Here is a 57,671-nt window from a genome sequence, read left to right on the forward strand (position 1 = left end):
AGGTGCCGTCTATCCGACAAATCCCATTTAGACGCCCAATAATTAAAAAAGGGATTGGTATTTCTACCAATCCCCTCCAAACTCTCTTTCTACTTACAAGCTCTCAATTGCCTTTTGAACCGCAGGGCCAATCTGGCGCTTACGTGAAGTGACACCTTCCAAAGTCAGCATGTCACTTGTTGGTTCAGCGTTGAAAGCCGATTTGATGACTTGATAGTCGCTTTCATCCACCCACAATAAGTTCGCTTCTTTGTTCTTGGTATCTGTGATTGAAAAGAACAGATGGTCTAGCCCGTTCTCTTTTTTGTAAGTCTTCATTGCTGCTAGAAGATCGTCTTTACGGTCAATCAGTTGTTGAGCCATTAGTGTTTCAGCAACACCGATACCCACCTGTTTGCCACCGTACTTAAAGTTTTTGTAATCCAGCGTCAGAATGGTTTCAGAAGAAAGATGACTGAGATCAGACTTAGCAATCAGCATCTGTTGGCCGAAATCTTCGATATCTGAAATACCTGCAACTTTTGCAAGTTTCTCTGCGTACTCACGATCATGCTCAGTTGTGGTTGATGATTGGAATACCACAGTATCAGAAAGGATTGCGCCTAAACCGACACAAGCAAGGTGCTTAGGTAGGGTCACATCCAACTTTTCAGCGTTGTCAGCAAGAATAGTGGCAGCCGATCCCCAGCCTCGAATATCCATCTCGACAATTTGTGGTGTATTAATCGGTGAGCCACCAATTGCATGATGATCAACCACAGCAACAATAGATGCTTGGTCGATAGTTGGCGCTAGCTGAGTGACTTGGTTGAAATCCACCAGCCCTACTCGGTATGAAGAGTAATCTGTCTCTACGCGTGGTGATTCAGCATTGCAGTAATTCAAGATGAAGGTGGATTCTGGATTAATCGGCTCTGGTACTGTCGCTGTACCGCCATAGATATGAGCCGCGAGCATAGCAGACATTACCGTGTCGCTGTCTGGGCTTAGGTGCCCTGTCCATACGAGATCTTCACTGTTTTCATTGGCAGATTGTTGCAAGCTAAAAGCAAAACTTGCTGAACTGAAAGACATAATTACGGCTGCAACGACAGGGGTTAGCTTCACGGGTATTTCCTTATTTAAATGCGATATAGAAGCCCATAAGCTAAACACCAAAAATTTCAGAACCGTGTAACTAATATTTCAGTTTTACTTCAGTAAGTAACTAAATGTAATTGCCCTTAGGCTTTCACTGTTAATCACACCAAAGCTCAACTTGGATTAGGTTAGCTTTTCATTATTTCACAATGAATTTCAATGAACCCTAATGATAAGAAAGCTAAGACACTGATTTATTGACCACATAACATCATCAACCCACATACTAGAAATGAGATAATCTTATTAAAATGAATTATCGAAAGGCACAAAAAGGCTACTAAGTAGCCTTATTGAGTAAGCGTAAATGAGCTATTGATTCACCGATATCGAGATTCTGTTTCTCCCCTTCCCCACTACAGTAAGGGATCGGAGATGTAAACCAAGGGGAGGTTATGAGGGGATTCTAGTGTTTGTATCGAAAAGTGTTGCTGTCATCAATAATCTCAATTTTGACTTTTACTACGCCTTTCTTAACGTCACCAATTTGAGAAAATGCTTTGTGGGAAAGGTCAATCACTCGGCCTTTTACGTAAGGGCCCCGGTCGTTAATTTTGACATCGACTGACTTGTTATTGGCTGTATTGGTCACTCTCACGATAGTCCCAAATGGCAAGGTTTTGTGAGCGGCTGTATAGGCGTTTTTATTATACGTTTCACCACTTGCCGTCAGTTTTCCATGGAATTTATCGCCATACCAAGAAGCCACTCCCACAAGCGCATGTGAATTGGCATAGCCCTTTGTTTTTGAAGTATCGACGGCCGCATGTGACGAGCATCCGGCAAGCAAAGTAATAAGAAAAGCGGCAAAGATAAGGTTTAGTTTTTTCATGCTATTTCAGTAGATCTTCTTCATGTAATGTTTATCTATTTTCATTGTAGTGCGGTTCAGCAGTATTGAACTGAGTATTATGAGTTCTCAGCGAAGGCTATCACTAGTGTGATTCCGCAATGTTTTCATGAAGCACGCTCGCTTCAGTCATATTCATGAAAGGTTTTATCTTCAAAACGTCAACTTTAACAATGCCTTAAAGTTGTTGATTTATTAACCACCACCACATGATGGAGCACTTAAAAAGCACACAAACAAAAAAAGGATTGGTATCTCTACCAATCCTCTTTAGGGGGTGTTTCGGTTTATCTACCTTATGGAAGGTAGTAACGCGATTACTCGTAATCAGTCGCGTACGTGTCTTCGTATGTGTGCGAGTAGAACTCGAACAGGTTGCCAAACGGGTCTTCTAGGTAAACCATTTGTGCTTGTTTTAGTTCGTCTTCTGGGTGGTAAGGCATGATGTCCATACGAACCTTACCGCCAAACTCTTCAACACGCTTAATCGCTGAATGAAACTGCTCTTTTGGAAGTTGCAGACAGAAGTGGAAGATACCTAAGCGAGAGAAATCAACTTCGTGACGCTCTTGACGCTCTTTCATTTCGAACAGCTCAACACCGATGCCATCAGATGTTACTAGGTGAGCAATGTTGAAACCTTTAAAGCCTTCACCAAATACTGCAATACACATGCGGCCGATTGCTGATTCGCGCTCTTCCATCACTTTAGTGTTGTTCATTACGATTCTTAGACCTAGCGCTTTTGTGTAAAACTCGACTGCTTTGTCCATGTCGCCAACCATGATGCCTACGTGATTCATTTTCATAACTTTCTCCAAATTCTCTTTAATTCTGTATTTTTCGAAGACTCGCTTCGGTGTTTCGTTTCGATGGAGAGAGTATATGGAGATACGACGATTAACTGAAATTATCATAATTTATATTAATGATAATTTTATGTTATTTACCAAGTTAAGTGAGATGCCAACACGTCACACAATAAGTTAAAGTTGAGAGCCACATATGTCATGTGGCTCTAGTTAAACATACTTAGTTCAGCACGAAGAAGCCCGTTACGCTTTACTGGTCTGTACGACGTTCGAAATCTGCTTGGCTTTTGTTTCAGGCACCAAAGACATCAACCCGGTAGTCACAAGCGCGGCAATACCAGACATGGTTACAGGTGAGCCAAATATGCTTTGCACTAGCTTGGGCGCTTCTTTCAATAAATCCGGCACTAGCATCACCCCAAGCCCTAAGCCTAGTGAGATGGCAATCGTCATAATTCTGCGGCGATCCAGTTTTTCATTGGCGATGATTTTGATGCCCGCCGCAGCAACCGTACCGAACATCACTAATGTCCCCCCGCCCAATACTGGCTTTGGAATCGTCATTAAAACCGCACCTAAGATGGGAAATAACCCTAACAGAAAAAGAATCGCGGCAATGAAGTAGCCGATGTAGCGACTCGCGATCCCCGTAAAATGGATCACACCGTTGTTCTGGCTGAAAGTCGTGTTCGGAAAAGTATTGAATACCGCTGCGATGAGCGAGTTCACACCGTCACCTAGCACGCCAGCCTTGAGTCGATTGATGTATTTTGGCCCCTTAACTGGCTGCCCTGAGAACATACTGTTGGCGGTAAGGTCACCCGTGGTTTCAATAACGGTAATCAAGTAAATAAAAGCGATAGGCAGGAAGGCTTGCCAATCAAAAGCGAAGCCATATTTAAATGGGATAGGAATACTCAATAGCGGTTGAGAAGCAAAAGAAACCATAGACGCTTTACCCATCAAAATGGCAACGCCCCAGCCAACTACCAACCCAACTAAAATCGACGACAGCCTAACCATATTATTGTTACTCAGGTTAAGCACGACTATGGTTCCGAGGACGATGGCACCCAACATCAGATTGCTTCCAGAGCCAAAATCTTCGGCGCCAACGCCACCCGCAATATCAGTAACACCGACTTTAATCAAAGAGATACCTATCGTCGTGATAACGATTCCAGTCACAACGGGCGTGATAACGACTTTGAGCTTTTCGATAAAGCGCGATAGTACGATTTCAACAAATGCACCAAAGAAGCAGACACCGAAAATGGTAGCGAGCATTTCATCTGGCCCACCTCCATTCGCTTTAACCAGAAAACCTGCACCTAATACAGATCCCAAGAACGCAAAGCTGGTTCCTTGGACACAGATCATCCCTGCGCCAACTGGCCCTATTTTTCTCGCTTGAATGAAGGTACCGACCCCAGACACCATGAGTGCCATGCTGATCAGATAAGGAATGTGCTCACCCAACCCAAGCACACCGCCAATAATGAGTGTGGGCGTGATAATACCAACGAAACTGGCTAATACATGCTGCAACGCTGCGTAACTGGCAGCTCTGACTGATGGTCGATCGTCTAATCCGTAGATCAATTCACTGTTCTGTTCCATGTGACTTCCTTTATGTATTTTTTATTGTATACAATTTACATAAAGACAATAGAGCAACATATATGCCAATGGTTTAACATCATACTTATCAATCAGTTAAGTTTCATCTCTAGCCAATGCTGCACTATAGAGCAACACAGTCGGCTTGTTTTAGTGCAACGAAGAACACACAAAGCACTCGTTTGCTCTAGTTTACTCGTTACCTCTAACCAAATACCGCAGACACAAAAAAAGGATTGGTATCTCTACCAATCCTCTTTAGGGGGTGTTTCGGTTTTTCTACCTTACGACAGGTAGATGGCGTCTATTACTCGTAATCAGTCGCGTACGTATCTTCGTATGAGTGAGAGTAGAACTCGAATAGGTTGCCAAACGGGTCTTCTAGATAAACCATTTGTGCTTGTTTTAGTTCGTCTTCTGGGTGGTAACGGTGAATGTCCATACGTACCTTACCGCCAAACTCTTCAACGCGCTTAATAGCTGAATGAAACTGCTCTTTTGGAAGCTGTAGACAGAAGTGGAAAATGCCTAAGCGAGAGAAATCAACATTATGACGCTCTTCACGGTCAACCATTTCGAACAGTTCAACACCGATACCATCAGATGTTACTAGGTGTGCGATGTTGAAGCCTTTGAAGCCTTCACCAAATACAGCAATACACATACGGCCGATTGCTGATTCACGCTCTTCCATCACTTTAGTGTTGTTCATTACGATTCTTAGACCTAGCGCTTTCGTGTAAAACTCTACTGCTTGGTCCATGTCGCCTACCATGATGCCTACGTGATTCATTTTCATAACTTTCTCCAATTCGTTTTTTATTCTGTGCTTTTCGAAGTCTAACTTCGGTATTTCGTTTCGATGAAGAGAGTATAGGGAGAAACTATGATTAACTGAAATTATCATAAATTATATTAATGATAATTTTTCGTTATCTGCAAATTAGTAGGAGATCTCAGCTCACTTAAAGAAACACTGTCTACATCAATGTTCACGCTATACATAAATGTTCTCGCTATACATAGATGCTCAAACTGTAAATAGGCGCTCTACGGTAATAGAGACAAACCTAATATAGAGAACAACCTAAAGAGCATAGCTACTGAAATTAGGTATTGCCGACCTTTGATAGCTTTTGTCGATAGCTTTCTCCTTTCAAAGATAGAAATCACCTATTGAATCTATAGAAATGTCCGATTTCACTAATTTTCGGTGGCAATGCAATATATCTACATCGACGCGGGATAGCGTTAAACACTATAAATTAGAAAGAGAGTCAAATCATGATCAACACAGAAATCAAACCATTCAACGCAACAGCATTCAAAAACGGCGAATTCGTAGAAATCACTGAGCAAGACGTTAAAGGCAAGTGGGCTGTATTCTTCTTCTACCCAGCAGACTTCACGTTTGTATGTCCAACTGAGCTAGTTGACCTACAAGACAAATACGCAGAGCTTCAATCTCGCGGCGTAGAAGTTTACTCAGTATCAACTGACACTCACTTCTCTCACAAAGCATGGCACGATACTTCTGACAAAATCGGCACTATCGAATACTTCATGGTAGGCGACCAAACTGGCAACATCACAAATAACTTCAACGTTATGCGTGAAGGTCAAGGCCTTGCAGACCGTGCAACGTTCCTAATCGACCCTGAAGGCGTTATCCAAGCAATGGAAATCACAGCTGAAGGCATCGGCCGTGACGCAGAAGACCTACTACGCAAGGTTAAAGCAGCACAATACGTAGCCGCTAACCCAGGTGAAGTTTGCCCAGCTAAATGGAAAGAAGGCGAAGAGACTCTAGCTCCATCTCTAGACCTAGTAGGCAAGATTTAATCTAAGCCTAGCTAACAAGAATAGCTAAACGGTTCTACAGGCGCGCTTCGGCCCCCCTCCTAAAGGGCAGTCGCGCGCCACCCTTTCAAAACATCAACACCACAATATTTGCCGACTTGCGCCCCCTTTTTATTTTCCTTTTTCAGCAAGAAGGTATTGGTCAATACCAAGACACAGAATTTAAGAGCAGGCACGATTATGTTAGATCAAGCAATGAAGCAGCAGCTAAAAGCATACCTAGAAAACCTAAAAACCAATGTTCAGTTAGTGCTTAGCCTGGATGGCAGCGACACCGCGAACAAACTTCAAGATCTGGCGAATGACATCTCGTCTTTAACCGATAAAATTGAAGTGACTCGCGATGACAGCGCAAGCACTCGCAGCCCTATCATGCAGGTAGTGAACCAAGAGAAAGGCACCGCGATCGGTTTTGCCGGTTTGCCAATGGGTCACGAATTTACGTCACTGGTTCTAGCACTGCTTCATAGTGGTGGTCACCCTATCAAGCTTGAAGCGGACGTAATCGAGCAAATTAAAGAACTCGATCAAGAGCTTAATGTAGAGATTTTTATCTCGCTCTCATGCCAAAACTGTCCAGAAGTGGTTCAAGCCTTCAATATGATGTCGGCGATTAATCCTCTGGTTAAGACAACGATGATCGACGGCGCAGCATTCCAAGATGAAGTGAAGTCTCGCGACATCATGGCAGTACCAAGTGTATTCGTTAATGGTGAGCTATTTGGTCAAGGCCGTATGTCACTGGCTGAAATCCTTAACAAGGTTGATTCAGGCGCAGCGGAAAAGAAAGCAGCAAACCTAAACCAACAAGCACCGTTTGATGTATTGGTTGTCGGCGGCGGCCCTGCAGGTTCTTCAGCGGCAATTTATGCTGCACGTAAAGGCATTCGTACTGGTGTGGTTGCTGACCGATTCGGCGGCCAAGTGATGGACACCATGGCGATTGAGAACTTTATCTCAGTGAAAGCAACCACCGGCCCTAAATTAGTGGCAAGCCTTGAAGAGCACGTAAAAGAGTACGGTGTTGAAGTAATGACTGAGCAGCGCGCTGCAAACATCATTGCGGCAGAAGACACTGAAGACGGTTACATCCACGTTGAGCTAGAGAGCGGCGCAACACTACGAGCTCGCACGGTTATCACAAGTACAGGTGCTCGCTGGCGTGAAATGAACGTTCCGGGCGAGCAAGAGTACCGCAACAAAGGTGTTGCTTACTGCCCACACTGTGACGGTCCATTGTTCAAAGGCAAAAAAACAGCGGTTATCGGTGGCGGTAACTCAGGTATTGAAGCGGCTATCGACCTAGCAGGTATCGTGGAACACGTAACTGTGCTTGAGTTTGCGAACACACTGCGCGCTGACCAAGTACTTATCGACAAAGCGAACGCAACGCCAAACATCGAAATCATCAAGATGGCACAAACAACGCAAGTGATTGGTGATGGCAACCGTGTAACCGGTCTGGAATACAAAGACCGCAACACCGATGAACTTAAACAGATTGAACTCGCAGGTATCTTTGTTCAAATCGGCCTGATGCCAAACAGCGAATGGTTGAAGGGTTCGAAAGTTGAGCTCTCACCACGCGGTGAAATTGAAATTAACGCTCATGGCGCAACATCAATGAAAGGTGTGTTCGCAGCGGGTGACGTGACAACCGTACCTTACAAACAGATCATCATTGCGATGGGTGAAGGTGCGAAAGCAAGCTTAGGTGCATTTGACCACCTAATCCGTAACTCAGCTCCAGTTAAAGAGGCTGAAACCGCTTAACCTTTACACTGAAAAGCTTAAAGCTTTTAACTCAAGTTCCTTAAATATTTGTTAACTTAATTCTTTACTGTTAACGACTTAGTCGACATTTAGACGCCACTCCTATGGATTTAGGAGTGGTTTTTTTCTTTGTGATTTACGCCGGTTGATAAAGCATAAAGGCAACCACCATCGCTAAGCTTCCGCCCAAGCAACGGTTCACAAACATCATCTGTTTTGGTGATTGCAGTAGCTTTTTAAGCATGGTGCCGCAATACGCCCACACCAACATGCACGGTACACCGGTAATCACCATACCCGCGATAATGGTCACGACTTGAATCAAGTAATCTGCATTCGGAGTGATGAACTGCGAAAACACGGTTAATGACGCTATCCAACCTTTAGGATTTAACACCTGCACCAACACACCCGACACAAAGCCTGAACGATTGTCGGTGGTGCTTTCTTCGATTTGCATATTCGCAATCGACCACGCCATGAACAGCAAATAAGCCGCACCCGCGTATTTCAAAATGCTGTATAGCTCTGGGTAAAGGGTAAATAGGCTCACCAAACCGACACTAGAACCCGCCAGTACGATGATGATGCCAACAGCGTTCCCAGAGATAAAAGGTAAAGTCGCAGCAAATCCATAACGACTTGAAATACCAAGTAATGCGATATTGCCTGCCCCAGGGGTAATTGCAATTGATGTTGAAAATAGCAAGAACGCCAGCATTAATTGAGAGCTCATTTCCTCTCACTCCTAATAAGTAAAGTATTTATAGGGAGAGAGTTTACAGATTCGACTAGGAATTAAATTGCTATATAGGCTAATATTAATCCAAATCTGAGCAAGACTTTTCTAAAATATCCATGAAACAGAAAGAATCCACCAAAGAAGTGTTAGATGACACAGATATCGCCATCTTAGAACATATCCAACAAGACGGACGCATGAGCAACAGCAAGCTCGCAGAGAAGGTCAACCTCAGCGAAACCCCATGCTGGCGTCGTTGGAAACGCATGGAAGAAACTGGCTATATCGATGGTTACGCCGCTAAGCTGAATCGTAAGAAATTAGGCTTTCATGTGGCTGGTTTTACCCTTGTAACACTAGGCAATCATGAAGTTGAAAACACAGAACCGTTCGAAGAGTTTGTCGCGGTAACCGATTGGATTCCAATGTGTCACTGCATTGCAGGCGGCGCCGATTACATGGTGCAAGTGTTGGCGAAAGATTTAGAAGAGTACTTTGAGCGTATTAGCTCGATCAGAAGAGTCAAAGGCGTGAGCGCGATTCAGTCGAACATCTCAGTAAAAGAGTTGAAAAACAGCTATCGATTACCGCTTTCAGATTAGCTCCCTAAAACACATAAAACAAAAAGCCCAGCCGCGATAGATTTCCAAAGTCTAAGGCTCTGGGCTTAACGTTATTATTTACTGGGTTAACTGGCTTAGCTATTCACAAGGATGAGCTAGATGGATCAAGGCTAAACCACCGAGTGATGTTTCACGATATTTCTTGTTCATGTCTTTACCGGTTTGGTACATGGTTGCGATGACCTTATCGAGTGAGATCAAAGACTTGCTGTTTCGCTTCAATGCCATGCGAGATGCATTAATTGCCTTCATCGCACCCATCGCATTTCGCTCGATACACGGCACTTGAACCAAGCCGCCAATTGGGTCACAAGTCATACCCAATGAGTGTTCCATCGCGATTTCCGCCGCAATACAGATCTGCTCATTGCTGCCACCGCGTAGTGCCGTTAATCCCGCAGCCGCCATAGAGGATGATACGCCTACCTCACCTTGGCATCCTACTTCCGCACCAGAGATCGAAGCGTTAGTTTTGTACAGAATACCAATCGCGCCCGATACCGCTAAGAAATCTTTTAACTGCTTAGTATCCAACTCTTTAATGAAGCGATGGTAGTACATCAACACAGCAGGAATAACGCCCGCCGCACCATTGGTTGGTGATGTTACCACTTGGCCACCAGCCGCATTTTCTTCGCTAACCGCAAACGCAAACAAGTTAATCCAATCCATGATTTCCATTGGGTCGTTTTCAACCGCCGCATTCGCTTCTAACTTTTTCAGTAGGTTAGGCGCACGACGAGTTACGTTCAAACCACCATCAAGAATGCCTTCGGTTTCAAAGCCACGCTCCATACAACGACTCATCACTCGCCAGATTTGATCCGCTTTCTCTGAAATAATGTCAGCGCCTTCGAACTCCGCTTCATTTTTTAGAATCATACCACCGAGGCTCATCCCACTATTGTCAGCTTGTTGAAGCATTTCATCGGCGTTTTTGAACGGGAAAGGAACTTCTACCGCTTGGGTTTGAGTACCATTTTGCAGTTCATCAGCAGTTGCGATAAAACCGCCGCCAATCGAATAATAAGTTTCATCGACAATCACGTTGCCACTCTGGTCAAACGCAGTAATCATCATGCCATTTTCATGCAGAGGCAGATTGTCTTTGTGGAACAACATGTCGGTTTCGTAGTTGAAGGCAATGTGCTTGGTGCCCGCTAAATCCATCTCACCACTGTCTACGGCATGACGCATTGCTTGGTTTGCGCTGGTGATTTTGATGGTGTCTGGTTTATTGCCGAGTAGCCCCAATATTGTAGCTCTGTCGGTGTGGTGACCTATGCCAGTCAATGACAAAGAACCGTATAAATCCACCTGAATACGCGTCACTTCTGCGATTTTATCAGCGATTAATTGTGTGAAATGGAAACCCGCAATCATTGGGCCGTTGGTGTGAGAGCTCGATGGCCCAACACCAATTTTGTAGATATCAAAGATCGATAACATAGATATACCAGTAAAAAATCGGTCAATTAAGAAAGAGCGGCATAAAGCCAATCAGGGATAACAGTACAAGCAGCAATCGTCACAACAGCGAACACCAACAAGCCATAATGACTCGCGGTAGGCTTTGCAAACAAATGCTTTTGCTTTTCTATAAATTCATTTTGTTGCTCGGTTACCTCTCCCCAGAAGCGGCTCACAACAACACCTAACACTAAGAAAACCACAGTGCCAATCAAGGCAAACCAAGGCCAAGCTATTCCGCTGTATTTGGCGATGAATACGACGGCCACACTGCCAATACTGCCCGCAATTACGCCTTTCTCGTTTGCTTGTTTGAAGAACAAACCCAAGATGAAAGAGCCAAGGCGAATACCAACAAAAATAGAGGTTAAGCTCGCAATCGTTTTAAGCACTGATTCATTAGAAACAGCCAGTAACGCAGGCACAACAACCGACGCTGCAGCAACCAGGCTCATTTTTCTAGCCACTGATTCATAGTGCGCGTCAGAGGCTTGCTTACGGAAGAAGCGCTTATAAAAATCGAACGTTGCGACCGTCGCCATAGAGTTATAAGTGGAATCCAATGTCGACATTGCCGCTGCCGAAAGTGCTGAGATCACCAAACCAACAATGATTGGGTTGGTATGGTTAAACACAAAATCGAGAATCACTTCGTTGCTGTTTTCAAAACTGCTGTCTTGATAAAAGACACTTAACAGCACCCCCATCACAGCAAAGAACAGATAAACAAAAAATGCGCCGTAGCCACAAAGCAACATCGATTTTTGCGCTGTTTTAACACACTTAGTCGCCAATGTTCTTTGAATAATCAGTTGGTTAGTACCATACACACTCAGGTGCAAGAAGCTCACAGCCACTACGCCGGCCCACAATGTGGTATCGACGCCTAAGTCAAAATCGAGATTGATGATATTCAAATGTTCAGGAGACAACATCTCGCCCGCATCGATTTTCATCAGCAATAAAACAAATATCGCAATGCTGCCGATAATCAACACTGCTGACTGAAGCATGTCAGTCCAGATTACAGTCGAGATACCACCCGCATAGGTATACAACGCAGTAAATACGCTGATGTAGATGATCGCCTCAGAGATACTCACTGGCAGCACTTGCACTAAGATCAGGGCTACCGCATACAGAATAACCCCTGCCGAAATACACTGAACCACAATGAACACGATGGAATTGATCGTGCGAGCAACAACGCCAAAGCGGTGCTCTAGGTATTCGTAAATCGAGGTTAGGCCGAGCTTGTAAAACACCGGAACAAAGAAAAGCACAGTGAAAAAGATCACTATTGGATAGTTCAAATGTACGCTCATCGCTTCCATGCCTGAGCTATAAACCCAGCCCGGCATGCCAACGAACGTCATTGCGCTGATGTAGGTTGCAAGAATCGACACACCTGCCGTAAACCAACCAAACTGTTTTCCACCAGTCGAAAAGTCGCCACCGACGCTATAGCGCCTATTAACTAAGTAGCTGATAAACAAAGTAGTTAGCACATAAAGAGCAATAACCACAAAACTTGAGTACGTAACCATTTTTAGATTCCGTTTATTGTATGTCGCAATTAATTCGCTGCCAATAGTACTCAAAAATGGATGTTTTCCCTCAAAAACCCACAATAAGTGTGACTATTATCACTAAGATAGACGATTAAACACTCAAACCACCCCACAAAGCACAAAAACCCAGTTAAAAGAGATCAAGATCACTAAAATGCACAAAATGGGTGCGCACTCATTTTAAAATTGACTTTGATCACGGATCTAATAACCACAAAAATTCTATTATCTCTCCCGAAATGAAGACGGTGTGATGAAGCTAAATAATCAACACACAATAATTAAAACCAAAACCACCCTATATAAAATAAAGGTTTATCGGTCATGACCATTAAAAAACACATGAGCGAAGTTCCTATGATTCAAAGGGTAGCCGCATATCTAGCCATTCTAGTAGGTTACTTTTTCTATTGTTACAACTTTGTTATTATTGACTACGTACGCCCATACATCGTGGAAGAGTATGCTGGTATCAGCCTCTCTGATACCGCTCAGTTTTACACTTGGCAATCAATTGGTGCTCTGATTGGTGCACTGAGCTGTGCATGGTTCGCAACTAAGTTCGGCAAGAAATCCACGCTAATAGCAATTACGGCTTTAAACGGTGGTGCAACCATCATCAACATGATGTTTACCGACTACGCGACATGGGCTGCAATGCGTTTCATCATTGGACTATCTTTAGGTGGTTACTTCACTGTAGCTGTATCTTTGATGATTGGCCTATTTACACCAACGGTTCGCGGTAAGTTGACTGCTTTTGCTTCTTCAATGTTCTCTGTTGCTTTAGTGGCAATGGGCGCTTACGCAGCCTTCATTACAAGTGTTGATGCACCTTGGCAGAGCCTAATGTGGGTAGGTGGTATTCCACCGCTTGTAGCAGCAGCGTTAATGATCTTTGTATTACCAAGCGACAAAACTGTGATCGCCTACGGTGAAGAAGATCAACAAGCAACAACCAATACAGCTGGGGAAGTAACCGAAGCTAAAAAAGGTTCTTGGGGTGAGATGTTAAGCAAGCCTTACCGCAAAATTACGATTACTTGTTTACTTCTTTCTGGTCTTAACTTCTACGGATTCCAATTCTTCGGTGGCTTTGTAACTACCTACCTGAAAGATGTTCGTATGTTTGATGGTGCAACCATCGGTTTGATCTTCTCTATCTCAGCATTTGGTTCACTCTTCGGTGCTTGGTTCTGGGGATGGGCAGCAGATAAGTACGGTCGTAAGATCAACGCGTTCGGCTTTATCCTCGCAGGTATCATGGTTTCTATCTTCTTTGTCGCACCTGGCGACATGATGATTGGCGGCCTAAACATGCTGGCTCTTCTAGGTCTTATCTACAACTTCGGCCTGTCTGCTTCTGCAGTATGGGGCGGTTACTTCTCTGAATTGTTCCCTGCACGCTTGCGTAGCTATGGTGCAGCTTTATTCCATGGCGGTCGTATTATCGGCATGTGGGCACCAATGGTTCTTATCTTCATCCAAGAGCGTACCGACCTACAAACAGCAATGTGGGGCTCACCAATCGTATGGATTATCGCCGGCCTACTATGGCTAACACTGCCTGAAACTCTAAAAGGTGGCGTCTTCGATAAGAGCAAAAAAGCTGAAGCAGCAAAAGCTTAATTCGACACTCATACGCTGAAGTTCAAATACGAAAAGTTTAAAGCCGGCTGATAAATCAGCCGGTAACAAAACCCAAATCGAGTCCTGTTCCGAATGTTGACTCGACAACACAAAGAGAAATTATTATGTCTAAATATCAAGAAGCGAAACGCATTGTTCGTGAATACTTCGATGCAATGGAAAACGCAACTCACGAGAACGTTGCTGAAGTTTTAAAAGCACACACTTCTGAAGATTACTTGTGGCGCGGTGTTTACCCATTCCGTGAGCAAGAAGGCGCACAAGCAGCAGCTGACGTATTCTGGGCACCAATGATGAAGTCAATGACTCGCATGCAGCGTCGTCAAGACATCTTCATCGGTGGTAACAACGAAGTTAACCCAGATGAGATTTGGGTAATGAGCATGGGTCACTTCATGGGTCTATTCGACGCTGAATACCTAGGTATGCGCCCAACTGGCAAGATCATGAACGTTCGCTACGCAGAATTTAACTGTGTTGTTGATGGCAAAATCACTAAGACAGGCCTGTTTCTAGACCTACTAGGCATGATGGATCAAGCGGGTTGCTACCCACTTCCACCATCAACTGGTAAGCACTTCGTATACCCTGGCCCACGTAACCACGACGGTCTGCTATTCGAAGACGCGGCTCCAGAAGAAGGTGTTGCGACACTTGCTCTAGTAAACAAAATGGTTGATGACCTGTCTGCTCTTAACGACAGCGGCGCGATGGGTTGCCCACCAGAAGTACTAGCGAAGAGCTGGTCAAAAGACATGATTTGGTACGGCCCATGTGGTATCGGCGCGTCTTACACAATTCCTCGCTACCAACAACAGCACCAACTTCCTTTCCGTAACAACCTGAAAGACAAGAAGTTCAACGGCCACGTTTGTCGTTTCGCTGAAGGTAACTTCTCTTGTTTCTTCGGTTGGCCAAACCTATCAAACACACCAACAGGTGGCTTCCTAGGTATGACTGGCGGTGAAGTACGTGCAAACATGCAAGTAGTTGACGTTTACTACCGTGACGGTGACAAACTGTCTGAGAACTGGGTTCTTATCGACCTTCCTTACTGGCTACAACAGCAAGGTCTAGATGTGTTCGAACGCACTTCAAGCATCATGAACCCAACGCTGTAATCGATACGCTTTAATCCAAAAGATTGAAACGAAATAGTGGCAACCTAAATAGACATCTGATTTAGGTTGCCACGCTTACTGGGGGACCCTTCTTGCTCCTAGTAAGTGCTCCAACCAATTCATTATTGCTCCACTAATAACTGAATCTACTAGTGCCTCATGGATGGGGTACACCCTGCCAAACCATTACCAATATAACGGGCTTGAAAGCACGGTGGCTTTCTACAGCCTGAATAAAGAGAATTACAATGAAAAAGTCGATTCTTTCAGCAGTGATCCTGACAGCACTTACCTCGGGTTCTGCTTTTGCTGCACACACTTTTACCAATGACGCGGGCGATAGCCTTACTTTAGACGGTCGTTTCGACGTTCGTTACCAAGATAAGGGCGGCGACCACAACGGTGAGTGGAACAGCGGTAGCTCTCGTTTCGGCCTTAAAGGTCAAATGGGACTCGATAACGGCTGGACTGGCTTTGGCCATGCTGAATGGGGTTACAACTCAGGTGCTAACGGCGACAATATTTACGACCGACTTCTATACGCAGGCGTAGAGCACGACAAATACGGCAAGATCGCAGCAGGTACTAAGCAGTGGTCTACTTTTTATGACGTCGCATGGTACACCGACTTAGGTCGTGTCTTCGGTACTCGCGGCTCAGGTGTTTACAACCTTTCTGACTGGGGTATTGCATCTGGTACAGGTCGAGCAGAAAACTCCATTACTTACCGTAACTCAATCAACGACCAAGTAAGCTACGGCTTCACTTACCAAACGACACGTGAAGAAGTGGCACTAGCGAGTAATGCGACGGCTTCATTGAAAAACGGAATGGGTGCGTCAATCACTTACAAACCGGTTGATGGCGTAACACTAGGTGCAGCTTACCACCAAAATGAAATTGCAGACCTAGACTCAGGTGTGGTTGGCGTAGAAAATGGCGACAACATGCGCATCATGCTATTGGGTGCGAACTACAGCAACGGCGGCTTCTACGCAGGTGCCACTTTCCATGTTGGCGAAAACTGGGAAGCTGTAAGCCAAGGCGGTACGGATGTAATGTTCGATACCCTAGGTGGTGAAATCTACACTTACTACCACTTCGACAATGGCCTACGCCCTACGTTGAACTACAACTACATGGAAGATCGTGATGACCAAACAGATGGCTATGAGCGTAACCTGCTTATTCCTGGTGTTGAATACCACTTCCAGAAGAACAAATTCCTAGTTTGGACTGAGTACCAATTCGACCTAGGTAAAGATCAGCTCGTTGGCAATAAATTCGAAAACAGAGATGACCAATTCGCTGCAGGTATTCGTTACTACTTCTAACGCCCAGTTAGTCGATTCATAAATTCTTTAAACAAAGCTCTGCTCTTACGCAGAGCTTTTTTGGGTCATACCCAGAATAATATTCAACACTCTCTATTAACCCTTATTTTTCATCCAATCATGGCATATTGTATTTTTGAGTACGTACCTAATTATGTTACTCTATGCACAATCAATTTGGTTCAAAAGTATGGTCTATGAGCTCTCCAAAACACTCCACGGCGTCAAAGCCAACCGTCACCTCTAAAGATGTCGCTAAACTTGCTGGCGTTTCTCAATCAACTGTATCTCGTGTATTTGTCCCGGGCAGTTCAGTGTCTGAAAAGACCAAGCAAAAAGTGTTCGATGCAGCAAAATCGTTGAACTATCGTCCCAATGCCTTTGCCCGCAGTCTGACGACAAATGAGTCCAAATTGATTGGCTTAGTTTTCCCAGATGCCGACTACCCTATCCACATGAAAACTCTGCAGCTTATCTCTACTGAGCTACAAAAACAGGGTTACTCTGCGGTATTGATTCCTTGGCAAGTGGATGGAAACGACAACCACTCGATTCCTAATATCTTCCAATACCGAGTTGATGGCGTAATTGCTGCTTCGGCGACCTTTAATAAGTCGCTTTATGAAGAGTGTGAAGAGTTCAACATCCCCATTGTTCAGTATGCTCGTGTAGTTGAGGGGACTAAGAGTAGCCATGTAATAAGTGACAACTACGCCGCTGGCCAAGTCGCCGCTCAGCATTTACATAGCGTAGGAACAAAGTCAGCGGTTTACCTGACAGGTAACGTGCCAACCTACACCAACGGCGAGCGTGAATCGGGCTTTTGCTCAGAATTCGAAGATCTAACAGGCAAGCAAGCTCGTGTTATTGAAGCTGACTATGACTACCTTGATGCTCTAGATACCATTCGGACTCTGTTTTCAGAACCCACACATCCTCAAGCGATTTTCTGTGCGACAGATAACCTCGCGATGGCAGTAATGGATGTGGCGCGCTTAGAATTTAACCTGCGTATTCCAGAAGATCTTCAAGTGATTGGTTTTGACGATATCCCACAGACTCAATGGTTGAACTACCAACTCACTACCTTCAAGCAAGATTTCAGACGCCTTGCACGTGAATCAGTGAAAATTGTCGTTAGCCAGATTCAAGAGCAAGACACAAGCTTGGTTAAGCTGATGGTGCCAGTGAAGTTCATTGAACGAAACACGACGCTAAAACAGAACCAACGTTAAGACGCTTTCAAACAAAAATCCCGCTCAGTGTGAGCGGGATTTTTTATGATATTTAACTAGTTACCTACACCACCGGTCTTCTCTGCCGGAGAGTCAGGCGTCACTGGAGGCCACTCTTGGAAGGTTGCTAGATGTTGTTGGACAGCCGCTTGTGCCGGGCCAAATGCCCACATTTTTTGTCCCATCCATTTTAGGTACATGCCCGACTCTTCCGCCGCTCGCTCGTAAGGATCACGACGCAGGTTGAACAGCAATGGCGCGTTAAGTTCTTCTTTCGGGCCACTCCAACCGTGATTCTGAACCACGAAATGCGCCTTCCAATCACCAACACGAACCGCTTGCAGCTTGTCTCGTTCGTAGTAGTAGATCTCTTTACGGTTTGACTCGCCTTTCTCAGTCAGCATATCCACTTGGTTGTAACCATCAAGGTGCGCTTTAAAGCCATCGTGACCTTTCAGCAGTTTTTCTTTTAGATCCGTTGGACCACCAGCCGCAGCGACCAGAGTGGGTAACCAGTCCATACCATCAAAGATGCCATTGCCTACAGTACCCGCAGGGATTTTACCCGGCCAGCTAACCAATGCAGGGGCTCTTACGCCACCTTCCCAAGTTGTGCCTTTCTCACCGTGGTATGGTGTCATACCGCCATCTGGCCAAGTCATGATCTCTGGGCCGTTATCGGCAGTGAAAATGATGATGGTGTTGTCAGCAATACCGAGTTCTTCCATCTTCGCCATCATCTCACCGACGTGATCATCAAGATCTTTCATGACCACTTCTTGGAGTCCCCAACCGTTTTGACCGAGCATCGCTTCGTATTCAGGTGACAGGTGCGTCCAAACGTGACCGCGTGATGGACAGTACCAAGTAGGTGTGAGATGGATTACGCAGATCAATAAGGATTGGAAGTTTCACGCAACCATTGATGCAGGGCTTGGTAGTGACACCAACTTTACCTCATCTCTCTTAACTGGCGTGCGATACCAGATAAACAGTTGGTCTGACTTAAATGTTGCCTACAAATCAACTTGGGTTGATTACGAGAACAAGGGCACCTTTGAATACGATACCGCATCGCAAGGGTTCCTGATTGGTTGGGCTGCTCTTTTCTAGTCAAACAATAAGAGGTAAGCCTGATATCGTTAGGCTTACCTGACAATGTCAATCTTTCAAGAGTTAATGCCGGTTTTAACTAACGAACAAGCAAAACTACCCATCAACGACCTAGTTATTCACAGTGTTTGGAACTACGCACTCTTTCTTCATGATAGTTAAGCCGGCCTCGAGAGTTTCTGTCCAAGCTTGTTCGACGCTTTCATCGTAGTGAGGGTCATATTTTTTAACTGTATTGAGTAACGAATTGAACCACTCGTTGAGTTCTTGCTCAGAGATATCCATTCCTAAATCTTTATGTCGCTTCCCAAGCTTTTTTACCGAGTTTCGTACGCTCGGCAGACCCGCAGAGTTATAGATAAGAATGATCGAGGCTTTAAGCATCTTGGTTTGTTGCTCTAACCCTATATTTTCAAAACGTTCTGAAAATCTTGGATTATGCTCGCAAAAATCCGCCAAAAACGTTTCGAGAAATTCTTGGTCAATCCGGCAGCGCTCAAAACTTTCATAAAACAGTTCGTTCGGTTTCATCTAGCCAGTCCTTTGCAAAATTTTGAGTTATCGGGAAGCTAACAAGTCCAGAGCCGCAACTTAGCCAACTCCGAACCATCAATATGATCTAAGTATACGCCACTGTGGCATAAAATGAACGATGGCATAACGTAAACTACGGCATAAAGTGCGTTGCACAAATCTTGTTTCCATCAGGATCTCGCAAATAAGCCATGTACAAGCGACGCTCGTCAGAACCTCTCGCTCCGGGGCCATTTTCAATGCTGGTACCGCCATTTTCGACGCCAACTCGATGCCACTCATCTACAACTTCAGGAGAAGACGCAAGAAAACCCACCGTCATACCGTTGCCGTGAGTCGCAGGCTGACCATCAATCGGCTTCGTTAAGCCCAACACACCCGTTTGGCTAACGTAAACACAGCGCCCTTTGGGATCAACAGAGCCTTCGCTATAACCAAGCACTTTCATGATTGGGTCATAAAAAGCCTTCGCGCGTTCAATATCATCGGTACCGAGAAAAACATGGCTGAACATAACTAACCTCTTCTTTTATTGAAAGAACCATCTAAACTAGACCTATAATTCGTGTTTGTCTAGGCACGCTATTCGGTCACAACTGTTGCTTAACCCATTGAGCAAACACCTGAAACTTAGTTCGCTGTTCCATGCCTTTCGGGAACTCAGTTAGTCTGTTCAACAATTCGTTGTGCGCCCTGCCCTTGGTCATGCAAGATATCATCAGGATTTAGCAAGTTGCACTTTTGCATACTCAAGCATCCGCAACCGATACAGCCGGTTAAGTTCTCTTGTAGCGATTTAATCTGCGCCATTTTACTGTCGAGTTGCCCCTGCCACTTCTTAGCAACGCGCTCCCAATCTCGCTTAGTCGCGGTATGGTTCATCGGCAGTGTCGATAACTCTTCGGTGATCTCTTCCAGCGTGAAGCCAATCGACTGTGCGACTTGTATCAAAGCAATTCTTCTCAACATCGCCGACTGATAACGGCGCTGATTTCCGTTAGTACGAATTGAAGCAATCAACCCCTTGGTTTCGTAAAAGCGTAAGGCCGAAGGAGCCACGCCACTGCGCTCAGCCAACTGGCCTATGGTGAGGTATACGATGTTTCTCATTACGACACTATCCTTGAGATCATAAATATTTAAAGCTTACTTTAACTTTAGAGTAGCGACCTATTGTTACCTTAACCAATTAATGTCCTTAAACTTTGACAACGGGCGCAATGAAAAGCAATCGTGAACATGGCTGCTTTGTTTTATTGTGGTGTTCTCGCTCTCTAAATCTGACTCATGATCGATTTCAGGCTCTCGGCCATTTCGGCATTGATGATCTCACCCGTTTCTACATTAAAGTTGTCGTAGAAACTTGGCACCGACATCGACCCCTTCACATCTGCATCAAAGTAAGGTGCCGAATTTACCGCAGACGACAACACAGAGTTTGCGCCGCCTGGGCCTGGTGATGTGGAGAGCATCACAACAGGTTTGCCTTGGTACACTTTCATGTCGATTCGTGATGTCCAATCAAACAAATTCTTAAAGGCTGCGGTGTATGAGCCGTTATACTCTGCAAAAGAGATGACCACAGCATCTGCTTCGCCAATCTTGCTAAAAAAGCGTTGAGCGTGTTGATGAACACCTGAATCTTGCTCTCTTTTCTCGCTGTAAATTGGCATCTCGAAATCATTAAGGTCGAGCACCTCGACTTGCGCGCCTTCGACTAAACCTGCGGTGTACGCTGCAAGTTGTTGATTAATTGATGTTGTACTGTTGGTCGCGCCAATCGCTAATACTTTCATTGTTGATCCTTGTTCATTTTTCTCACCTTTTTGCACTCATGACTTCAATTACGGAGCTCAAAATTCATAACTGAAGATTCGTAACGTCTGTTTGATAACATCAAAACCTGCACTAGGCGACAAGGTGATAGATTGTGTTTTTAGATTGGGGATGATGATAAAACCTCAAGTTAACTTGAGGTAAAGCGATATTTTCAAAATATAGGAAATAGTTTAAAAACACTTATAAAGCAGTTGATTATGAAAGGTTTAACATAGGTTGGCATTACACAGGAAAAAGTCAGCACACCCAAAATACATTGAGTGTGCTTTATCGAAGTATTATTTACTTAAAGTGATTTAATGGACAGACACCAGAGTAAGCGACACCGGATAGCTCGGCCATTTCGCGATTCCATGTTGCCAAATCATGAGGGTTAAATTGATTCAAATGATCATGCCCACATGCCCTCGCCATCACTTGCATTAATTCTGTCGAGGCTTCAAAGAAGTTCTTAAGCTGGTTCGATGCTTTCTCGACATTCAAACGCTGACGTAAATCGGCTTTTTGAGTTGCAATACCAGCAGGGCAATTATTGGTGTTACACATTCTCGCCGCCACACAACCTATCGACTGCATGGCACTGTTTGAGATAGCGACACCATCAGCACCAAGCGCCATCGCTTTTACGAAATCCATCGGCACGCGCAAGCCGCCCGTGATGATCAATGTGACTCTGTCACTGACCCCTTGTTTATCGAGATACGCTCTAGCGCGAGCGAGTGCTGGAATAGTGGGAACACTGATATGGTCACGGAACATTTCTGGCGCCGCCCCTGTACCGCCACCACGCCCATCTAAGATGATGTAATCGGCACTGGCATCAAGCGCGAACTGAATGTCTTCTTCGATGTGATTGGCACTTAACTTAAAGCCAATCGGGATACCGCCTGTCACCTCTCGAACACGGTCGGCGAACTTTTTAAAATCCTCGACCGTGTTAAGGTCGACAAAGGTGGGTGGAGAAATCGCTGCCGTGCCCGCTTCAATGCCACGCACCTCCGCGATCTTGCCTATGTTCTTCGCGCCCGGTAAGTGCCCGCCCGTTCCGGTTTTGGCACCCTGCCCGCCTTTAAAGTGGAAGGCTTGAACGTTTTTGAGCTTAGCTTCATCGTAACCAAACTGAGCACTGGCTAATTCATAAAAGTAGCGAGAGTTCGCCGCTTGCTCTTCGGGTAACATACCGCCCTCACCGGAGCAGATACCCGTCCCTGCGAGTTCGGCACCTTTCGCCAATGAGACTTTTGCTTCTTCAGATAGCGAGCCAAAACTCATATCAGACACAAACAAAGAGATGTCCAATTTGAGTGGCTTCTTCGCTTTGGGGCCAATAATCAGTTCAGTTCCAACGGGCATATTCTCCAGCAAAGGCTTGGTGGCCATTTGCGCGACCATCACTTGAATATCGTCCCAGTGAGGCAATAGATGTCTTGGAACGCCCATGGAGGTCATTGGCCCATGATGTCCAACCTTGGATAAACCATCACGCGCCAGTTGATGAATAAACTCGACGGTAGGTTCTTCTTTGGTTGCGCTCGCAGCTGGCGACAAATCTGGCGCAGCCGCTTGAATGTGAACCTCCGGGCCTTCTTGCCCAACTTGTTCCGCTGTGAACTGTTTATGAGTGCCATCGCAGAAAGGAAGGTTGTTGGAATACTTACAGCGACAAAGGTAGGCGTCTCCGCTCTCTTCGGCGACAAAGCTTTTCGGTTTGAACCCCGTACCGGCATGAGAACCGTCACAAAACGGTTGGTTTTTCGACTTCCCGCAGGTACAGAAGTAATACTCTTCTCCCTCTGTCAGCTCGATTTTGACGGGTTTGTTATCCGCGATTACTGGACTCTTCATAGTTCGTTCACCTTTTCTTTTTTATGATTTGATGACTGAAGCGATGACTTGCTCGCAAGAATAAAGTAAAGGTGAGATACGCGGCTAATTCAATAAACGGATGAAGTAAAGCGACTCCAGTCGAAAGCCTGAATCACCATCAAACCGATAGCCATCGTGCTGATATTCATATCTTGGTTTTATGCCTCAACAATATCTATTCTGTCTAAATAATGGAAAACCACTTTTAAAGACCAACACCAAGGCTCTCATCATTAACTCAAGTTTTAAGTTTGTAGGGTTAGATCAGACAAACTGAAATTTTGTTATATAAAAATTGAGCTAGAATTATCTCAGCTTCCAAAGGTAAGCCAGAAATACAAACGGCAGTACGACAATTAATTTCAGCTGAAATAGGTAAACACTTTAACCTTTCCAGCAACAAAGAGAGAAATCATGAAAAAATCATTCAAGAAAGGCCGCATAAGCGGACTTGTTAGTATCGCATTGTGCCTAGGTGCGTCAGGTGCTTTTGCCGCAGATTACGACCTAGTTATCGAGAATGGACGAGTGATGGACCCTGAAAGCATGCTGGATGCTGTATTAAACGTCGGGATCAAAGATGGTCAAATCATCAAAATCACGGCAGAAAAACTCGACGGTGATGAGACAATCGATGCAACAAATCAAGTGGTTGCCCCAGGTTTCATTGATACCCACTTTCACTCGCTAGATGGTTTATCTATCAAGCTTGCAGCCCTAGATGGTGTAACAACGGGTATGGATCTGGAAGTCGGTGCGATTCGCGTCGGTGAGTGGTATGAAGAAAAAGCGGGTAAATGGCCACTGAACTACGGTACTGGTGTCAGCCACGAAGGAGCTCGTCTTCAAATCCTAGATCCTGAAGTGAAAATTACAGGCCCACATGATGCAACTACGATTCTTGGCTCGCTTCGAACTGAAGCGGCTAAAGACGGTGTGAGTGGCTGGTCTGAGACCAAAGCTGATATCGAGCAGATGAACCAAATCCTTTCTGTTCTTGATCAAGGCTTTGCAGAAGGTGCATTGAACCTAGCTTCAACAACCGCTTATATGAAAGATGGTTTGACGGCATTTGAGATGTACGAGTCCATGAAAGTCGCAGCAAACTGGGACCGATTTGTATCATCACATACCCGTTTTCACGCTAACCCTTCAAATCCAGAAGCACAGCTGGGTTTTGACGAAATCTTTACCAATGCGATGCTTCTCGACTTACCATTTTTGATGCTCCACAACAACGACTTCGGTTGGTGGGAAGTAGAAGAAAAGCTAAAGCTTGCACGAGAGAAAGGCTTAGTGATGTGGTCTGAATACTATCCATATGATGCGGCATCCACTGCGATTGGTTCATCTTTCCTTGTACCGGAGTCTGTGGAAGGGATGTACAACGCGAAGTATGAAGAAATGATGTACGACCCAACACGCGATAAATTTCTGACCAAAGAAGAGTATCTGGTCATTGCCGCTGAAGAACCGGGTCACTTGGTGGTTCTGTTTAGCCCTGCACGTAAAGATTGGATGAAATACTGGCTACAAATTCCAAACATGACCGTTGCAGCAGATTCTATCTATTCAGGTTTAGGTACTGATTCTTGGGATGCCGATCCAACAGAATATCAAGGTCACCCTCGAACTGCGGGTACTCGAGGCAAAGTATTACGTATGGCACGTGAAGAAGGCGTACCATTGTTATTCACACTTGCTCAAACGTCTTACTGGGCAGCAAAGCATCTAGGTGATGCGGGTGTTGAATCAATGAAAGTTCGTGGTCGTATGCAAGAAGGCATGGTTGCGGATATCACCATTTTCGACCCAGAAAACGTAACCGATAATGCGACTTACAAAGCCAAAGAACAAGGCAATCCAACAACCGGTATTTCTTATGTCATCGTAAATGGTAAGCAAGTGGTTAAAGAAGCTGAGTTCCAAAAAGTATGGGCAGGCCAACCCATTCGTAACACACCATCGGATGAATCGCGATTTGAAGGATTGAGCAAAGAAAAGTTCTTGGAAAACCTAACAGTACCAACGATTTCTATCGATGACTCGGGTGCCTCTGGCAATCCGCAACTATAGAAAAAAGTGAGGTAATCATGATCAAAAAGGCTATATGTGCATTGCTACTCACGGGTTCGTTTTCAGGAACGACAAGTGCAACTAGCATCGATGATATGGGATTTGATGTGTCTAGTTTTAAACAAACAGGACAACAAATATCTGTCAAAGAACCGAAAGCGCCAACGTTAGTTCAGGAGAGTAAACTGGCCTCATATGTAAGCGAAGTCGGCGTAGATGTCGCCAATTTGTCTCAGGTGCAAGTTGATGATTTGATCGGAAGTTATGACCAATTGCCATCAGCGATATTTTGTGATGAACACCAAGAGTTCGAGATTCAGATATCAAGTACGAATATCTGGCAAAGAACGAAACTGATGAAGTTACGACAAGCGATTGGAGACGATCTACCTAACGCGCACTAATATGCCCTCATAACAGCCAGTGATTTTTACTGGCTGTTTTTTCATCTAATAAACCCAAGTTAGAAGTATTCATCATAAACGTGTTGGATGTATTCATTAGCAGCAGTAACGATAGATTCCCTTATCCCTTCAATATGTAAAGAATGTGGGCTCCATAAAGAAATGGGAACCTCTAAACCTTTTTTAATCTCAGTAGGCTTGAGCTCAACTAAATTCTGCTGCACAAATTCAGAGTAAATAACAGAGCGAGGAAGTAACGCCCAACCTAAGTCTAGCCGAACCAATTGGATCACAAGCGCAAGTTGGTCAACAAGCTCATAGTTAGCAGAAAGGGTGACTTTATCTGCCATCCCTTCATCGATTAATGATTTCAAGATTAACTGCTTAGATATTTTTAACTTAGAGAACAGTTCGTTTGGTGGCGTTTTACTCAGTTCACTGCCTTTACTTGCGAATGGGAGCAGCGTAAGGGTTTCTAGGTAAACCGCGTGAAAGCTATTCATCGCCCTACTCTCATGAGTATTCAAAAAACCGAAGTGCAGTGTCCCATCTTCAATCCCCTGCTCAATCTCCTTTTTATTCATGACCAGCATATTGACTCGACAACCTGGAAAGTCTTTTTGTAATTGCATTCTGATATCAGCCAAAATGAGCTGTGGCATAAAGCTTAGATAACCGATATTTATGGTTTCTGGTTCGCCTTGGGAGATGTTGAGCGCTATTTTATCAAAGGCTTTTAGCTGCTCAACGGCTTGCTTGGCATAGCGGTAAAGTAATTTACCTTCTTGTGTTGCTTCAACACTGCGACCTTTGCGCTCAAAGAGTGCGACATCAAGAATATCCTCTAAATTGACAACAACTTGCCCGATGGTACTACGGTGTTTATCTAGCTTAGCGGCAGCCTTGCTAAAAGATTTTTGCTCGTAAACCGTCACAAAGGTGGAGAGTTGCTCGAGGCTGAAATTCATAGATGACTCCAATATTCAAATAATGCTTTATTACTTTCAAATCAATCACTTTGACGTGATGAGTATAGACAGAACATGCATAGGTTACGACTTCCACCTCAAAAAAAACCAACAAGGTTCAAATAGTTTGTCTGATCACGTCAGACAATAGCAATTCTGAGTTTCCATTAAACGTTTATATCATTCCGGCTTATCTAAACAACCTATGTGAAATACCGATACGAATACAAAGAAGACTTTATCCAAAGCGGTGGATTTGGCATCAACAACCAAACCGCGATTGGTGGTACTGCTGCGGCATTCCTGAACGTTAAAAACTGGCGACGATGGCACTTTTTTCACCTTCAATCCGGAATACACATATATCGACGGCGATCTTGAAAGCAGCACCTTGAAAACAACACTCCGTCTAGCAACACCTTTATCACAAGATAAATCTCGCTGGGGAGAGCTTAGAGTTGAGAACACTTATGGCGAAGTAACAATCAAGTTCAGTCATCCAATCCTAAAGTAGATACATCATTATTTTTGCACTCAGCGTATTTGATTAACCAAGCTGAGTCGTAATTACTAAGAGGTTAAAATGAAACATCTTTTGAATATGTCAACGATTGCTCTGATATTGGCATCAGGGGCAACAACCGCTGAAGTAATGTCAGTAGAGTCCTCGACTTCGCGTTCACATTACGATTCATGGAATGAAACCAAGCAAAACCTTCAAAAAGAGCATGGCTTACAGTTGGGCATGGATTACAACATGCTGAGTATGGGAGCGATTGATCCTCTTGGGGATGCATCTGCTGCGGCAGGAGCATTAAGAGTCTTTGGTCAATGGGATCTTATAGAGACAGAAGATGGAGACAAAGGCGGAATTGTATTCAAGTTTGAGCATCGACATAAATACACAGAAAACTCCCCGAAAGAATACGGTTTGGCCGATCTCGGTTACTTAGGTTTTGCTCACTCCTTATATGGTGATCAAGGCTTTAGAACCACTCATTTATTTTGGCGTCAATCTCTACTGCAAGAACAGATGGTGGTTTACGCCGGTTTCTTAGACATGACGGATTACACCGATTTTTATGCGTTAGCTAGCCCATGGAATGACTTCAACAGTGGTGTGTTTACTTCCGGAAGTGGAACGATTGGTGGATTGCCTGATGGTGCACTGGGTGTTATGGCCGGCGGTTTTTTCTCAGATAGCATTTATGGCTCGGCCAGTATTCTTGATGCTAAAGGCAACGCTTCTGACTTAGTTGAAGGAGCCAAAGAGCTCTTTGACACAGGGGCCACTTGGAAAAGCTTAGAACTCGGTTGGACACCAAGTAAAGATATGCTGTTCATCAGCAATGCTCATATCAGCCTATGGCAGCGTGACGCAGTTGGAAACGATGATGAAGGTTACGGTATCAACCTGTCTCTATCAGGTTTAGTGGCTGAACGTTGGTTGCCTTTCATTAGGGCTGGATGGGCTCAAGATGGCGGAGCCATGTATGACGCCTCAGTAAGCGCCGGCTTTGGTTACATTCCTGCACAGAGAAACCAAGACATGTTTGGACTGGCAGTTAACTGGGCAAGCCCAATGGAGAGCACAACGCAAGGGTTGGACTTAGACGACCAATATACAACTGAAGCGTATTACCGAGCTCAAATCACACCATGGCTGCAAATTTCTCCAAGTGTGCAAGTTCTGAATCACACCGCGGTTGATCTGACCAATGGCTTCGACAACATCAATTTAATCCAGAATAAAACCGATGTGGTATTTGCCCTAAAAGCAAAATTCGAGTTCTAAATTAAACACACGTACAAATGATATTAAGGAAAATATCGTTATTAACCTTGCAGGAGTGCTAAATAAATTTCGAGTAAAAAATGAAAGTAAAAATATTCTTGGCGATACTCTTAGGTATGGCTTGTAATACTGCGACTGCGGAAGCAGAAAAAACAAGTAACGATCAAGTACAACGAATTATTCTTGTTCGACATGCCGAAAAGCCAGATGACGGCCTTGGTAACCATTGCTCCAACTGCGATCCAATATGGCATGCCCATCAACACACAATATGGTTGGAATGACTTTGAAGTTATTCTTAGATAAATACCGTAATGCAGATCTTTTACTGGCGTGGGAACACATCAGCATTGAAGTGCTTGTTACTTTGATTAAGCATCGCTTTGATAACGTTGACCCAATCCCAGAATGGCCAAATTCTGATTACGACATGTTTTTAAGTTAATCATCGATTGGAGTAAACCGAGTGATCTGACAATCAATGTTCATAAACAAAAGTTTGGAGACATCTCGACTGAATGCCCTAGCACCAAATAAGTTGCTGGTTAATGGCTTTTATCGAACAACAATCAGAAGAGTGAATTAACCTCAGCCCGAGTACACAATAACAAGTTACTCCGTACTCAGGCAAAAACTAGTCAACCTTTAATACAACAAGCCTCTAATCAAACAATTCGATAACCAATTTATTGTCTTTAATCACTAGATTGGGTTCCGATGACTTAATCAACGACTCTTGAACCTTGTTGCTGTCGAGTTTGTAAACCGGAGACTGGGACAAAGCAAAACCTATCATCGATACAGCTGGTTTGAGTAGTGTCTCTATTTCAGGCGAAAGCTGTTTGCCTTTTTCTTCAAAGCGCTCTAGTCGCAGCGACTTTAGATACACCTCGCCACTCTCCTTGTCGTATTCGGGAATCGCGCTGAACTCTAAGTCTAAATCCAACCCCATATTAGGCATATTGAACACTTGAACTTTTGCATTGGTATTCGCCAACACGGACACGCGTTGTGCATCGGCTCGACCAATTTGCACTTCTAGATCATCCACAGCCACTTGTGCGTACATCACACTTTGCACACCAACCTCTTGTTCTAGCATCACTGAGTCTTCAAGGTACTTCGTCATTTCTTGCTCGGTAATGCTGTAGCTAACACAACCACTGAGCATCAGGGCTGTCACAGCTATAATCAAACGGTTCATTAACTTTGTTGTCATTGGAGATAGGCTCTTATTTTTTAAATGCATGGAACGGATGTTACCTCGAGATGATACTGTAAATTGGTTGTCACAATAACAGTGTCGGATAACTGGGCAGAATGATCCACCTAAATGGTGATGTCGTATCAATGAGAATTGACGAAAATAGTAAGGAAAACAATGACTGCATTAACGATATTTTACGATGGAACCTGTCCACTTTGTGCAAAAGAGATGGCAGCACTGACTAAGTCTGATTCCAAAGATCAGATCCAGACCGTCGATATCTACAGTGAAGCGTTTTCAAACTACCCGCAAATAGATGCCGAGGCAGCCAATACAATCTTGCATGCACTGGACGAAAACGGAAAGCTGCTGCTCGGTTTAGACGTGACTTACCAAGCGTGGAAGCTAGTAGGAAAGGGTTGGCTGTATGCCCCGTTACGTTGGGCGATTTTTAAGCCAATGGCAGATTGGTGTTATCTACGGTTTGCCAAAAATCGATATAAGATTTCGTTTTGGCTAACCGGAAAATCACGTTGCAACGGTAACAGCTGCACAAAATAGTGTTGAGTTAAGACATGCCGCTGGCGACTTTGTAGTAAACGATGCCAAATAGGGCTGCGAACACCAATACCGTAACGGCCACTTTCAACCAAATAAATTTCATGCTTTGTCCTTTTAATTCTGTTTACTGTTCCACGCGACAAGTTAGCACAACAAAACATACGGTTGTGTAATGATTGATAGAACTTTGTAGTGAACCCTGATTCCCAGAGAGAACCTTTATGTCGGCAAAAGAGAGAAACCTTCCCACACATCGAATTTCTAGATTCAGTAAGTTCGCTTCGTTGGCGACAAGAGTCGCGGGTAACGTGCTAACGGAAGGCACCAAACAAATTGCACAAGGCAACAGGCCCAAAGCAAAAGACTTACTGTTAACGCCACAAAACATTGCTCGCCTGACCGATCAACTCGCACACCTGCGCGGTGCGGCTATGAAGTTAGGACAGATGCTATCAATGGATGCGGGTGATGTCTTAGAACCAGAGTTAGCCGACATTCTCTCTCGCCTGCGCTCCGATGCCGATCCACTGCCAACAAAACAGCTCAATCAAGTGTTAGAAAGCTCGCTCGGGAACCATTGGAAAACCGAATTCCTGTCCTTCAATTTTAAACCGATCGCCAGTGCATCTATCGGACAAGTTCACCAAGCCTATAGTGATGCTGGGGACAAACTCGCAGTCAAAGTCCAATACCCCGGCATTAGAAAAAGTATCGACAGTGATGTAGATAACGTGGGCACGCTGCTCAATATTGTTGGCTTGATACCAAAGTCGGTCGACTACAAAGGCTTGTTAGAAGAGGCAAAGAAACAGCTCCACGATGAAGCAGACTATGCTCGCGAAGCTGATTACGCAACTCGTTACCATGATGCATTGAAAGAATACTCTCACTTCGTCGTACCTAAGATTCATCCGCAAGTCTCTTCAGAATCGGTGCTCGCCATGGACTTCATCGAAGGCGTCTCGATAGAGCAAATCGAAAGTTACGACCAAAGCACACGTGACTTTGTAATGCACAGCTTACTGGAGCTTATGTTCAGAGAGTTGTTCGATTTTAAGATGGTGCAAACCGATCCCAATTTCGCCAACTACCTTTATGTTGAAAACACCCGACAAATTGGCTTATTAGATTTCGGAGCAACCCGTGAGTACAGTGACCGCTTCAGCGAGGGTTATCGCTTGGCCTTTTCCTCTGTCATTAACAACGATGAGCAAGTGCTCAACCGAGCTTTAGAGCAAATAGGATTCTTTAGCGAGACAATTCTTCCCGAACAACGCCAAGCGATTCTAAATCTAGTGAAGATGGCCTGTGAGCCGATGTTAGTTGACGAAGAGTACGACTTCAAAGCCAGTGGATTGGCACAAAGGCTTCGTGAAGCAGGCACCATTTTGAGCATGGAACAAGAGTATTGGCATACGCCGCCCGCCGATGCGCTGTTCCTGCACCGAAAAATTGGTGGCATGTATCTATTAGCGGCTCGCCTTGGTGCAAAAGTGAATATCAGTCGCTTGGTCGCTCCATATCTTATCTCAGAGAGCAAAAGCACAACTAAAAGCGCGAGTTAATGAGACAGTAAATAATACGCAAAGTGATCATTTCATCGTGCTCAAGAGTAATAACCATTACGCCAACTAAAATGAGCCAACCCTATGAAATGTTCACTACTTTGCTCAACCGCACTGATTACAAGCCTCACGAGTTCCATCGCCTTTGCAGCGAGCTGTCCCGAAATACTTAATGGCAAACAGCGCTTGTTAAACTCAACCGAAGAAATCGCCTTGTGCGATGAGTTTCAAGGCAAAACTCTATTGGTGGTAAATACAGCGAGCCAATGTGGCTTCACTCCGCAGTTTGAGCAACTCGAGCAACTTCATCAAACCTACAAAGACCAAGGCTTCACGGTTATCGGTTTCCCAAGTAATGATTTTCGCCAAGACAAGGGAAGCGAAGAGAAGACGGCAAAGGTTTGTTACCTAGACTATGGCGTGACCTTCCCAATGATGGCGCGAGCTTCACTGTCTGGTAGCAACGCCAACCCCGTGTTTACAGAGATACAACAGCAAGCGGGCGTAACGCCTAAATGGAACTTTTACAAATTCTTGATCAGTAAAGAAGGTAAAGTCGTCGCCACCTTCCCTAGCTCCACATCTCCAGTGAGTGCCACGCTCAAAAACGCGATTGAGCAGCAGTTATGAAGGCGGATTACATGGCAACAACTCAAACCCGTAACACCATGGCCAAACTGGGGTACATGGGGTTAATTCCGTTTTTATTCGGTCTTCTCCTTTCGCTCACCGACAGCCAATTTATGGGGATAAGCGGTGAAACGCTGTTCATCACCTACAGCGTGGCAATTTTGAGTTTTCTTTCAGGGATCTTGTGGGCAAATGGCATCGAAAACTTTGAAAGCCAATCAAGTAACAAAGCACTGCTAATAAGCAACGCGATTGTGCTCATCGCTTGGCTGGCAGTATTGCTTGGCGAACAAAAAGAGCTAGTGACAACTCTGATTCTCATCTTTGGTTATATTGCGGTTTGGCGAGCTGAAAGGACGATGAGAGAAGAGAACCAGAGCCAAGGTCCTGATGGCTACTTTGATATGAGGACTCGGCTGACCTCTAGTGTCGTGTTAATGCACGGTATCGTGATGCTAACCTAGAGCTACGAGATTGTCTTTGAAGTGTGAGCCTTTGATTTAGTTAAGCGCCTTTGTTAAAAACCGTTAGCAACAATCTAGATGATGAGCTTCATCACTAACCTCGGCTCATCATCACCAAAGTAGTTGTCTTCTTGCTTGATGGTAACGAACCCCATCGATGCATAAAGCGCACGAGCCGATGTGTTATTTGGGTCTACAGTGAGCAAAAGCCTAGCATCTCGAGGCAACTGCTCAACCGCCTGTTGCATCAGTTTCCGGCCAACTCCCATGCCACGATAATTCTGGTCTACAGCCAATGAGAGGACCCAAAACTCATTCTGCTTGTCTGTGGTTGTCGTTAAGGCATAGCCAGCAATCTTTGAGTCTTGCTTAGCAACCAATAAACCTTTTCCCCAGCAATCAAAGGCCTGACGAAAGAAAAACAGCGGATAGGCGTGAGCGCCAAACAAAGCATGTTCAAGCTGGTAGATATCAGCCAGTTCTTGTTTTTCCGCACAAACAACATTCATAGATAGACCTCATTTAAACCGAACCTCAAGTTTAAACATGCAAACTCAAAGGTGCTATTAATAATATATCAACAGCCTAAAGGCTTACGAACTACCTTAACGAAGATGCCACTTAACTAACGCCTGAGGAGTAGATTAGGTTACTTATGTTTTACTGTCGAATAACCAACAAATTTGCGCCAGATAACGCAAGAAAAACCGAGCACGCTTTGTTGAAACGTTTTGCCATTTGTGGCTTAGAGAACCAGTTTCTGAGGTATAAGCCAAATGCCGCGTAGATCGATATCGCGAGCATTTCTAACACTAGAAAGGTGCTACCTAAAACAAAGAATTGAGTATTTACGTTCGCTGAAACATCGACAAATTGAGGAAGGAATGCAGTGAAAATGAGTATCGCTTTTGGATTGCCAGCAGCGAGTGCAAATTCTTGTTTAAACAGACCAAACCAATTCTTATTTCGTTCGATATCCACGACCGGACTGGCGTGTGAGCGCCATAGGTTGAACGCGATCCACAACAGATACATCGCGCCAAATAGTTTGATCAGGAAAAACAGCGTTTCAGAAGTATAAAGCACAACCGCTAAGCCAGATGCAGCCAAAGCAATCATGCCAGAAAAAGCGAGGATTCTTCCTAGGCCTGCGACAAAGGCGGCCTGAAATCCGTAACAACGGGCGTTGTTCATTGATAACAAATTGTTTGGGCCCGGAGTCATGTTGAGCGCAAAACAAGCGGGGATGAATAGCATTAACTTCCAGATTTCCATTGGTGCTTCCTAATTGCCAAATGCCGTGATTATAAAATCCTTAAACAAGGTCTTATCGTTTATAACAGCATTTCATATCTTTTGTAACTGCATAAAAAATAAGCACCAAATCTATACAGTAAATTTTCAATCAGTTCTCAAAAAACTGTTCGTACTCGGGTGTCGCTAGATTTTCGGCGACACCAATCTCACCGACGAAATAGATAGCGCTCGCAATTGTATCTATCGTTGGGTTTGATTCTCGCTCTGGGAAGTCGCCAACAGCAGGAACAGATTTTGGCGCAGACACCGAACTACAAACAAGGCTATTACATACCCTGTTTTGATTTTCTAAGGAGATAGCTTCAGGAACGTCAAAGTGCTGAGTGAGTACGTCGTGGTTAGACAATTCAGACGAAGCGTACGATAAGGTTGAGAATAGAGCTGAGAGCACAATCCACTTGTTCATGTATCTTTCCATTGATGGCATTCATTGAATTTATAAATACTATCGAATCTCACACATTATGAACAGTGTTTTATTTTAATTTGCGTGAGACTGCTTACCCAGCATCAACTTGTCGAGCAGAGCTTGCGGGACAACGATCACTGAGTATTTAACAAAGGCCACCAGCGCGATTACACCAACAGCCGATCCAAGAATAAAGTCATGGACATCAACCAACACCAATCCCAGAAGTTGATCACTCGCTATCGCTACTAATGCGATGCTAACTGCGGTTACCCACTTGCTGTGTTCATAAGGTAATTGTTCCATCGCTTGGCTTACAACATACAGAAGCATGAGCCGCACAACATAAGTTGCACAAAGAACCGCGACAACACCCCACACGCCATAAATAGGCGTCACTGTGAAATAACCAATGGCCGCCAAGACCGCACATCCACCTTGAATCCACATTTGAGATTGACTCGAATCGCCACTGAAACAACCAAGGTTAAGATAATCACCTGCATTTTTGATAACGCTAATCGCAAGCAGCGCAACAACAATGGCCCCCGCGTAATGATAACTGCTCGGTAAAATGAGAGAAATAAATCCGGGTACCGTTAGAATCATCAACGAACCTAAAACAATGGCGAGGTTCACTCCGACTAACGCCCTATCGGCACACATCTTACTGCCACCCGGCTGTTGAAGCATCGCCACACGGTTTGGAAACCACCAAAGCGCGTAAGGCTGCAACAACAGACCAAGAATCAACGCGAACTTTCCGCTAACCGCATAAATCGCGAGTTCTTCGACACCGACGAAGCTTGCCATTACCCAGCGGTCGAGCCCCATGATCATATACATTGATGCACCGCCAACCAGAACGGGCAGTCCGAATTTTAAGATCTTCGCCGAGTATTTGAAGCAACCAAAAGATCCCATCTCTTGCCATTGATAACGCACTAAACAAACCATTAGCAACACACTGGATACCGCAGCTGAAATCAACACGCCATCTATACCGTATCCAGCCTCAAGCAAAACAAAAGTCATGATGGCTTGAACACCGGCTTTCAACACATTGAGCATGCAAAAACGTTTCGCCATCGCGTTCATACGCATCAGCGTTAGCGGGATAGAAATCGCCCCATCGAGCATGGTAGGAATAAGCAGAAGCAGTATCTGGTAAGGCTGGAATTCAACTGGCAACATTAAGATTAACAACGGCATACTGAGGGCAATCAAGGCGCCCCCAAGCACGCACACCAGCACGCTCAATGTGAAGCAGTTCGAGACGAGCTTTTGCTTTTCATCACCTTCGGCGACACCCACATAACGATACATGGCATCGACAATACCGAAGCTGAACAATATCGTCCCAATGTCTGCCAGCAAGACAATGGCTTCTAAGGAACCATACTCTGCCAACGTCATATTGTGCGTAATGTACGGGATCATCACCAATGAAATCCCTTTCATCATTAATATACCGATGGCGTAGTAAGCCGACTGCTTTAAAGAACCCATAGTCGTCACCTTTTCCTTACCAAGCTGGCTTTAGGAAACTTTTACAGTCTCCAATTAGGTGTCTCAATGTGCGTTTTTGAGGTGACATGACCAAAGAACGGAAACTGTAGGCAATAGCCTGTCTATTCTGTTGTAAACCTCGATAATAGTCAGCATAACCTTCCAGTATTCTCGCCTTTGCGATTTTGAAGCTAGAAGTGGGTAGATTCCATCGTTGACTGTCATTTTGGTAATGTTGAAGAATAGTCTCTATAGACTGCAAATTTCTCAATTTAAGACTTTCAGTTTGGGTAACAGAGCTCGCTCTCATCAAGTAGCCAACCTGCACCGAGTTCAACACACCGATCTGATGGTTTTCACTCATTCGAAGCCACAGTTCCCAATCTTCCCCATACTTGATGTCAGCATTGAAACTGTCTGTTTGAGAAAACACATCCGCTTTCACCATGACCGTTGATGTTCCAATCACGTTATTTTCTATGATGAACTCCAACGGGTTCTCGATATTGATGAACAGCTCATCTTGATCTTGAAACTGCGACCAGTAACTAAAGCAGTCGACTATTACTTGGTAATCTTCAGTAAGATGCTCGTAGTTAGTAAAGCTCATCGCGAGATCAGGGTAACGTTGATGAAATTCGAGTTGGCGCTCAATTTTTTCAGGAAACCAGAAATCGTCTGCGTCTAAAAAAGCGATGTATTCACCGGTCGCCTTTTCAATCCCTAGGTTTCTCGCTTGAGGCGCACCAACACCCAATGTGGACAACGTAATAATGCGTTCATCGTCTATAGAAGCAAGATACGTCGACGTTCCATCGTTACTGTTATCGTCAATGACAATCAGCTCAACATCTTGATGAGTCTGCTTTAGTACACTACCAATCGCTTTCGGCAGGTAATCCAAACAATTGTAGGTAGGAATAACAACACTTACTTTAGCCATAATGACGCCCTCAGATTTATACGTTATATGGCTGACGTTGCATGTTCTATGCCGAGAGAGTCTTACTACAAAATCACCTCTATATCAGTCACCTACGCGTCCATTCTCAAAATGACGACCAAACACAGATGTTCAAAAAAACTGCAACTCCAATTTGATTATCAATTTGAGAAAACGAGCCACCTCTTAAGGGGTAACCTTCGAAAAGCAATCAGAAAGCCCTCCAAAGCTACGATTCGATCTTGGTTCGTATCTTGCTTTATTGGTTATTACCTTGGCTTGATAGCTTTAGTCATATGGATTTGAGGAGTAAGGAATGAAGAAAGTAGCATTTGTGGCGCCAACCTACCCAGTACTCAGTGAGACCTTCATTCAAACAGAAGTCGACTCTGTGAAAGCGTGTGGGCACGATGTTTGTGTAATGACGTTCAAAATTGAAAACAGCGAAAAACAGTTCGACTACGACATTGTCGAAATAGGTAAAAATGTTCGGATGGGTAAAGTCGCCAGCATTAACTGGATAGGGTTCATCAAGGCTGTCTCATTTATTTCTAAGCAAACCAGTATGCCCAAAAAGTCACTGTTCGCTTATGGTTTTAAATTAGCGCTACAACTTGCGGAAAGCGACGTCGAACACGTTCATGCGCATTTTTGTCAGCACACTACAGCACACGCCATCGTCGCGGCAAAACTGCTGAATATCACCTGCTCGTTCGTTGCTCATGGTCATGATGTTTACGAGTTCGCTTATGACATTGAACATAAAATCTCATCGAGTGATTTTGTGGTTGCAGTGTGTAAAGACATGCTTGCTGACTTCAATACCATGGCGAAAGGAAACATTAAGCTCCTGCATTGCGGAGTTAATACCAAACAGTTCCAACTCAACCCAAAAACCGAAACGAAGCAACTTCGCTTTATTTTCCTTGGCCGATTAGTGGAGCAAAAAGGTATCCACCATCTTATTGATGCATTGGCGCCGATTGCCGAACCTCTCGACATTCATCTCGATATCATCGGTACTGGCGATTTAGAGCAACAATTAAAGTTACAGGTCAAAGAGCACGGGCTCACTCGAAACGTGACCTTTCTTGGAGCGAAACCTCACGAATGGGTAAAAGAAAAACTATCGAACTATGACAGCCTAATCGCGCCCTTCTGTTTTTCCGAAACCGGATGTGTGGATACAGGGCCTCTGGTTTTAAAAGAAGCGATGGCTGTGGGAACACCAGTCATTACCACCAACATCATGGGATGCAAAGAGATCGTCTCACCAGAGACAGGCTTTGTGGTTAGCGAAAAAAACGTGGAAGAATTAAGAGAAGCGATTGAGCGTTTCGCGCAGCTAAGCAGCAACGATAAAGCATCGATGGGTTTAAAGGCACGTGAGAGAGTGAAAGACAGTTTTAATTCGATCAAACAAGCTCAGCAATTATCTCGTTGGATAGAGAACCCTGCTCAATAAGGATGAACTCAGGCAGTAAGCATCGCAAGGGCTGCTGCGTCTCACAAGAACGACTATGCACCATAAAAAAACGGAGCACCACAAAAACAAAAGAGCGCTACATTGATTTGAAATGTAACGCTCAACTTAGCACTGCCCAATGATCGCGACTTATGCTTTCAGTAGCTTTTCATTAAGAAGCCTAACTAGCCTGCTCGCAGTGCCAAAATAGACTCAATATCGTCGATGTCACGATATTGAGCGAGTTGTTGCTCTTTCGATGAAATAGCCACAATCGACATTCTATCGGCCAATTCGTTACCTTCAATACCAACGTGTCCGTTCACATGGTAGATGGTAATTTTTGAAGCCAGCTCTTGGTAGAGCGCATACGCCGGCTTAATAATATCGAGGTTTTTGATCTCGCCGCCCGACTTAGTCCAGCCCTTTTTCTCCCAACCCGTTGCCCACTTAGTAATACAATCTATCGAGTACTTAGAGTCACAATAGATCGCTACAGACAGACCCGCGTTTAGCTTCTCTTTTGCGAGCAAAAACGCCTGTTTAAGGCCATGCAACTCAGCGGTATTATTGGTACCAACAGGTTGATACAAGCCATACCACAATTCTGTTAATTGGTTGTTTCGGTATACCGCTAAACCCGTCCCCGCTTCACCGGGGTTTGGCTCACAAGCACCATCGGTAAAGATCTTGATATCAAAAGGCATATCAGTGATTTGCTGCTCCGAAAGAGGCGGCACCTTAGCTTTCGTCGCCTTACCCGCAGAGTTTGGCTTTGTCGCTGTAGAACCTGACGCAGACGACGTTTTACCACCGAAAGCAGACTCAGCCTCGTCTAGTGTTGGAAACGATTTATATCTCGCACCAGCGAAACCATCGACTTGGGATTTACACTCGTTCCAAGTGGTAAAAATACCCGGTGTGCGACCTTTCCAAACCACATAATATTTCTTAGCCAAACTAACTCCTTACCAAAACCTAAACACACAAACAGTGAATCAGTACATTAGATGCCACCACGCTATACGTTGCAAGGTCTATCACTCTAAAACAGGTCTAAAAAAGCTGCGTTCATAACTCACGATGCAATCAACTTCGTCTGCAAATTCAAACGCTTTAATACACTCAGCATCGTTCAACGATTTAATCCGATACTCTTCATAGGCAGCCAAACTTTCAAAGGTAAACAGCGCCAAGGCAATATTGTTCGCCCCTTCCGACGGTAAGAAATAACCATTGTGTTGGCCCCCGAATTTAGCGACCAGAGGAATCCACATTTTTGCGTATGCCTCAAACTCATTTACCTTTTTAGGATCAATCACATATCGAACATAACAAGTAATCATATTTATACAGCCCTTAAATAATAGGAGAAACACAAAGCCTAAGTTGACATTGAAGTTGAAGCTCACGAGAAAAGGTAATCAACCGCGACAAGGTTATAGAACAAAAACACCGCCATGCTAACGCCGATCGTTAGTAGCACATTGCCTGTTTTCCAAATCAATAAGCCAGTCACCACCGCGCCTATCAAGTATGGGTTTTCAAGGCTTGGCCAAAATGTTTGTTCAGGAGCAAATACAATTGGCCCCCAAATCGCAGTCAGAACCGCTGGGCTTGAATAGCGCAATAGGCGCCTTGCGGTTTGATTGAGTCGAAGCGGGATTGCAGGCTCAAGAAACAGATACCGACTAAAGAAAACAATCGCAGTCATGAGGAATATCATTAACCAAATCATCTCTATTTCCCCTCCACGATTGTCTTGTTACCGTTGTTTCGCTCTTGGAACGATTCACTCAAAAAGCCCGCTAACATACCTGCAATCGCTGCAATCATTAGCCCGCCCTCAATATTGTTAACCGACATGGCAACCGAAGTGACCAATGAAACCACAACACACACAACGACGGGTAGAGTTCGGATTAATGGGAACACCAAAGCGATAAAGGTTGCTGCGACCGCGAAGTCGAGCCCAATCTCATTAAGCGAAGGAATTTGGCTTCCCGCGACAATGCCGACAAAGCTCGCAATATTCCAAACGAGATAAAAACCGCCGCCTACACCCGCAGCATACCAGCGATTAAATTCTTTCTGAGACTGCCCACTACAAATCGCGAACAGCTCATCGGTGAGCCAAAATCCGAGTAATAGACGCCAACGCGCAGGAAGATGGCTGATTTTGTCACGCATCGATACGCTATACAGAAAGTGTCTAGACGTGATGAATAAGGTAGTCAACAACATGGTGCCTAAACCAATACCCGCTTTAAACATACCTGCAGCGACAAGTTGTGCAGAGCCAGCAAATAGAATAGCCGACATCGCTTGCGCTTGAAGCTGATTCAATCCAGCATCTATCGCATATGAGCCAGCTAGAATTCCCCAAGGGATTACCGCAATGCTCAAGGGCATTCCCGCTAAAACGCCCTTCCATAACTGTGTTCGTCTATCCATTGTTTCACTATCCATATAGTTCTTTTCTCTCTTCACATTGGCTATTCAATGTAAGAGGAGTTGAGTCGGTTCGATTGTACAAACTTGCTCGATTTCATGCCCCTCTGTTTGCCACACTTAACCGTACTTAACAGCACTTAACACAAGTTAGCCATGCCTTAGCCACGCAAGTTTAGAGCATTTTGATGTATTGCCCCGGCGTGTATCCATTGGCCTTTTTGAAGTGTCGATGAAAATGGCTTTGATCATGAAAACCACACTCTTGCGCGGTATCAGAAATGGTATGTCCCTGTTTCAATAACTTACGCGAAAGCCTTAACCGAGATTGGATTTGATACGCATGCGGCGGAAGACCAAATTCTTTCTGAAAAGAACGCACTAAGTGAAACGGGCTCAATGCCGCTAGCTTAGATAGCTCCTCTAGGGACACATCGGCTTGTGGAAAATCATCTAAGAACTCTTTCACTAAGACAAGTTGGCGCTGAGTTTTCCCATCGAGTTGAGGGTTAAGCGGCGATTTTCCGTGTCGGCTAATCAGTTTAACCAACATCCCGTACATCAAGGTCTCTCTTAACAAGCGATTGTCAGATTCATCAATCGTGTTAAAGACTAATCTCAATTGATTGGCGAGTTCAGGATCTTCAACAACCGCTCTTGGGAAGTAAGGCGCCCCGTAATTGGGTAGGTTTAGCTCTTGAGTGATCTTGGCAAGTTGATCTGGGAGTGGATACATGGCTCGATACGCCCAACCGCCTTCAGTGGCAGAGTGACCGCTATGAACTTCGTCGGCATTGACCAGAATAATCGCATTTTGTGGCGCAATATGATGTCCGCCCGTTCGATAGAAACGCTGAGCGCCCTGCTCGATGACTCCCAGCGTGTAGCCCTCGTGGCTGTGGCGCGAGAAGTTCTGCTTTTCGTATTCAGCATTAAGAATTTCAAGGCCGCCGAGCTCTTCGGTTATCTTATATTCGGCCTTCTCTTTAGAGCGTTTCTTGTTCTCCATAACAATTCCCAAGCCTGTTGATTATCGAGCGACTTATCAGTCTACTCTATAGTCTCTTTCAGCTTTTGTACAAAATTGCGCTTTTGTTTGTTAATACCGTTTTTGTCGTTGGCTTAATAACGTTTTCTAACTGGGAGGAAAGTCTTGGTCTATAACTAGTTGGCAAAAAATTGACAATAATCTAATCATACACGCCAATACTGTCTTCAAATCATCGGCAATAGACCTGATACACCATGAAAAATACGCTAATCCTTTTCTTTTTCCTGAGCCTAACAGGATGTACTCATAACCAATCAAAAGCACTGAGCATGAACTCCTCGTCGGTTAACACATACCCACAATCGATGTCGAACCTGCAACTGTGCGACACCTTGTATTACGGGCGCTCAAGTAACCAGACACTCGCAGCAATTGGCAGTGAATTCAATCGAAGAGGATTATCCAAGAGTTGGTGCGATACCGAAACCAACAAGCTTTATCTAACAAAGACAATTGATTGGGTAACTGACCAAGTAGAAGACAAAGAAGATTCAGAGGAAGAAGCGTCTGCAGTTGTGTTGCCTGCGAATTAGAACGGGTTAGCAATGTTGTTTGCTTGTTAGCCGAGCTACCTAGTCAGGACTAGCCGAACTTACTTTATTGTTCAGGCACATCATTGATATGTTGTGACACACGAACTAGCTTACTGGTTTTAAAACCCATGCTCTGCGCCCGTTCAATCAGCGAGTCTAAGTCTTGTTTGGTGAACTCTGCAGTGCGATACAAGATCTGTAAGGTATTTTTGGTAGGACCCACCAACAAAGCCTGAGTGTAATCTTCATTCAAGAAAATTACCTTTCTCTGCTTCTCATAAGGGCTATTCGCTTCGACTGAAAACCACGCTTCGGTTTGAGAGCCCTTAAATGTTGCGGCTTGTTCTTTGGTCTTCCACTCATTCTTTTTCGCGTTGTAGCCTCGAGTTGTCAGCTTAAGATTACCGTCAGATTCAAATAAAAAGCTAAACGACAAAGAACCGAGCTTTGATTGCAATGGATGCGGGATAAAACAAGCGGAATACCATGTACCAGCGAAGCGTTCGGCATCAAAGTCAGAGGCGGGGATTTTAGACGTAGGTTTACTGCCACGAAACGTAAACAACAGCTTAATCATTAGCATCGCTAATATTTTGTATGTCATGTCACTTACTCTTTATTCGATTGTTATTAGACCCACACCTTCGATCGCATAATCAGTCGACGAATTGGTCTGTTTTTACAAGCTTAGCCAACAAGGTCTGTAACTGCTTGGATTCGTCTTCACTCAACGCACTCTGAAACTGCTCGCTGATACTATCGACCATAGGCTCACAATATTCGGCAAGCTTCTTGCCCTCTTCCGTTAAAGAAAGAAGTTTTACCTTTTTGTTCGTTTCACTCTTGCTGGCCTCAATAAGGTTCAGCTTAATCGCGTTATCAACCAAACGCTTGGTCACAGAGCGATTTCGAAGCAAGTAATTGGTTAACTCTTGCTGAGTGATTTTGCCATGCTTATCTAACACTCGAAGCGCACCAAACATCTCTAGAGAAATGCCCGAAGTGGTGCCCATCTCAGCGGTGACTTGAGCTCGAAACTGTTTGTAAGCAAAGCCCATTAAGAACATAGGATTGCTGTCGAGTGCATCAATTCCGGTGATGGATAATGCTGGTTGATTTTCCATATATAATTCCTTGGCAGACCACTAATAATACCAACACGATGGACATTAACTCTGCACGAAAGTAGGTATCTTGCAAACCAAGATCGGTTGCTGAAACATAGAGTTGCAATGGTAGCATAGTTCCTAACATCGCTTCAGTATGCATACTTCGCACGCCACCACGACTGCCGCTGATCCAAATTGCTATCATGGTCACCAAGCTTGTTAGTCCAATGATATACACCCAATTATAGGAGTGTTGCCCCGCTAACAAGGTTACGAAGACCAACGCCAATGCACAACCACCAACGTGGGCTTGTAAACAGTTTTTCACCACCATTTGATAGTTCATGCGTTCACTTTGCGCAGCCGCAATAATCACAGGCATCATACAGAACGTCGCGGCAATCAAATCGACCATCATCAAAAATGCTAAACCAACTCCAAGCATGACCACATATATCACTCGCTGCTGGTACGTCACAGGAACACTTTGCATTGGCAGCGGCGACATCGCTTTGGGCGGCTTTAAGAACAGCATCACAAATCTCACCACAACCATGGTCGTCACCATGCTCACTGCTATATCGCGAACCCAGTCCGTCATCGGCATTGGGCCATGTTGTGCAAACACAATCACCAAAAACCAATTGAGCAATGGGATGTAGATTTTCCCAAGTTTGGCAGGCGTGTCGGCCCAACTTCTTGCTAAATCAAATACCCATAAACTGATCCCCCAAACCACTGCCGGGTGTGAGGCAAATAACTGATCGACAAGCAGAGCCACACAAGCGACACCCAAGATAGGGAGAAACGCTTTGAGCATACCTCTCACTGAGTAGTCGTTAATCTTGGTCGCCGCCATTACCGGATAAAGAGCGAGGTACGCCGCAACACCTAGCTGTAGCCAAAGTTGAGCCAACATACCCAAAGACACGATAGCGCTGATCCAAGCTACTTCAGACCAGTTAATCGGGCCTCGAACTTCGTTATTCATAATCTGCCTCTTAGGTCGTAAATCGTTATTTCGTCAGTGGGTATTCAGTTAGTCGATGATTGAAGAGCACAGTTAAACTAGGTAACGAATGCGAGCTAGCACTTCCATCCATGCACTTCCGATCACATCCCAAAACGTCGCTTCAGGCACCACCATCACGCTCACTTTAGAGCCTGAGAACAATGAGTGATCAAGTGACGGCAACGTTACTTGTGTACGCACTTTTTGTTGGTCTCGAATCCAGCGATCATCATTCACGACTTTCGCGAGGCCGCTGTTGTCGCTGCTCGCATCATAGATAGCCAGTTCACGACCTTGAATATTTCCCTCAAACACCTCACCAGGCATTGCATCAAACACCAAACGAACGGTTGTTCCCGCAGTCAGATTTGCACTGCCCTTTTCGTTGAAGTCTGCGTTAATCCAAGCATGCTGGCGATCAACCAAAAACAAAACGGGGCTGCCAGCGCCAACATAGGTTCCTGAGTTAAGGTTGAGATTGCTGATTACGCCATCAACAGGCGCGACGATTGTCGTTTTGTCCAAATCCAATTGCGCCAGTTCAACGCGAGTTCGAGCAACAGCCAAAGCACCGTTGTCGCTGCTTTTCTCAAGCTCAGCTTTTATCTGCTCAATATCGGCTTGCGCAGCTTCGACGGCTTGCTGTCTTACAATCGTGTCCGATCGGCTATCGTCTAGCGTTTCTTGGCTAACAAGTTTTCTCGAAATCAATTGCTGGTTACGCTTCAATTTTCTCTCGGCATTCAGAGCTTCGTGTTGGCGCTGACGTAACGTCGCTTCCGCGCCATGCAAGTGCTGCTTGTTTGCTTCATAGCTTTGCTCTGCTTCAACCAAAGCCGCTTCAGCCTGAGTTAACGCCAATTCAAAACGAGTTGGATCTAAGCGAACTAGCAGTTCCCCTTTTTTTACATCCTGACCATTCTTAACAGCCAACTCCACCACTGGCGCCGACACTTCTGCAGCAATACGGCTGGTTGGAATGTGCAATTGAGCTTGAGTTGTGAACGGCGCAAGGTTGTCACTTGCCACCAAGAAAAGAGCAAACAAGGCACTGGTGCCAAGTGTTAGATAGAGCATCCATTGATACGCTTTATTAGCCATAATGTTTCACCTACAACAAAATAATGCGCTCATTGTATTGATTTTTGTTTCAGATGCAACATAAATCAAAGGTGAGTATCTTAAAGATCTTGCGAGAAGTACAGCAAGCTACTGTTTATGAAAGATATAAATAGAAATTTAGATACGAAAAAGTCGTGTAGTTAGTTTGGGAAGCAAGAGTTCCAGAAGTTATCTAATGCCTTTGCTCACAATGATATGCATTAACATTGATATTCTTTAACATTTGATTAACCAACTTATCCATTAAAACTATAAGGAAATAAAAATGAAGTGGATATTTGTTGTATTCGTCAGTGTTTTCTCAGTATTTACTTACGCAAAAGATTGGAAGCAAATCCGATTTACGGTGGAAGGAGCATACCCACCATTCAGCTGGACAACGCAAGATGGTGAATTAGAGGGGTTTGAAGTCGATTTAGCCAACGCCTTGTGTGTCGAATTAGAAGTAAAATGTATCATCTCAAAAACTGACAGGGACGGGATTATCCCTTCGCTTTTAAGCCGTAAAAACGATGCAATTATAGCGGCTATGACAATTACCGAAGAACGTGAAAAGAAAGTTAACTTCACGATGCCTTACGCTAAAGTTCCCACTCGTTTTGTCATGGAAAAAGGGCGTGAAATCAATATGGATGACGGCAGCTTAAATGAACTAACAATTGGAGTTCAGCGCGCTACCATTGGTGACAAATACCTTTCCGAGATCTACCCAAATGTAGATATCAAGCGTTATGGATCATTCGACGAAGCCTTTACCGATTTACTCAACGGGCGCCTAGATAGCTTCTATGGGACTCAATACGGGCTTTCTTGAAACGGAGCAAGGTAAGGACTACCACTTTACGGGTCCTAAATTTACAGAAGAAAAATGGTTCGGGCGTGGTATTGGTGTCGCGGTACGAAAACAAGATAATGAACTCAAAGATCTTATTGATGACGGTATCCAGCGCTTGATCGACAATGGTCAGCATCAAAAAATCGCAAGTAAGTATTTTTCATACAGCATTTACGAATAGTTTGGTATGCAGTGTGGACTAAACTAATTGCGAACTGTGTTCACTTTAGAAAGCATCAGATAGCAAAAAGCCGCTCATAAAGAGCGGCTTTTTTAAGGGGTGGGAACCCAGCCACATCCCGGCACACAAGTCACTCGCTGCGGCTGCTCCCTTCCAGGCCTGACCGAGTTCACGAGCTATTGTTGCGGGAGGACCAGGCCCCCATAGATTCGTTTTCTAAGAGGCTTGCCTCAAAGAGTGATTGGATTATTAAGCATCACAGCAACCATTGCAAGCCCTTCCACCCTATTTTTGAACAATTGCGGTCTAAGTGCTTATCCTTTATTCAAACCACTAGAAAATCGCAGGTAAATTCACCATTTACCTGCATTTGGAAGGTTTGGATTACTGGAGTACTAGATATCGATATCTTCGTTATCTTCTGTGCGAATGATGTAGTCTGTCATCCACGCGGTGCCTAATAGACACAACCATACTACAAAAACTGGACTAGGTACTTCGATACTTGGGGTAATCACCAAAGCCGCAAAACCAACCGTTGGCAGTGTCCAACATAATAGTTTATTCCAGCGGAAGGTTTTCAAGCGCGTCAGCGTTTCCATCGATGCCATGATGCCCGTTACACACAAGGCAACCAAAGCGGCATAAGGTAAATCGGCTATCCATAATGGAAGTATTAAGCCTAATGACCACCAGCTGTGTCGGCTAGCAGGCTTAAGATGATTTGCCGCCCACCAAATCACGATGATTGATAAGGTTTGAAGTGTGGTAACCCACGGGACGCCTTCAAGCTTGCCTGCTGATTGTGTCACCATGATCCCGACCTGCAAAGTAGTCACAATCAAGCCGGAAATAATCACGACCGACAAACTACTGCGTCTTGAAAAGACCACCATCAATAGCGGGAACAGTACCCACGCACTGACAGACAGCGTGATAGGCTGCAAAGGAAGGGTTAGACCATAAGTGGTCATGGCAGCAAGCAAAGCTAATCCTGCTATGCCTCCCTGCGGTAAAATCCATAAGGCAGGAATGACCATTGCAAGCACCGGGATATCTCCCTCACTTAAACTGATTGCTCTCGCGCAAACAACCGCTAATAATGTGGTGATCAAGAACTGAAACGTTGTAAATACCATAGCCCTCTCCTTCTACCGATCCGTGGTACCATACCAATCGTAGTAATTAACTGGTCACCCTAGCTTGTTAAAAAACTCGATAACCTCGTTAGATTTTTTGATTGTAGAATAACTACTTATCAAAGCTTCTTATCAAAAAGAGCTGCCTTGCTCTCAAGCTTTTTCCCTGCGCTATTTTTGAACACTTACTTACTGTGATTGGTATTTATGAACTAGGAACATTTAGTATGGACCAATTTTTAAGCCAAATCTTTGCTGTGATTCACCAAATTCCATATGGGAAAGTAACAACTTATGGAGACATAGCACGTTTTTCAGGATTTCCGGGCTATGCGCGCCATGTTGGTAAAGCGCTGGGTAACCTGCCAGAAGGTAGCAAACTGCCTTGGTATCGAGTGATAAACAGCAAGGGTGAAATATCTTTAAAGGCTGATTCGTTCGACAGACAAAAGCAGCATTTGGTTAAAGAAGGGGTTGAGGTGAGTGATGCAGGAAAAGTTAAACTCAGAATATACAAATGGCAGCCCTAGAGCTGCCACTAATCGTCAATTCAACTGGCTAAGTTAAGCCAATCAAGATGTCTTAACAGTGGCATCGATTTCTGATTAACGAACACCAACCAAACGTAGGTCTGCTTGCTGTGTATTTTCTACATCAGTAATTACTGACTTAATCGTGTCCGTTATGAAACGCAGTTTACCGTCAACATGAATCGATGCGCGCATGTTGTAACGGTGGTTAGCTTTAATTTTGTCGTTGTCGTAGCTCAGCTCGAATGCGAACGGTACTTGCTTACCGTCTGTGGTGAACTCTTGAGTTGCGATAACCGTCGATGGTGCATCAGCCAGTGAGATATCTTCTAGCGTAACGGTAACCACTGCATTCTCTGGCAATGCAATTCTTTCACGGTAGCTTACTGTTCCTGAAATCACTTGAGTGTTCTCTGCAACCACTTCTTGAGAAGCGCTCGTTTCTGATGTTGCTTGGCAACCAACAAGTAGGCCAAACGATACTAAAGACGTAATAAGAATTAGAGCCTTTTTCATATTCAATTTCTCTCAACATGTTTGCCGGACTCGGCAAATCTACTCACCAATTATAAGAGAGCTTTCATATTCTGTCTTGAAACCCTATGATTTATTGACAGATATCTGACTAAGCTAAATGATTAACACCATAATCTGACACCCATTTTACGAAGAGGAATGCTGGCGATGAGTCAACCTTTACAAGAATTACTAAGTTTACTTCAGCTAGAAAAACTGGAAGAAGGTTTATTCCGTGGGCAAAGTGAGAACCTAGGCCTACCACAGGTATACGGCGGTCAGGTATTGGGACAAGCGCTTTCTGCTGCTCGTTATACCGTTCAAGACGACCGTAGTGTTCACTCGTTCCACAGTTATTTTCTGTTTCCCGGCGATCCTGAAAAGCCAATCATTTACGATGTTGAGAACCTACGAGATGGACGCAGCTTTAGCACACGCCGTGTAAAAGCGATTCAAAATGGCCGCCCTATTTTCTATCTCACTGCTTCTTATCATGGCGATGCGCCAGGGTTTGAGCACCAGATTTCAATGCCTGATATTCCGGGACCAGAGAACTTTGCCTCAGAAACTGAATTAGCGAGCCACATTGCGGAATTCTTACCAGAGAAACTGCGCAAAACCTTCTGTGGCGAAAAGCCGATTGAGATGCGTCCGGTGACGGTGGTAAACCCACTGAAACCTAAGAAGACGGAAGCGAAACAATACCTTTGGGTAAGAGCGAATGGCGCGATGCCAGACAACCACTTGATCCACCAATACCTGCTTGCCTACGCATCGGATTGGGGATTCTTAGTGACGGCGCTTCACCCACATGAAGTCTCTATCATGACGCCAAATTTTCAAGTGGCGACGATTGACCACTCAATCTGGTTCCACCGCCCATTCAAAATGGACGAATGGCTGCTTTATGCGATTGAAAGCCCAACGGCAGCGAACACTCGCGGCCTAGTGCGCGGCGAGATCTTCAACCAGAAAGGTGAGCTGGTAGCGACAGCAGTACAAGAAGGTGTGATGCGTTTTACTAAATAGCACTCAAATAAATAGCGGATAAACGCTTCTTACAAGCCCCAAATACGCACAAACAAAAAGAGGCTAGGTTTAATACCTAGCCTCTTTCTTTAATGACGCCTAAGAAAACTCGTCACGCAAAAATCAATAAAACCTACTCAACTTCTAACGTTGGCTCAAACTCGCCTTGAACTCGCGTTTTAATGCCATCACCTGCGTCTCGTAGAAGGTTAAATGGCGATAACACTACGCCTTTCACCGCGCCCTCAGCGGCTCCCTGAGCGAGTTCCTTACTCTTATCAGCTAACAAATTAGCTTGTGCCAAAATACCTGGGACTTCCGCTCGTAGCATTTCAGATTCCGTGACGATGACAGGAATAGTCTGTTCGCGGTAAGACTTACTTTCAGCGAGCATTGGTGGCATTACGTCTACGCGGTATCTCTTTAATTCAGTTAATGTTGGTGGAATAACATCGGTTCTTACCTGCTCGACTTCCGTTCGAACATTTTTCACTTCATCTAATATCGCAGGGATTTTGTTGTCGACCGAGGCTACGGTTTGATTCACATCATCGATCGTCTTTCTAACTTCTTCGACAGTGTTTAACACCTGAGGAGCAAGATCGCTGACATGTTCTGCAAGCGCTAATAGCTCTTCTACTTTGAGCCCTTTGGTGAGGCCCGATATGTCTTCGATAACTTGCGGGTAAGTATCAACGATTTCACCGACTTTATTAGTCAATGAGTAGATGGTGTAACCCAAGTAAAAAATGGCGACCGCCAGTACCAGCTGGATAGCGGTAGATACTTTTGCAAACATGAATAATCCTTTTCTTTATCGCAGAGACGAGATCTAAACTGAGAAGATAGTTAAACTAAAGCGATAGTTAATCTATTACTAGGCGCAGCTTAAAGCGGCAATGCTGTCGTGTACTTCAATGGTTCCATCGCAAACGTCGAGGTCACATTAGAGATACCATCAATGCTATTCACCAAGCGCTTATAGAAATCATCAAAGCACTTCATGTCTTTAACCTGCACCTTCATCATATAATCGTACTCGCCAGCCATACGATAGAATTCCATGACTTCTGGGAATTCCGACACAGTATTCACAAAACGACCATACCACTCATGAGAATGATCACTGGTTTTCACCAATACGAACGCAGTAAAGGAAAGATCCAGTTTTTCCGGGTTCAGCAGTGCAACTCTTTTCTCAATAATGCCGTTCTCTTCCAGACGCTTTAAGCGTTTCCAGCAAGGCGTTGTGGTGAGGTTGACGGCTTCAGAAATGTCATTCAATGACAGGGTGCTGTCTTCTTGCAGTAATCCTAATATTTTTTTATCTACGGCATCTATCACACTTTCACCAAATCGCATTTAAAGAGAATTATTTTCTACAATTTAAGCAAAACAAAGCAAATATGGCAAAGTTTTTCTCTCTAATTGTAGCTAAATTAGAACCATACCAATTACAAAGAATTCCTACACTCGATCAGGAGAACGCTTATGTGCACTGACCATCAATGGATTAACAACGCGATTCGTAAAATTGAAGCGGACTACCAACGCTCAGCGGATACGCACCTTATCAAGCTCGAACTACCAAGTATCGAAGGCATTGATGTTTACCTTAAAGATGAAAGCACACACCCAACGGGCTCTTTGAAGCACCGCTTAGCGCGTTCTCTGTTCTTATACGCTATCTGTAACGGTTGGGTTGGCCCAGAAACAACGATCATTGAATCTTCATCGGGTAGCACTGCGGTATCTGAAGCCTACTTTGCTCGCCTACTAGGTCTTCCGTTTATCGCAGTGATGCCAAAGTGCACAGCGAAGAAGAAAATTGAGCAGATTGAATTCTACGGAGGCCAAGCGCATCTTGTGGATCGCTCAGATGAAATTTACGATGAGTCTCGCCGTTTAGCAGAAGAGCTGAATGGCCATTACATGGACCAATTTACTTACGCTGAGCGCGCAACCGACTGGCGTGGTAACAACAACATCGCGAACTCGATTTTCAATCAAATGCAGATGGAAGATCACCCAGTCCCAGCTTGGGTAGTAATGAGCCCAGGTACTGGCGGTACTTCTGCAACTATCGGCCGCTTCATTCGCTACCAACAGCATGAAACTAAGCTTTGTGTTGTCGACCCTGAAAACTCTGTATTCCACGAATACTTCCAAACCGGCAATGCGAACGTGAAAGGCAATACATTCAGCAAGATTGAAGGTATTGGTCGCCCACGAGCAGAGCCAAGCTTCATTCCTGGTGTGGTTGACGAAATGCGAAAAATCCCAGACGCAGCAAGTATCGCAACGACACATTGGTTATCTGACATTCTTGGCCGCAAGGTTGGCGCATCAACCGGTACTAACATGTACGGTGTGCTTCAGCTAGCCAGTGAGATGAAAGCACGTGGCGAAACAGGGTCTATCGTGACTTTGCTATGTGATAGCGGTGAACGTTACCTAGACACTTACTTCAATGACGAGTGGGTAAATCTGAATATCGGTGACCTACAACCTTATGCAGCGAAACTAGAAGCTTTCTCGCAAACGGGTGAGTTGGCTTAACCACAGAACAAACACCGACGCAAAAATAAAAAGAGCCCTGATGGGCTCTTTTTTGGTTTGTTCTATTCATCAATTTCTAGCGAGAACAAATTATTCTGGCTTCTGCTTCGCTTCAAACGCCGCTAGTTGCTCAGGTGTCGCTTTTGGCTGATGGTTTTGTTTCCACTCATCGTAAGTCATGCCGTATACGCGCTCACGAGCGTCATCGATATCCAAGTCTAGGCCTTGTTGCTCTGCTTCCGCTTTATACCACTTGCTGAAACAGTTACGGCAGAAGCCAGCCAAGATCATAAGGTCGATGTTCTGAACATCCTTATTGTTGTCTAAGTGTGCTAGCAGACGACGAAAGGTTGCTGCATCTAGCTTATCTTGTTCTTCTTGAGAAAGATCTTTGTATTTAAATTCAGCCACTTTACTTTCCTTTATTCGATTTATTGTATTAATTCGTTGAGCTCTGTTTGTTATACAAAAAAAGCCTGCCATTCGCTAGGAGCAAACGCAGGCTTTTCAATATTGTTACACTATTGCATGTTCATTAGCCGTGCGTGTTCATTAACCGTGACTGCTTCTTCCCACGTTATCGTGGCTCAGCTCTTTATTTAGAACCGCTTCCACATGACCCGGAGAGCGTGTTGAGCCAGAAATCAGTCGATACATCGCAGGGATTACGAACAGAGTTACCAATGTCGCGAAGCCCATACCGAAGAAGATAACCGTACCCACAGCCACTCGGCTTTCATAGCCTGCGCCCGTTGAAGTAATCAATGGAATTGCACCAGCCAGCGTCGTGAATGCCGTCATCATGATTGGACGTAAGCGTCGAGCAGAAGCATCAATGATCGCCTTTTCAAACTCAATACCACGGTCACGAAGTTGGTTAGCAAACTCTACGATCAAGATACCGTTTTTGGTTACCATACCGATCAACATGATCATACCAATCTGGCTGTAGACGTTGAGCCCTTGACTCATCAGCACCAAGCCTAAGAAGCCACCGAAGATACCCATAGGTACGGTGAACATCACCACCAGCGGGTTAATGAAGCTTTCAAACTGCGCGGCCAGTACCAAGTATGCGACCAGCATCGCTAGCGCAAACACCACTAGGATACTTGATTGGTTCTCTTTAAAGTCTTTTGACTCGCCAGAGTAGCTCACTGAAATATCACCCGGTAGCTGTTCAATCGCTTGTTCATCAAGGAAATCGAGCGCGTCACCCAGCGTGTAACCTTCCATTAGGTTCGCTTTAATGGTCACCGATTTCTGCTTGTTGTAGTGCGACAAACGAATCGATGAAGCCACTTCTTCAATGTGCGTCAGCGTATCAAGTGTAACCAGCTCACCAGACTGAGTTCGCATGTAGATTTGGCTTAGATCGTTCGCGTTGTTGAAGCTGTTTTCATCACCACGCAGATACACGTCGTACTCTTCACCACGGTCAACGAAGGTCGTTTCACTGCGGCCGCCAAGCATGATTTCTAACGTATCTGAAATGTCTGAAACGCTAACACCTAGCTCTGCTGCACGCTGCTTATCTACGGTTACCAATAGCTCTGGTGTTTTCTCAGAGTAATCGATGTCCGCGCCTTCCATCATTGGAGAATCTTCAGCCGCTTGCTTTAAGAGCTCTGCCCACTTCTGAAGTTCAGAGTAATCAGAACCGCCAAGTACGAATTGAACAGGCTCACTTGAACCACCTTTGAAGCCCGGCATGAACGGGAATACACGCACATCTGGAATGCCGTTCAACGATTTACGAACTTCGTTCAACGCTTCTTGTGCGGTAACGTCACGCTCATCCCAGTCTTCTAGGATCATGATTACGAAGCCCGTTTGGTCACCCGCATTACCACCAAACGCTGGTGATTGAATACTGAATGACTTCAAGAAGCCCTGACCAAGCAATGGCATTAAGCGTTCTTCAACGATGTCCATGTTGGCAGACATACGGTTGTAACTGGTTGCATCGGCACCACGAACAAACGCAAATATAACCCCACGGTCTTCTTGTGGCGTCAGTTGCGACGGCACTTGTTGCATCAAGCCATAACTACCGCCCATACACGCGATAATGATGATTGGAGCGGCCCAACGCCAGTTAAGAGCACGGCGCAATACCGCGCGGTATCCAGACTCAAGCTTGCCAAATACGCGCTCGACAAACAAATTGAAACGGTTTGGTTTAACGTTCGCTTTAAGGATCTTACTGCCTAGCACTGGCGTTAGCGTTAATGCGACTAGCGACGAGAAGATCACCGACATCGCAAGCAATACAGAAAACTCGGTAAACAATAGGCCAACCATGCCGTCCATGAACGAGATTGGTAGGAATACCATTACCAATACAAGCGTTGTTGCGATTACCGCGAAGCCTACTTCACGAGTACCTTTATAGGCAGCAAGCAGAGGTGACTCACCACGTTCGATATGGTGGAAAATGTTCTCAACCACCACGATCGCATCATCTACCACCAAACCAATCGACAGGATAAGTGCCATCAAGGTAATCAGGTTGATAGAGAAACCGAAGTAGTACGCGGCAATAAACGACGAGATCAGAGATACAGGTACGGTTACCGCTGGAATAAGTGTTGCACGTGCTTGACCAATAAAGATATAAAGCACAAGGATAACCAAGCCACCCGTGATAAAGAGCGTGCTGTAAACCTCAGAGATTGAGCGGTCGATAAAGACAGTTGAGTCATAGTCGACAGCTAAACGAGTACCGTCTGGCAAGAACTTTTGAATTGCTTCGACTTCTTTATGGACTAAGTCAGCCACCTCAAGTGGGTTCGCATCTGACTGAGGCACGATACCCATACTTACGTTAACAACGCCGTCACTCTTAAAGGTCGAGTTCTCGTTTTCTGCGCCAATGTAAACATCCGCTACGTCTTTCAAGTAGATAGGTGTGTTATCAGAGGCACGTTTAACGACTAGGTATTCGAAATCTTCAGCTTCAGTGTAAGAACGAGCAGTACGAACCGACATCACAATCGCATCGTTACGTACTTCACCACCCGGGCTTTCAATGTTCTCACTGTTCAACGCAGATGTGATGTCGGAGGTAGTAACACCACGACCCGCCATCTGCGCAGGTTTCAGCTTGACGTACATTACTTTGTACAAGCCACCTGAGATATCCACCGAGCTCACGCCAGAAATCAAACTAAAGCGGTCAATCAACACACGTTCGGTGTAGTCGGTTAACTGCGTTCGGTCCATCTCTGTCGAACTTAAGTTGATGTAGACCGAAGCTTCACCACTACCATTGTTCTTATAAACAATTGGGTCGTCGGCTTCATCGGGCAATGAACGCTGCGCACGAGCTACAGCATCACGAACATCACTCACACCGGTATTGAGGTCGTAACCAAGCTCAAAAGTAATCGTGATACGCGACATACCGTTACGCGTTGTGGATTCGATCTCATCGATACCACTGATGCCGGATAACTGGTCTTCAAGGTTGGAGGTTATTTGGCTTTCAATGATGGTGGCAGACGCACCCTCATAACGAGTACTGATCGATACTACCGGGCTTTCAATATCTGGCATCTCACGAACCGCGAGCTTATTGAAAGAGACAATACCAAACACAACCAATAGTAGGCTCAATACGACGGCCGCTACTGGTCTCTTTACAGAAACATCAGATAACAACATTAGTTAGCGCCTTCTTGTGCTTTTTTATCACTTGCTGCATCAGCTGGGCGATTAACGGCAAGCTCTTGAACCAAGACGCCGTCACGCATGTTCACGATACCTTGCACCACGATCTTCTGGCCAATTTCGATGCCTTTGTCGATCACGACTTCGTTATCGATACGTGCCCCAAGGAAAACTTCTGTACGAGTTGCTTTATTATCTTCGTCGATAACATAAACGAAACGCTTCGTACCTGAATACTCAAGCGCTTGAACTGGAATGATTGGCGCTTCCACTGGTGGGAAGTCCATATCCGCCGCCACTAACATACCTGGCTTTAGATAATCATTATTGTTGTCGAAGTGGATTCGAACTCGAAGGTTCAAGGTTTCAGCGTTAATACGAGAATCAATGCCTACTACAGTACCAGTGAACTGAGTGTCGCCCCATGCGCTAGTGCGAGCCGTTACTTTCATACCTTTAGACAGTTTAGAAAGGTAGCGCTCCGGGATCTGCAGATCTAATTGCATTACCGATAGGTCATCTAAGGTCACGAGTTCAGTACCTGCTGTCACCATTTTACCGCGGCTAAAGTCGATAAAACCAACAGTGCCCGAGAATGGCGCGCTGATGTGAAGATCTTTCAGATTGGCATTTGCAGCAGCTAAACGAGCGTTGGCAATCTCTACGTTCGTTTTCTGAGCGTCAATTTCAGTTTGCGTGATCGCGTTACGTTTCACTAGGCGTTGAAATTCCGCTAGCTTACGTTGCTCGTCTTTTAGATAAGCTTGCGCTTCTGCAACTGCCGCTTTTGCTTTGTCATCGTCGAGTTGAACCAACATCTGCCCTTTAGTGACATCTTGATTGGCTTTAATGTTGATAGAGTCCACTCTGCCAGCCACTTCAGAAGTGATCATTACCGATTGGTCGGCTTCTAGCTTACCGACCAACGAAAGAGATTGGCTAACTTGGTGAATATCAACCTGCTCAGTAACAACAGTGACAGTGCTTGGGCCCATACGTTTAGCGAGTACGGCTGGAGACGCCATAAGAATAGACAAGCTAAGCAGGGTTAAAACAGATTTACGCTTCATAATAATGGTCTGCAAGTAAGTTTATACCAATCACAGTGAGTAAGTGGTCAGAAATAGCGTAGGGAAAAGGCTTGAGAACAAGGCAGCTCTTTTCAACAGATAGTTTCGATAAGTAGTTATTCTACAATCAAAATATCTGACGCTGTTCTCGAGCATTTTAGCAAGCTAGAATGACAAGTTACTTACTACGATAGGTAATTTTATCTATAAATGAAATTAACCGTATTCTATCAACTGATGAATGCTGTAACGTCAAGAAGTGTAAATCTAGATTAAATTCCATTTACGTTTCATCACGTTTTAGACACATTGAACACAATACAGAAAGCCTGTCACCTCAAGGTGTTACCTATCAGTACGTAAACCTTAGTACAGATGTTCACTTCACGAGCAATA

Annotated in this window: 56 protein-coding genes, 1 other RNA gene and 3 pseudogenes; 22 read left to right on the forward strand and 38 right to left on the reverse strand. The window is 44.7% G+C overall.

Translation table 11 applies throughout. The features are described from left to right. Positions 1–93 precede the first annotated feature (93 nt). The 5 genes from AB4375_RS02240 to AB4375_RS02260 all read right to left on the reverse strand — a co-directional run bounded on the left by AB4375_RS02240 (position 94) and on the right by AB4375_RS02260 (position 5,221). Positions 94–1,107 carry a manganese-dependent inorganic pyrophosphatase gene (locus tag AB4375_RS02240; RefSeq protein ID WP_017065265.1) on the reverse strand — a complete coding sequence of 338 codons (1,014 nt, stop codon included), beginning with the start codon at positions 1,105–1,107 and terminating at the stop codon, positions 94–96. A 439-nt stretch (positions 1,108–1,546) separates the two neighbouring features. Continuing rightward, positions 1,547–1,972 (reverse strand): septal ring lytic transglycosylase RlpA family protein, encoded by a 426-nt coding sequence (locus tag AB4375_RS02245; RefSeq protein ID WP_017068116.1) that lies wholly within the window; start codon positions 1,970–1,972, stop codon positions 1,547–1,549. A 335-nt stretch (positions 1,973–2,307) separates the two neighbouring features. After that, positions 2,308–2,799: a VOC family protein gene (locus tag AB4375_RS02250; RefSeq protein WP_102393691.1), complete on the reverse strand. Its 492-nt coding sequence runs from the start codon at positions 2,797–2,799 to the stop codon at positions 2,308–2,310. Between the two features lie 246 nt (positions 2,800–3,045). After that, complete coding sequence (locus tag AB4375_RS02255) at positions 3,046–4,422, reverse strand: uracil-xanthine permease family protein (protein ID WP_017069628.1); 1,377 nt, start codon at positions 4,420–4,422, stop codon at positions 3,046–3,048. Positions 4,423–4,729: 307 nt separating this feature from the next. Beyond that, complete coding sequence (locus AB4375_RS02260) at positions 4,730–5,221, reverse strand: VOC family protein (protein WP_008220945.1); 492 nt, start codon at positions 5,219–5,221, stop codon at positions 4,730–4,732. A 485-nt stretch (positions 5,222–5,706) separates the two neighbouring features. Here AB4375_RS02260 and ahpC point away from each other — a divergent pair, with 485 nt between their 5' ends. Further along, the gene (gene ahpC, locus AB4375_RS02265) at positions 5,707–6,264 is read left to right on the forward strand and encodes an alkyl hydroperoxide reductase subunit C (protein WP_016798107.1); all 558 of its coding nucleotides are present in this window, start codon (positions 5,707–5,709) and stop codon (positions 6,262–6,264) included. A 198-nt stretch (positions 6,265–6,462) separates the two neighbouring features. Then, on the forward strand, positions 6,463–8,055 hold the full coding sequence (gene ahpF / locus AB4375_RS02270; RefSeq protein WP_102320539.1) for an alkyl hydroperoxide reductase subunit F: 1,593 nt from the start codon (positions 6,463–6,465) through the stop codon (positions 8,053–8,055). A gap of 136 nt (positions 8,056–8,191) precedes the next feature. Here the strand turns inward: ahpF and AB4375_RS02275 are convergent, their stop codons facing one another. Then, on the reverse strand, positions 8,192–8,791 hold the full coding sequence (locus AB4375_RS02275) for a LysE family translocator (RefSeq protein WP_017071831.1): 600 nt from the start codon (positions 8,789–8,791) through the stop codon (positions 8,192–8,194). A gap of 122 nt (positions 8,792–8,913) precedes the next feature. On the opposite strand from AB4375_RS02275, the gene AB4375_RS02280 reads away from it, so the two are divergent. Then, the gene (locus tag AB4375_RS02280; RefSeq protein WP_017065258.1) at positions 8,914–9,399 is read left to right on the forward strand and encodes an Lrp/AsnC family transcriptional regulator; all 486 of its coding nucleotides are present in this window, start codon (positions 8,914–8,916) and stop codon (positions 9,397–9,399) included. A 99-nt stretch (positions 9,400–9,498) separates the two neighbouring features. Here AB4375_RS02280 and AB4375_RS02285 read toward each other — a convergent pair whose 3' ends face one another. After that, positions 9,499–10,869, reverse strand: coding sequence for an L-serine ammonia-lyase (locus tag AB4375_RS02285; RefSeq protein WP_017065257.1), 1,371 nt, complete (start codon positions 10,867–10,869; stop codon positions 9,499–9,501). A 26-nt stretch (positions 10,870–10,895) separates the two neighbouring features. Next, a complete protein-coding gene (locus AB4375_RS02290; RefSeq protein WP_017065256.1) occupies positions 10,896–12,437 on the reverse strand; it encodes a sodium:solute symporter family transporter in 1,542 nt (513 codons plus the stop codon). A gap of 348 nt (positions 12,438–12,785) precedes the next feature. Between AB4375_RS02290 and AB4375_RS02295 the strand changes: the two genes are divergently transcribed. From AB4375_RS02295 to AB4375_RS02310, 4 genes are all read left to right on the forward strand, one after another. Continuing rightward, entirely contained in the window at positions 12,786–14,090 is a 1,305-nt protein-coding gene (locus tag AB4375_RS02295) for an MFS transporter (RefSeq protein ID WP_372050951.1), read from the forward strand. 125 nt (positions 14,091–14,215) lie between these two features. Further along, on the forward strand, positions 14,216–15,232 hold the full coding sequence (locus AB4375_RS02300; protein WP_017065254.1) for a nuclear transport factor 2 family protein: 1,017 nt from the start codon (positions 14,216–14,218) through the stop codon (positions 15,230–15,232). Between the two features lie 248 nt (positions 15,233–15,480). Continuing rightward, positions 15,481–16,566, forward strand: coding sequence for a porin (locus tag AB4375_RS02305; protein WP_017065839.1), 1,086 nt, complete (start codon positions 15,481–15,483; stop codon positions 16,564–16,566). Between the two features lie 197 nt (positions 16,567–16,763). Next, positions 16,764–17,801: a LacI family DNA-binding transcriptional regulator gene (locus AB4375_RS02310; protein ID WP_017065252.1), complete on the forward strand. Its 1,038-nt coding sequence runs from the start codon at positions 16,764–16,766 to the stop codon at positions 17,799–17,801. Between the two features lie 56 nt (positions 17,802–17,857). Here AB4375_RS02310 and AB4375_RS02315 read toward each other — a convergent pair. Beyond that, positions 17,858–18,670, reverse strand: a pseudogene (locus AB4375_RS02315) (sulfatase-like hydrolase/transferase); the annotation flags it as partial. Between AB4375_RS02315 and AB4375_RS02320 the strand changes: the two are divergent. Beyond that, positions 18,663–18,914 (forward strand): annotated as a pseudogene (locus AB4375_RS02320) (DUF481 domain-containing protein); the annotation flags it as partial. The pseudogenes AB4375_RS02315 and AB4375_RS02320 sit on opposite strands and share 8 nt — an antisense overlap. Positions 18,915–19,025: 111 nt before the next feature. Here the strand turns inward: AB4375_RS02320 and AB4375_RS02325 are convergent. The 5 genes from AB4375_RS02325 to AB4375_RS02345 all read right to left on the reverse strand — a co-directional run bounded on the left by AB4375_RS02325 (position 19,026) and on the right by AB4375_RS02345 (position 23,132). Beyond that, entirely contained in the window at positions 19,026–19,445 is a 420-nt protein-coding gene (locus AB4375_RS02325) for a globin (protein WP_017065249.1), read from the reverse strand. A 136-nt stretch (positions 19,446–19,581) separates the two neighbouring features. After that, positions 19,582–19,962 carry a VOC family protein gene (locus AB4375_RS02330; RefSeq protein WP_017062185.1) on the reverse strand — a complete coding sequence of 127 codons (381 nt, stop codon included), beginning with the start codon at positions 19,960–19,962 and terminating at the stop codon, positions 19,582–19,584. 146 nt (positions 19,963–20,108) lie between these two features. Further along, on the reverse strand, positions 20,109–20,558 hold the full coding sequence (soxR, locus tag AB4375_RS02335) for a redox-sensitive transcriptional activator SoxR (protein ID WP_017062186.1): 450 nt from the start codon (positions 20,556–20,558) through the stop codon (positions 20,109–20,111). A 164-nt stretch (positions 20,559–20,722) separates the two neighbouring features. Beyond that, entirely contained in the window at positions 20,723–21,244 is a 522-nt protein-coding gene (locus AB4375_RS02340) for an NADPH-dependent FMN reductase (protein WP_017069634.1), read from the reverse strand. Between the two features lie 325 nt (positions 21,245–21,569). After that, complete coding sequence (locus AB4375_RS02345) at positions 21,570–23,132, reverse strand: glutamate synthase-related protein (RefSeq protein ID WP_372050954.1); 1,563 nt, start codon at positions 23,130–23,132, stop codon at positions 21,570–21,572. A gap of 435 nt (positions 23,133–23,567) precedes the next feature. Here AB4375_RS02345 and AB4375_RS02350 point away from each other — a divergent pair, with 435 nt between their 5' ends. Continuing rightward, the gene (locus AB4375_RS02350) at positions 23,568–25,229 is read left to right on the forward strand and encodes an amidohydrolase family protein (protein ID WP_017069636.1); all 1,662 of its coding nucleotides are present in this window, start codon (positions 23,568–23,570) and stop codon (positions 25,227–25,229) included. A gap of 17 nt (positions 25,230–25,246) precedes the next feature. After that, entirely contained in the window at positions 25,247–25,633 is a 387-nt protein-coding gene (locus AB4375_RS02355) for a hypothetical protein (RefSeq protein WP_372050955.1), read from the forward strand. A gap of 59 nt (positions 25,634–25,692) precedes the next feature. Here AB4375_RS02355 and AB4375_RS02360 read toward each other — a convergent pair whose 3' ends face one another. Continuing rightward, positions 25,693–26,601 (reverse strand): LysR family transcriptional regulator, encoded by a 909-nt coding sequence (locus tag AB4375_RS02360; RefSeq protein ID WP_017039121.1) that lies wholly within the window; start codon positions 26,599–26,601, stop codon positions 25,693–25,695. Between the two features lie 583 nt (positions 26,602–27,184). On the opposite strand from AB4375_RS02360, the gene AB4375_RS02365 reads away from it, so the two are divergent. After that, a complete protein-coding gene (locus tag AB4375_RS02365; RefSeq protein WP_017039122.1) occupies positions 27,185–28,396 on the forward strand; it encodes a carbohydrate porin in 1,212 nt (403 codons plus the stop codon). 286 nt (positions 28,397–28,682) lie between these two features. Next, on the forward strand, positions 28,683–28,841 hold the full coding sequence (locus tag AB4375_RS02370; RefSeq protein WP_372050963.1) for a hypothetical protein: 159 nt from the start codon (positions 28,683–28,685) through the stop codon (positions 28,839–28,841). Between the two features lie 216 nt (positions 28,842–29,057). Here the strand turns inward: AB4375_RS02370 and AB4375_RS02375 are convergent, their stop codons facing one another. Continuing rightward, positions 29,058–29,615, reverse strand: a complete 558-nt coding sequence (locus tag AB4375_RS02375) for a DUF1439 domain-containing protein (protein ID WP_017065247.1) — start codon at positions 29,613–29,615, stop codon at positions 29,058–29,060. Between the two features lie 162 nt (positions 29,616–29,777). Between AB4375_RS02375 and AB4375_RS02380 the strand changes: the two genes are divergently transcribed. The 4 genes from AB4375_RS02380 to AB4375_RS02395 all read left to right on the forward strand — a co-directional run bounded on the left by AB4375_RS02380 (position 29,778) and on the right by AB4375_RS02395 (position 32,823). After that, complete coding sequence (locus AB4375_RS02380; RefSeq protein ID WP_017062190.1) at positions 29,778–30,164, forward strand: thiol-disulfide oxidoreductase DCC family protein; 387 nt, start codon at positions 29,778–29,780, stop codon at positions 30,162–30,164. 221 nt (positions 30,165–30,385) lie between these two features. Then, entirely contained in the window at positions 30,386–31,729 is a 1,344-nt protein-coding gene (locus tag AB4375_RS02385) for an ABC1 kinase family protein (protein WP_372050956.1), read from the forward strand. 84 nt (positions 31,730–31,813) lie between these two features. Next, on the forward strand, positions 31,814–32,359 hold the full coding sequence (locus tag AB4375_RS02390; RefSeq protein ID WP_017062212.1) for a glutathione peroxidase: 546 nt from the start codon (positions 31,814–31,816) through the stop codon (positions 32,357–32,359). After that, positions 32,356–32,823 (forward strand): DUF3429 domain-containing protein, encoded by a 468-nt coding sequence (locus tag AB4375_RS02395; protein WP_017062213.1) that lies wholly within the window; start codon positions 32,356–32,358, stop codon positions 32,821–32,823. The genes AB4375_RS02390 and AB4375_RS02395 overlap by 4 nt, the downstream gene beginning before the upstream one ends. A gap of 74 nt (positions 32,824–32,897) precedes the next feature. On the opposite strand, the gene AB4375_RS02400 is transcribed toward AB4375_RS02395, so the two are convergent. The 5 genes from AB4375_RS02400 to AB4375_RS02420 form a co-directional block, all read right to left on the reverse strand. Continuing rightward, positions 32,898–33,332: an N-acetyltransferase gene (locus tag AB4375_RS02400; RefSeq protein ID WP_017062214.1), complete on the reverse strand. Its 435-nt coding sequence runs from the start codon at positions 33,330–33,332 to the stop codon at positions 32,898–32,900. Positions 33,333–33,483: 151 nt separating this feature from the next. Continuing rightward, positions 33,484–34,098, reverse strand: a complete 615-nt coding sequence (locus AB4375_RS02405) for a LysE family translocator (RefSeq protein WP_017070275.1) — start codon at positions 34,096–34,098, stop codon at positions 33,484–33,486. A 130-nt stretch (positions 34,099–34,228) separates the two neighbouring features. Beyond that, positions 34,229–34,546: a hypothetical protein gene (locus AB4375_RS02410; RefSeq protein ID WP_017070274.1), complete on the reverse strand. Its 318-nt coding sequence runs from the start codon at positions 34,544–34,546 to the stop codon at positions 34,229–34,231. Positions 34,547–34,621: 75 nt separating this feature from the next. Beyond that, positions 34,622–36,058: a lipopolysaccharide biosynthesis protein gene (locus AB4375_RS02415; protein WP_017067059.1), complete on the reverse strand. Its 1,437-nt coding sequence runs from the start codon at positions 36,056–36,058 to the stop codon at positions 34,622–34,624. Positions 36,059–36,074: 16 nt separating this feature from the next. Beyond that, on the reverse strand, positions 36,075–37,001 hold the full coding sequence (locus tag AB4375_RS02420) for a glycosyltransferase (protein WP_017062218.1): 927 nt from the start codon (positions 36,999–37,001) through the stop codon (positions 36,075–36,077). A 316-nt stretch (positions 37,002–37,317) separates the two neighbouring features. Here AB4375_RS02420 and AB4375_RS02425 point away from each other — a divergent pair, with 316 nt between their 5' ends. Then, positions 37,318–38,466 carry a glycosyltransferase family 4 protein gene (locus AB4375_RS02425; RefSeq protein WP_372050958.1) on the forward strand — a complete coding sequence of 383 codons (1,149 nt, stop codon included), beginning with the start codon at positions 37,318–37,320 and terminating at the stop codon, positions 38,464–38,466. 185 nt (positions 38,467–38,651) lie between these two features. Here the strand turns inward: AB4375_RS02425 and AB4375_RS02430 are convergent, their stop codons facing one another. The 5 genes from AB4375_RS02430 to AB4375_RS02450 all read right to left on the reverse strand — a co-directional run bounded on the left by AB4375_RS02430 (position 38,652) and on the right by AB4375_RS02450 (position 41,926). Further along, complete coding sequence (locus AB4375_RS02430) at positions 38,652–39,425, reverse strand: viroplasmin family protein (protein WP_372050959.1); 774 nt, start codon at positions 39,423–39,425, stop codon at positions 38,652–38,654. Between the two features lie 81 nt (positions 39,426–39,506). After that, complete coding sequence (locus AB4375_RS02435) at positions 39,507–39,812, reverse strand: NIPSNAP family protein (protein ID WP_017070270.1); 306 nt, start codon at positions 39,810–39,812, stop codon at positions 39,507–39,509. Between the two features lie 62 nt (positions 39,813–39,874). After that, a complete protein-coding gene (locus AB4375_RS02440; RefSeq protein WP_372050961.1) occupies positions 39,875–40,204 on the reverse strand; it encodes an AzlD domain-containing protein in 330 nt (109 codons plus the stop codon). 2 nt (positions 40,205–40,206) lie between these two features. Then, a complete protein-coding gene (locus AB4375_RS02445; RefSeq protein ID WP_029235402.1) occupies positions 40,207–40,935 on the reverse strand; it encodes an AzlC family ABC transporter permease in 729 nt (242 codons plus the stop codon). Positions 40,936–41,092: 157 nt separating this feature from the next. Next, the gene (locus AB4375_RS02450) at positions 41,093–41,926 is read right to left on the reverse strand and encodes an AraC family transcriptional regulator (RefSeq protein ID WP_050634771.1); all 834 of its coding nucleotides are present in this window, start codon (positions 41,924–41,926) and stop codon (positions 41,093–41,095) included. A gap of 236 nt (positions 41,927–42,162) precedes the next feature. Here AB4375_RS02450 and AB4375_RS02455 point away from each other — a divergent pair, with 236 nt between their 5' ends. Continuing rightward, positions 42,163–42,501, forward strand: a complete 339-nt coding sequence (locus AB4375_RS02455) for a hypothetical protein (protein ID WP_082242277.1) — start codon at positions 42,163–42,165, stop codon at positions 42,499–42,501. 64 nt (positions 42,502–42,565) lie between these two features. Here the strand turns inward: AB4375_RS02455 and AB4375_RS02460 are convergent, their stop codons facing one another. From AB4375_RS02460 to AB4375_RS02475, 4 genes are all read right to left on the reverse strand, one after another. After that, a complete protein-coding gene (locus tag AB4375_RS02460; protein ID WP_017062226.1) occupies positions 42,566–43,105 on the reverse strand; it encodes a lipocalin family protein in 540 nt (179 codons plus the stop codon). 52 nt (positions 43,106–43,157) lie between these two features. Further along, positions 43,158–43,625 (reverse strand): MarR family winged helix-turn-helix transcriptional regulator, encoded by a 468-nt coding sequence (locus AB4375_RS02465; RefSeq protein ID WP_017062227.1) that lies wholly within the window; start codon positions 43,623–43,625, stop codon positions 43,158–43,160. Then, positions 43,588–44,601, reverse strand: a complete 1,014-nt coding sequence (locus AB4375_RS02470) for a DUF2955 domain-containing protein (protein ID WP_372050962.1) — start codon at positions 44,599–44,601, stop codon at positions 43,588–43,590. The genes AB4375_RS02465 and AB4375_RS02470 overlap by 38 nt, the downstream gene beginning before the upstream one ends. Positions 44,602–44,673: 72 nt before the next feature. Beyond that, positions 44,674–45,723: an HlyD family secretion protein gene (locus tag AB4375_RS02475; RefSeq protein ID WP_017062229.1), complete on the reverse strand. Its 1,050-nt coding sequence runs from the start codon at positions 45,721–45,723 to the stop codon at positions 44,674–44,676. 286 nt (positions 45,724–46,009) lie between these two features. Here AB4375_RS02475 and AB4375_RS02480 point away from each other — a divergent pair. Further along, positions 46,010–46,760, forward strand: a pseudogene (locus AB4375_RS02480) (transporter substrate-binding domain-containing protein). A 102-nt stretch (positions 46,761–46,862) separates the two neighbouring features. Here AB4375_RS02480 and ffs read toward each other — a convergent pair. Together ffs and AB4375_RS02490 are read right to left on the reverse strand one after the other, a co-directional pair. Continuing rightward, an RNA gene (gene ffs, locus AB4375_RS02485) (signal recognition particle sRNA small type) lies at positions 46,863–46,959 on the reverse strand. A 196-nt stretch (positions 46,960–47,155) separates the two neighbouring features. Beyond that, positions 47,156–47,899 carry a hypothetical protein gene (locus tag AB4375_RS02490; RefSeq protein WP_017070265.1) on the reverse strand — a complete coding sequence of 248 codons (744 nt, stop codon included), beginning with the start codon at positions 47,897–47,899 and terminating at the stop codon, positions 47,156–47,158. 227 nt (positions 47,900–48,126) lie between these two features. Here AB4375_RS02490 and AB4375_RS02495 point away from each other — a divergent pair, with 227 nt between their 5' ends. Beyond that, entirely contained in the window at positions 48,127–48,429 is a 303-nt protein-coding gene (locus AB4375_RS02495) for an MGMT family protein (protein ID WP_017058952.1), read from the forward strand. Positions 48,430–48,504: 75 nt separating this feature from the next. Here AB4375_RS02495 and AB4375_RS02500 read toward each other — a convergent pair whose 3' ends face one another. After that, a complete protein-coding gene (locus AB4375_RS02500; RefSeq protein ID WP_017058951.1) occupies positions 48,505–48,945 on the reverse strand; it encodes a YbaY family lipoprotein in 441 nt (146 codons plus the stop codon). A 168-nt stretch (positions 48,946–49,113) separates the two neighbouring features. On the opposite strand from AB4375_RS02500, the gene tesB reads away from it, so the two are divergent. Beyond that, on the forward strand, positions 49,114–49,974 hold the full coding sequence (gene tesB, locus AB4375_RS02505) for an acyl-CoA thioesterase II (protein WP_029235187.1): 861 nt from the start codon (positions 49,114–49,116) through the stop codon (positions 49,972–49,974). A 133-nt stretch (positions 49,975–50,107) separates the two neighbouring features. On the opposite strand, the gene AB4375_RS02510 is transcribed toward tesB, so the two are convergent. Then, positions 50,108–50,773: a hypothetical protein gene (locus tag AB4375_RS02510; protein ID WP_017070264.1), complete on the reverse strand. Its 666-nt coding sequence runs from the start codon at positions 50,771–50,773 to the stop codon at positions 50,108–50,110. 89 nt (positions 50,774–50,862) lie between these two features. Beyond that, positions 50,863–51,336, reverse strand: a complete 474-nt coding sequence (locus AB4375_RS02515; RefSeq protein ID WP_017062025.1) for an Lrp/AsnC family transcriptional regulator — start codon at positions 51,334–51,336, stop codon at positions 50,863–50,865. 129 nt (positions 51,337–51,465) lie between these two features. Here AB4375_RS02515 and AB4375_RS02520 point away from each other — a divergent pair, with 129 nt between their 5' ends. Beyond that, the gene (locus tag AB4375_RS02520) at positions 51,466–52,533 is read left to right on the forward strand and encodes a PLP-dependent cysteine synthase family protein (protein ID WP_017070263.1); all 1,068 of its coding nucleotides are present in this window, start codon (positions 51,466–51,468) and stop codon (positions 52,531–52,533) included. Between the two features lie 90 nt (positions 52,534–52,623). On the opposite strand, the gene AB4375_RS02525 is transcribed toward AB4375_RS02520, so the two are convergent. The 3 genes from AB4375_RS02525 to AB4375_RS02535 form a co-directional block, all read right to left on the reverse strand. Beyond that, positions 52,624–52,944 carry a DUF1244 domain-containing protein gene (locus AB4375_RS02525; protein ID WP_004736423.1) on the reverse strand — a complete coding sequence of 107 codons (321 nt, stop codon included), beginning with the start codon at positions 52,942–52,944 and terminating at the stop codon, positions 52,624–52,626. 141 nt (positions 52,945–53,085) lie between these two features. Next, positions 53,086–56,199: a vibriobactin export RND transporter permease subunit VexH gene (gene vexH, locus AB4375_RS02530; protein ID WP_017070262.1), complete on the reverse strand. Its 3,114-nt coding sequence runs from the start codon at positions 56,197–56,199 to the stop codon at positions 53,086–53,088. Further along, positions 56,199–57,275, reverse strand: a complete 1,077-nt coding sequence (locus AB4375_RS02535; RefSeq protein ID WP_017070261.1) for an efflux RND transporter periplasmic adaptor subunit — start codon at positions 57,273–57,275, stop codon at positions 56,199–56,201. Before AB4375_RS02535 ends, vexH begins: the two co-directional genes overlap by 1 nt. Positions 57,276–57,671: the final 396 nt, after the last annotated feature.

The organism is Vibrio sp. 10N.261.51.C6 (assembly GCF_041471785.1).
In the GTDB taxonomy this organism is placed as follows: domain Bacteria; phylum Pseudomonadota; class Gammaproteobacteria; order Enterobacterales; family Vibrionaceae; genus Vibrio; species Vibrio crassostreae_C.

Coding starts and splice junctions, on each gene's coding strand:
- AB4375_RS02360 (WP_017039121.1), bottom strand. CDS start 26,601: ATGAATTTCAGCCTCGAGCAACTCTCCACCTTTGTGACGGTTTACGAG.
- AB4375_RS02295 (WP_372050951.1), top strand. CDS start 12,786: ATGACCATTAAAAAACACATGAGCGAAGTTCCTATGATTCAAAGGGTA.
- AB4375_RS02490 (WP_017070265.1), bottom strand. CDS start 47,899: ATGGTATTTACAACGTTTCAGTTCTTGATCACCACATTATTAGCGGTT.
- AB4375_RS02365 (WP_017039122.1), top strand. CDS start 27,185: ATGAAACATCTTTTGAATATGTCAACGATTGCTCTGATATTGGCATCA.
- soxR (WP_017062186.1), bottom strand. CDS start 20,558: ATGAGAAACATCGTATACCTCACCATAGGCCAGTTGGCTGAGCGCAGT.
- AB4375_RS02435 (WP_017070270.1), bottom strand. CDS start 39,812: ATGATTACTTGTTATGTTCGATATGTGATTGATCCTAAAAAGGTAAAT.
- AB4375_RS02410 (WP_017070274.1), bottom strand. CDS start 34,546: ATGAACAAGTGGATTGTGCTCTCAGCTCTATTCTCAACCTTATCGTAC.
- AB4375_RS02465 (WP_017062227.1), bottom strand. CDS start 43,625: ATGGAAAATCAACCAGCATTATCCATCACCGGAATTGATGCACTCGAC.
- AB4375_RS02285 (WP_017065257.1), bottom strand. CDS start 10,869: ATGTTATCGATCTTTGATATCTACAAAATTGGTGTTGGGCCATCGAGC.
- AB4375_RS02250 (WP_102393691.1), bottom strand. CDS start 2,799: ATGAAAATGAATCACGTAGGCATCATGGTTGGCGACATGGACAAAGCA.
- AB4375_RS02380 (WP_017062190.1), top strand. CDS start 29,778: ATGACTGCATTAACGATATTTTACGATGGAACCTGTCCACTTTGTGCA.
- AB4375_RS02280 (WP_017065258.1), top strand. CDS start 8,914: ATGAAACAGAAAGAATCCACCAAAGAAGTGTTAGATGACACAGATATC.
- AB4375_RS02395 (WP_017062213.1), top strand. CDS start 32,356: ATGAAGGCGGATTACATGGCAACAACTCAAACCCGTAACACCATGGCC.
- AB4375_RS02290 (WP_017065256.1), bottom strand. CDS start 12,437: ATGGTTACGTACTCAAGTTTTGTGGTTATTGCTCTTTATGTGCTAACT.
- tesB (WP_029235187.1), top strand. CDS start 49,114: ATGAGTCAACCTTTACAAGAATTACTAAGTTTACTTCAGCTAGAAAAA.
- ahpC (WP_016798107.1), top strand. CDS start 5,707: ATGATCAACACAGAAATCAAACCATTCAACGCAACAGCATTCAAAAAC.
- AB4375_RS02470 (WP_372050962.1), bottom strand. CDS start 44,601: ATGAATAACGAAGTTCGAGGCCCGATTAACTGGTCTGAAGTAGCTTGG.
- AB4375_RS02415 (WP_017067059.1), bottom strand. CDS start 36,058: ATGGGTTCTTTAAAGCAGTCGGCTTACTACGCCATCGGTATATTAATG.
- AB4375_RS02475 (WP_017062229.1), bottom strand. CDS start 45,723: ATGGCTAATAAAGCGTATCAATGGATGCTCTATCTAACACTTGGCACC.
- AB4375_RS02460 (WP_017062226.1), bottom strand. CDS start 43,105: ATGACATACAAAATATTAGCGATGCTAATGATTAAGCTGTTGTTTACG.
- AB4375_RS02300 (WP_017065254.1), top strand. CDS start 14,216: ATGTCTAAATATCAAGAAGCGAAACGCATTGTTCGTGAATACTTCGAT.
- AB4375_RS02345 (WP_372050954.1), bottom strand. CDS start 23,132: ATGAAGAGTCCAGTAATCGCGGATAACAAACCCGTCAAAATCGAGCTG.
- AB4375_RS02340 (WP_017069634.1), bottom strand. CDS start 21,244: ATGAAAGTATTAGCGATTGGCGCGACCAACAGTACAACATCAATTAAT.
- AB4375_RS02355 (WP_372050955.1), top strand. CDS start 25,247: ATGATCAAAAAGGCTATATGTGCATTGCTACTCACGGGTTCGTTTTCA.
- AB4375_RS02310 (WP_017065252.1), top strand. CDS start 16,764: ATGAGCTCTCCAAAACACTCCACGGCGTCAAAGCCAACCGTCACCTCT.
- AB4375_RS02450 (WP_050634771.1), bottom strand. CDS start 41,926: ATGGAGAACAAGAAACGCTCTAAAGAGAAGGCCGAATATAAGATAACC.
- AB4375_RS02330 (WP_017062185.1), bottom strand. CDS start 19,962: ATGTTCAGCCATGTTTTTCTCGGTACCGATGATATTGAACGCGCGAAG.
- AB4375_RS02510 (WP_017070264.1), bottom strand. CDS start 50,773: ATGTTTGCAAAAGTATCTACCGCTATCCAGCTGGTACTGGCGGTCGCC.
- AB4375_RS02445 (WP_029235402.1), bottom strand. CDS start 40,935: ATGGATAGTGAAACAATGGATAGACGAACACAGTTATGGAAGGGCGTT.
- vexH (WP_017070262.1), bottom strand. CDS start 56,199: ATGTTGTTATCTGATGTTTCTGTAAAGAGACCAGTAGCGGCCGTCGTA.
- AB4375_RS02520 (WP_017070263.1), top strand. CDS start 51,466: ATGTGCACTGACCATCAATGGATTAACAACGCGATTCGTAAAATTGAA.
- AB4375_RS02305 (WP_017065839.1), top strand. CDS start 15,481: ATGAAAAAGTCGATTCTTTCAGCAGTGATCCTGACAGCACTTACCTCG.
- AB4375_RS02440 (WP_372050961.1), bottom strand. CDS start 40,204: ATGATTTGGTTAATGATATTCCTCATGACTGCGATTGTTTTCTTTAGT.
- AB4375_RS02535 (WP_017070261.1), bottom strand. CDS start 57,275: ATGAAGCGTAAATCTGTTTTAACCCTGCTTAGCTTGTCTATTCTTATG.
- AB4375_RS02325 (WP_017065249.1), bottom strand. CDS start 19,445: ATGAAACCGAACGAACTGTTTTATGAAAGTTTTGAGCGCTGCCGGATT.
- AB4375_RS02425 (WP_372050958.1), top strand. CDS start 37,318: ATGAAGAAAGTAGCATTTGTGGCGCCAACCTACCCAGTACTCAGTGAG.
- AB4375_RS02350 (WP_017069636.1), top strand. CDS start 23,568: ATGAAAAAATCATTCAAGAAAGGCCGCATAAGCGGACTTGTTAGTATC.
- AB4375_RS02245 (WP_017068116.1), bottom strand. CDS start 1,972: ATGAAAAAACTAAACCTTATCTTTGCCGCTTTTCTTATTACTTTGCTT.
- AB4375_RS02385 (WP_372050956.1), top strand. CDS start 30,386: ATGTCGGCAAAAGAGAGAAACCTTCCCACACATCGAATTTCTAGATTC.
- AB4375_RS02420 (WP_017062218.1), bottom strand. CDS start 37,001: ATGGCTAAAGTAAGTGTTGTTATTCCTACCTACAATTGTTTGGATTAC.
- AB4375_RS02260 (WP_008220945.1), bottom strand. CDS start 5,221: ATGAAAATGAATCACGTAGGCATCATGGTAGGCGACATGGACCAAGCA.
- AB4375_RS02405 (WP_017070275.1), bottom strand. CDS start 34,098: ATGGAAATCTGGAAGTTAATGCTATTCATCCCCGCTTGTTTTGCGCTC.
- AB4375_RS02390 (WP_017062212.1), top strand. CDS start 31,814: ATGAAATGTTCACTACTTTGCTCAACCGCACTGATTACAAGCCTCACG.
- AB4375_RS02255 (WP_017069628.1), bottom strand. CDS start 4,422: ATGGAACAGAACAGTGAATTGATCTACGGATTAGACGATCGACCATCA.
- AB4375_RS02375 (WP_017065247.1), bottom strand. CDS start 29,615: ATGACAACAAAGTTAATGAACCGTTTGATTATAGCTGTGACAGCCCTG.
- ahpF (WP_102320539.1), top strand. CDS start 6,463: ATGTTAGATCAAGCAATGAAGCAGCAGCTAAAAGCATACCTAGAAAAC.
- AB4375_RS02400 (WP_017062214.1), bottom strand. CDS start 33,332: ATGAATGTTGTTTGTGCGGAAAAACAAGAACTGGCTGATATCTACCAG.
- AB4375_RS02275 (WP_017071831.1), bottom strand. CDS start 8,791: ATGAGCTCTCAATTAATGCTGGCGTTCTTGCTATTTTCAACATCAATT.
- AB4375_RS02500 (WP_017058951.1), bottom strand. CDS start 48,945: ATGAAAAAGGCTCTAATTCTTATTACGTCTTTAGTATCGTTTGGCCTA.
- AB4375_RS02495 (WP_017058952.1), top strand. CDS start 48,127: ATGGACCAATTTTTAAGCCAAATCTTTGCTGTGATTCACCAAATTCCA.
- AB4375_RS02455 (WP_082242277.1), top strand. CDS start 42,163: ATGAAAAATACGCTAATCCTTTTCTTTTTCCTGAGCCTAACAGGATGT.
- AB4375_RS02515 (WP_017062025.1), bottom strand. CDS start 51,336: ATGCGATTTGGTGAAAGTGTGATAGATGCCGTAGATAAAAAAATATTA.